General features: G+C 37.8%; 57 protein-coding genes and 1 tRNA gene (2 of these 58 cut by a window edge). 38 read left to right on the top strand and 20 right to left on the bottom strand.

Features of this window, described 5'->3' with window-relative positions; translation table 11 throughout:
* Together ABGT15_RS07665 and ABGT15_RS07670 are read left to right on the top strand one after the other, a co-directional pair.
* Positions 1-1,325, top strand: partial view of a T9SS type A sorting domain-containing protein gene (locus tag ABGT15_RS07665; RefSeq protein ID WP_367230842.1) — the 3' portion only. Its footprint begins 25 nt before the window's first position; the window shows 1,325 of its 1,350 coding nt (coding positions 26-1,350); its start codon lies beyond the left edge, outside the window; the stop codon is at positions 1,323-1,325.
* A gap of 64 nt (positions 1,326-1,389) precedes the next feature.
* Positions 1,390-2,847: a PKD-like domain-containing protein gene (locus ABGT15_RS07670; RefSeq protein WP_367230843.1), complete on the top strand. Its 1,458-nt coding sequence runs from the start codon at positions 1,390-1,392 to the stop codon at positions 2,845-2,847.
* A 45-nt stretch (positions 2,848-2,892) separates the two neighbouring features.
* On the opposite strand, the gene ABGT15_RS07675 is transcribed toward ABGT15_RS07670, so the two are convergent.
* From ABGT15_RS07675 to ABGT15_RS07700, 6 genes are all read right to left on the bottom strand, one after another.
* A complete protein-coding gene (locus ABGT15_RS07675; RefSeq protein ID WP_367230844.1) occupies positions 2,893-3,513 on the bottom strand; it encodes a DEAD/DEAH box helicase in 621 nt (206 codons plus the stop codon).
* A 40-nt stretch (positions 3,514-3,553) separates the two neighbouring features.
* Complete coding sequence (locus ABGT15_RS07680) at positions 3,554-4,717, bottom strand: sigma-54-dependent transcriptional regulator (protein ID WP_367230845.1); 1,164 nt, start codon at positions 4,715-4,717, stop codon at positions 3,554-3,556.
* A 64-nt stretch (positions 4,718-4,781) separates the two neighbouring features.
* Positions 4,782-6,080, bottom strand: a complete 1,299-nt coding sequence (locus tag ABGT15_RS07685) for an ABC transporter permease (RefSeq protein WP_367230846.1) — start codon at positions 6,078-6,080, stop codon at positions 4,782-4,784.
* A 2-nt stretch (positions 6,081-6,082) separates the two neighbouring features.
* On the bottom strand, positions 6,083-7,006 hold the full coding sequence (locus ABGT15_RS07690) for an ABC transporter ATP-binding protein (protein ID WP_367230847.1): 924 nt from the start codon (positions 7,004-7,006) through the stop codon (positions 6,083-6,085).
* Between the two features lie 111 nt (positions 7,007-7,117).
* On the bottom strand, positions 7,118-8,242 hold the full coding sequence (gene dnaJ, locus ABGT15_RS07695) for a molecular chaperone DnaJ (RefSeq protein ID WP_367230848.1): 1,125 nt from the start codon (positions 8,240-8,242) through the stop codon (positions 7,118-7,120).
* Between the two features lie 21 nt (positions 8,243-8,263).
* Positions 8,264-8,800, bottom strand: coding sequence for a nucleotide exchange factor GrpE (locus ABGT15_RS07700; RefSeq protein WP_367230849.1), 537 nt, complete (start codon positions 8,798-8,800; stop codon positions 8,264-8,266).
* Positions 8,801-9,007: 207 nt separating this feature from the next.
* Between ABGT15_RS07700 and ABGT15_RS07705 the strand changes: the two genes are divergently transcribed.
* The gene (locus tag ABGT15_RS07705) at positions 9,008-9,679 is read left to right on the top strand and encodes a YceI family protein (RefSeq protein ID WP_367230850.1); all 672 of its coding nucleotides are present in this window, start codon (positions 9,008-9,010) and stop codon (positions 9,677-9,679) included.
* 58 nt (positions 9,680-9,737) lie between these two features.
* Here the strand turns inward: ABGT15_RS07705 and ABGT15_RS07710 are convergent, their stop codons facing one another.
* Positions 9,738-10,643 carry a TIGR01777 family oxidoreductase gene (locus ABGT15_RS07710; RefSeq protein WP_367230851.1) on the bottom strand — a complete coding sequence of 302 codons (906 nt, stop codon included), beginning with the start codon at positions 10,641-10,643 and terminating at the stop codon, positions 9,738-9,740.
* A 156-nt stretch (positions 10,644-10,799) separates the two neighbouring features.
* A complete protein-coding gene (locus ABGT15_RS07715) occupies positions 10,800-11,252 on the bottom strand; it encodes a DUF4442 domain-containing protein (protein WP_367230852.1) in 453 nt (150 codons plus the stop codon).
* A gap of 175 nt (positions 11,253-11,427) precedes the next feature.
* Here ABGT15_RS07715 and ABGT15_RS07720 point away from each other — a divergent pair, with 175 nt between their 5' ends.
* From ABGT15_RS07720 to ABGT15_RS07745, 6 genes are all read left to right on the top strand, one after another.
* On the top strand, positions 11,428-11,895 hold the full coding sequence (locus ABGT15_RS07720) for a hypothetical protein (protein ID WP_367230853.1): 468 nt from the start codon (positions 11,428-11,430) through the stop codon (positions 11,893-11,895).
* A gap of 205 nt (positions 11,896-12,100) precedes the next feature.
* Positions 12,101-12,553 carry a DUF4870 domain-containing protein gene (locus tag ABGT15_RS07725; RefSeq protein ID WP_367230854.1) on the top strand — a complete coding sequence of 151 codons (453 nt, stop codon included), beginning with the start codon at positions 12,101-12,103 and terminating at the stop codon, positions 12,551-12,553.
* 104 nt (positions 12,554-12,657) lie between these two features.
* A complete protein-coding gene (locus ABGT15_RS07730; RefSeq protein WP_313804147.1) occupies positions 12,658-12,990 on the top strand; it encodes a PadR family transcriptional regulator in 333 nt (110 codons plus the stop codon).
* A gap of 2 nt (positions 12,991-12,992) precedes the next feature.
* Complete coding sequence (locus ABGT15_RS07735) at positions 12,993-14,753, top strand: PspC domain-containing protein (protein ID WP_367230855.1); 1,761 nt, start codon at positions 12,993-12,995, stop codon at positions 14,751-14,753.
* A 94-nt stretch (positions 14,754-14,847) separates the two neighbouring features.
* Entirely contained in the window at positions 14,848-15,594 is a 747-nt protein-coding gene (locus ABGT15_RS07740) for a GIN domain-containing protein (protein ID WP_367230856.1), read from the top strand.
* A 72-nt stretch (positions 15,595-15,666) separates the two neighbouring features.
* Entirely contained in the window at positions 15,667-16,503 is an 837-nt protein-coding gene (locus ABGT15_RS07745; protein ID WP_367230857.1) for a GIN domain-containing protein, read from the top strand.
* Between the two features lie 68 nt (positions 16,504-16,571).
* Here the strand turns inward: ABGT15_RS07745 and trxB are convergent, their stop codons facing one another.
* A complete protein-coding gene (gene trxB / locus ABGT15_RS07750; RefSeq protein ID WP_367230858.1) occupies positions 16,572-17,543 on the bottom strand; it encodes a thioredoxin-disulfide reductase in 972 nt (323 codons plus the stop codon).
* A 166-nt stretch (positions 17,544-17,709) separates the two neighbouring features.
* Here trxB and ABGT15_RS07755 point away from each other — a divergent pair.
* The 7 genes from ABGT15_RS07755 to scpA all read left to right on the top strand — a co-directional run bounded on the left by ABGT15_RS07755 (position 17,710) and on the right by scpA (position 24,647).
* Positions 17,710-17,784 (top strand) — tRNA-Pro (locus tag ABGT15_RS07755).
* A 276-nt stretch (positions 17,785-18,060) separates the two neighbouring features.
* A complete protein-coding gene (locus tag ABGT15_RS07760) occupies positions 18,061-18,408 on the top strand; it encodes a cation transporter (protein WP_367230859.1) in 348 nt (115 codons plus the stop codon).
* Between the two features lie 129 nt (positions 18,409-18,537).
* Positions 18,538-19,146, top strand: a complete 609-nt coding sequence (udk, locus tag ABGT15_RS07765; protein ID WP_367230860.1) for a uridine kinase — start codon at positions 18,538-18,540, stop codon at positions 19,144-19,146.
* Between the two features lie 21 nt (positions 19,147-19,167).
* Positions 19,168-19,509 carry an FtsB family cell division protein gene (locus tag ABGT15_RS07770; RefSeq protein WP_367230861.1) on the top strand — a complete coding sequence of 114 codons (342 nt, stop codon included), beginning with the start codon at positions 19,168-19,170 and terminating at the stop codon, positions 19,507-19,509.
* 15 nt (positions 19,510-19,524) lie between these two features.
* Positions 19,525-20,886 (top strand): methylmalonyl-CoA mutase subunit beta, encoded by a 1,362-nt coding sequence (locus ABGT15_RS07775; RefSeq protein ID WP_367230862.1) that lies wholly within the window; start codon positions 19,525-19,527, stop codon positions 20,884-20,886.
* 1 nt (position 20,887) lies between these two features.
* On the top strand, positions 20,888-22,510 hold the full coding sequence (locus ABGT15_RS07780; protein WP_367230863.1) for an SBBP repeat-containing protein: 1,623 nt from the start codon (positions 20,888-20,890) through the stop codon (positions 22,508-22,510).
* A gap of 13 nt (positions 22,511-22,523) precedes the next feature.
* Positions 22,524-24,647 carry a methylmalonyl-CoA mutase gene (scpA, locus tag ABGT15_RS07785; protein WP_437125357.1) on the top strand — a complete coding sequence of 708 codons (2,124 nt, stop codon included), beginning with the start codon at positions 22,524-22,526 and terminating at the stop codon, positions 24,645-24,647.
* 65 nt (positions 24,648-24,712) lie between these two features.
* Here scpA and ABGT15_RS07790 read toward each other — a convergent pair whose 3' ends face one another.
* On the bottom strand, positions 24,713-26,080 hold the full coding sequence (locus tag ABGT15_RS07790) for a S41 family peptidase (RefSeq protein ID WP_367230864.1): 1,368 nt from the start codon (positions 26,078-26,080) through the stop codon (positions 24,713-24,715).
* A gap of 223 nt (positions 26,081-26,303) precedes the next feature.
* Positions 26,304-26,624: a panthothenate synthetase gene (locus ABGT15_RS07795; RefSeq protein WP_367230865.1), complete on the bottom strand. Its 321-nt coding sequence runs from the start codon at positions 26,622-26,624 to the stop codon at positions 26,304-26,306.
* Positions 26,625-26,889: 265 nt separating this feature from the next.
* On the opposite strand from ABGT15_RS07795, the gene ABGT15_RS07800 reads away from it, so the two are divergent.
* The 9 genes from ABGT15_RS07800 (at position 26,890) to ABGT15_RS07840 (ending at position 34,961) form a co-directional block, all read left to right on the top strand.
* A complete protein-coding gene (locus ABGT15_RS07800) occupies positions 26,890-28,017 on the top strand; it encodes a methionine aminotransferase (RefSeq protein WP_367230866.1) in 1,128 nt (375 codons plus the stop codon).
* 69 nt (positions 28,018-28,086) lie between these two features.
* Entirely contained in the window at positions 28,087-28,596 is a 510-nt protein-coding gene (locus tag ABGT15_RS07805; RefSeq protein WP_367230867.1) for an SRPBCC family protein, read from the top strand.
* A 59-nt stretch (positions 28,597-28,655) separates the two neighbouring features.
* Positions 28,656-29,537 (top strand): SDR family oxidoreductase, encoded by an 882-nt coding sequence (locus tag ABGT15_RS07810; protein WP_367230868.1) that lies wholly within the window; start codon positions 28,656-28,658, stop codon positions 29,535-29,537.
* 265 nt (positions 29,538-29,802) lie between these two features.
* Complete coding sequence (locus ABGT15_RS07815) at positions 29,803-30,570, top strand: ParA family protein (protein WP_367230869.1); 768 nt, start codon at positions 29,803-29,805, stop codon at positions 30,568-30,570.
* Between the two features lie 9 nt (positions 30,571-30,579).
* Positions 30,580-31,479 carry a ParB/RepB/Spo0J family partition protein gene (locus tag ABGT15_RS07820; protein WP_367230870.1) on the top strand — a complete coding sequence of 300 codons (900 nt, stop codon included), beginning with the start codon at positions 30,580-30,582 and terminating at the stop codon, positions 31,477-31,479.
* Between the two features lie 80 nt (positions 31,480-31,559).
* Entirely contained in the window at positions 31,560-32,045 is a 486-nt protein-coding gene (locus ABGT15_RS07825; protein WP_367230871.1) for a DUF5683 domain-containing protein, read from the top strand.
* 8 nt (positions 32,046-32,053) lie between these two features.
* Positions 32,054-32,761: a 4-hydroxy-tetrahydrodipicolinate reductase gene (gene dapB / locus ABGT15_RS07830; RefSeq protein ID WP_367230872.1), complete on the top strand. Its 708-nt coding sequence runs from the start codon at positions 32,054-32,056 to the stop codon at positions 32,759-32,761.
* 41 nt (positions 32,762-32,802) lie between these two features.
* On the top strand, positions 32,803-34,341 hold the full coding sequence (gene lepB / locus ABGT15_RS07835) for a signal peptidase I (RefSeq protein WP_367230873.1): 1,539 nt from the start codon (positions 32,803-32,805) through the stop codon (positions 34,339-34,341).
* 8 nt (positions 34,342-34,349) lie between these two features.
* Positions 34,350-34,961, top strand: a complete 612-nt coding sequence (locus ABGT15_RS07840; RefSeq protein WP_367230874.1) for a WbqC family protein — start codon at positions 34,350-34,352, stop codon at positions 34,959-34,961.
* A 1-nt stretch (position 34,962) separates the two neighbouring features.
* Here ABGT15_RS07840 and ABGT15_RS07845 read toward each other — a convergent pair whose 3' ends face one another.
* The 6 genes from ABGT15_RS07845 to ABGT15_RS07870 form a co-directional block, all read right to left on the bottom strand.
* Positions 34,963-36,000 (bottom strand): endonuclease/exonuclease/phosphatase family protein, encoded by a 1,038-nt coding sequence (locus ABGT15_RS07845; protein ID WP_367230875.1) that lies wholly within the window; start codon positions 35,998-36,000, stop codon positions 34,963-34,965.
* Between the two features lie 41 nt (positions 36,001-36,041).
* On the bottom strand, positions 36,042-36,905 hold the full coding sequence (locus ABGT15_RS07850) for a rhomboid family intramembrane serine protease (RefSeq protein ID WP_367230876.1): 864 nt from the start codon (positions 36,903-36,905) through the stop codon (positions 36,042-36,044).
* Between the two features lie 76 nt (positions 36,906-36,981).
* A complete protein-coding gene (locus ABGT15_RS07855; RefSeq protein WP_367230877.1) occupies positions 36,982-37,728 on the bottom strand; it encodes a rhomboid family intramembrane serine protease in 747 nt (248 codons plus the stop codon).
* A complete protein-coding gene (gene mutL / locus ABGT15_RS07860) occupies positions 37,725-39,605 on the bottom strand; it encodes a DNA mismatch repair endonuclease MutL (RefSeq protein WP_367230878.1) in 1,881 nt (626 codons plus the stop codon). The genes ABGT15_RS07855 and mutL overlap by 4 nt, the downstream gene beginning before the upstream one ends.
* Before the next feature lie 150 nt (positions 39,606-39,755).
* Complete coding sequence (gene ribH, locus ABGT15_RS07865; protein ID WP_367230879.1) at positions 39,756-40,250, bottom strand: 6,7-dimethyl-8-ribityllumazine synthase; 495 nt, start codon at positions 40,248-40,250, stop codon at positions 39,756-39,758.
* A gap of 2 nt (positions 40,251-40,252) precedes the next feature.
* A complete protein-coding gene (locus ABGT15_RS07870; RefSeq protein ID WP_367230880.1) occupies positions 40,253-41,044 on the bottom strand; it encodes a tetratricopeptide repeat protein in 792 nt (263 codons plus the stop codon).
* Positions 41,045-41,178: 134 nt separating this feature from the next.
* Between ABGT15_RS07870 and recF the strand changes: the two genes are divergently transcribed.
* The 7 genes from recF to ABGT15_RS07905 all read left to right on the top strand — a co-directional run bounded on the left by recF (position 41,179) and on the right by ABGT15_RS07905 (position 47,942).
* Positions 41,179-42,258 (top strand): DNA replication/repair protein RecF, encoded by a 1,080-nt coding sequence (gene recF / locus ABGT15_RS07875; protein ID WP_367231106.1) that lies wholly within the window; start codon positions 41,179-41,181, stop codon positions 42,256-42,258.
* Positions 42,259-42,282: 24 nt separating this feature from the next.
* Positions 42,283-42,972, top strand: coding sequence for a thioredoxin domain-containing protein (locus tag ABGT15_RS07880; RefSeq protein ID WP_367230881.1), 690 nt, complete (start codon positions 42,283-42,285; stop codon positions 42,970-42,972).
* 59 nt (positions 42,973-43,031) lie between these two features.
* Entirely contained in the window at positions 43,032-44,066 is a 1,035-nt protein-coding gene (murB, locus tag ABGT15_RS07885) for a UDP-N-acetylmuramate dehydrogenase (RefSeq protein ID WP_367230882.1), read from the top strand.
* A gap of 499 nt (positions 44,067-44,565) precedes the next feature.
* Complete coding sequence (locus ABGT15_RS07890) at positions 44,566-45,180, top strand: FMN-binding negative transcriptional regulator (RefSeq protein WP_367230883.1); 615 nt, start codon at positions 44,566-44,568, stop codon at positions 45,178-45,180.
* Between the two features lie 97 nt (positions 45,181-45,277).
* A complete protein-coding gene (locus tag ABGT15_RS07895) occupies positions 45,278-46,384 on the top strand; it encodes a glycosyltransferase (protein ID WP_367230884.1) in 1,107 nt (368 codons plus the stop codon).
* A 38-nt stretch (positions 46,385-46,422) separates the two neighbouring features.
* A complete protein-coding gene (locus ABGT15_RS07900; RefSeq protein ID WP_367231107.1) occupies positions 46,423-46,941 on the top strand; it encodes an RNA polymerase sigma factor in 519 nt (172 codons plus the stop codon).
* A 167-nt stretch (positions 46,942-47,108) separates the two neighbouring features.
* Entirely contained in the window at positions 47,109-47,942 is an 834-nt protein-coding gene (locus ABGT15_RS07905; protein ID WP_367230885.1) for an energy transducer TonB, read from the top strand.
* 31 nt (positions 47,943-47,973) lie between these two features.
* Here ABGT15_RS07905 and nhaA read toward each other — a convergent pair whose 3' ends face one another.
* Positions 47,974-49,125, bottom strand: coding sequence for a Na+/H+ antiporter NhaA (gene nhaA, locus ABGT15_RS07910; RefSeq protein ID WP_367230886.1), 1,152 nt, complete (start codon positions 49,123-49,125; stop codon positions 47,974-47,976).
* Positions 49,126-49,280: 155 nt separating this feature from the next.
* Here nhaA and lipA point away from each other — a divergent pair, with 155 nt between their 5' ends.
* The 3 genes from lipA to ABGT15_RS07925 are packed head-to-tail and all read left to right on the top strand — an operon-like array spanning position 49,281 to position 53,394.
* The gene (gene lipA, locus ABGT15_RS07915; RefSeq protein ID WP_367230887.1) at positions 49,281-50,153 is read left to right on the top strand and encodes a lipoyl synthase; all 873 of its coding nucleotides are present in this window, start codon (positions 49,281-49,283) and stop codon (positions 50,151-50,153) included.
* 2 nt (positions 50,154-50,155) lie between these two features.
* Positions 50,156-51,157 (top strand): type I glyceraldehyde-3-phosphate dehydrogenase, encoded by a 1,002-nt coding sequence (gene gap / locus ABGT15_RS07920; protein ID WP_367230888.1) that lies wholly within the window; start codon positions 50,156-50,158, stop codon positions 51,155-51,157.
* A gap of 32 nt (positions 51,158-51,189) precedes the next feature.
* Positions 51,190-53,394, top strand: coding sequence for a tetratricopeptide repeat-containing hybrid sensor histidine kinase/response regulator (locus ABGT15_RS07925; RefSeq protein ID WP_367230889.1), 2,205 nt, complete (start codon positions 51,190-51,192; stop codon positions 53,392-53,394).
* On the opposite strand, the gene ABGT15_RS07930 is transcribed toward ABGT15_RS07925, so the two are convergent.
* Positions 53,391-54,203 (bottom strand): purine-nucleoside phosphorylase, encoded by an 813-nt coding sequence (locus ABGT15_RS07930; RefSeq protein ID WP_367230890.1) that lies wholly within the window; start codon positions 54,201-54,203, stop codon positions 53,391-53,393. The two genes, ABGT15_RS07925 and ABGT15_RS07930, sit on opposite strands and share 4 nt — an antisense overlap.
* Positions 54,175-55,200, bottom strand: a complete 1,026-nt coding sequence (lpxK, locus tag ABGT15_RS07935; protein WP_367230891.1) for a tetraacyldisaccharide 4'-kinase — start codon at positions 55,198-55,200, stop codon at positions 54,175-54,177. The genes ABGT15_RS07930 and lpxK overlap by 29 nt, the downstream gene beginning before the upstream one ends.
* A gap of 115 nt (positions 55,201-55,315) precedes the next feature.
* Between lpxK and ABGT15_RS07940 the strand changes: the two genes are divergently transcribed.
* The 3 genes from ABGT15_RS07940 to ABGT15_RS07950 all read left to right on the top strand — a co-directional run.
* On the top strand, positions 55,316-56,410 hold the full coding sequence (locus tag ABGT15_RS07940) for a Nif3-like dinuclear metal center hexameric protein (protein ID WP_367230892.1): 1,095 nt from the start codon (positions 55,316-55,318) through the stop codon (positions 56,408-56,410).
* 3 nt (positions 56,411-56,413) lie between these two features.
* Positions 56,414-57,193, top strand: a complete 780-nt coding sequence (locus ABGT15_RS07945; protein ID WP_367230893.1) for a zinc ribbon domain-containing protein — start codon at positions 56,414-56,416, stop codon at positions 57,191-57,193.
* A 112-nt stretch (positions 57,194-57,305) separates the two neighbouring features.
* Positions 57,306-57,671: the 5' portion of an alpha/beta fold hydrolase gene (locus tag ABGT15_RS07950; protein WP_367230894.1), read on the top strand. The gene runs 411 nt beyond the window's last position; 366 of the gene's 777 nt are visible here — the first part of the coding sequence; the start codon lies at positions 57,306-57,308; the stop codon falls past the right edge of the window.

Genomic DNA, 57,671 nt, shown 5'->3' on the forward strand with positions numbered 1-57,671 from the left:
TTATTTTATCCGTTTTTTTACTCCTTTCAAGCAATGTTTATTCGAAAGCAAACAAGAATCTCGCTTGTCCGACTGCTTCCATAAATTATGCCGGAACGCCTTTTTGCACAAGCATTAACAATCCTCAAACGGTTACTTTAACAGGTACCGATGCCTTTACAGGTGGATTCTTTACCTCTACTGCAGGATTATTTATAGATAGTCTTACAGGAGCAATCACTCCTAATCTCAGTATGCCCGGAACGTATATTGTTACCTATACAATAGCTCCTGACGGAACTTGTTCTGGCGCAATTACAACAACAATGATTACGATTTTACCCTCACAGAGCATTACCTTAACATCGTCCTCAGCGAATCGAACAGTTTGTCCAAATGAGGTCATTATGAATATTAATTTCGCTATTACTAATGGGACAGGAGCCGCTGTCACAGGATTACCACCCGGAGTAACGGGTGCCTATGCTGCAGGAACTTTTACCATTTTTGGTACACCAACCGCATCCGGGGTTTACACCTATACCATTACAACAACTGGTAGCTGTCCTCCTGTTGCAACTGCTACGGGAACAATAACGGTTTCTGATTCCCCTATTGCCTCTGTAAATAGCAGCACTATTTGTCCTGGTTCAACGGCTACTGTAACGGCTATACCATCATCTTCAGGCACTTATACTTATTCCTGGACGGTTCCGCCGGGAGTAACAAATCCGGGAAATGTAGCCAGTTTTTCTACGACGGTTGGAGGAACATACAGTGTAGTTCTTACTAATACCTCAACGAGCTGCTCGGGCTCAAGTGCTTCGGGAACTGTAACCGTAATGCCAAATTCAGAAAACTTTAGTTTATTCTGCAATACTATTAATGCTTCACAGGTAAATTTCGATTGGAACAATATTACAGGAATTACCACTTTTTATTACAGCTATTCGATTAATGGCGGGCCGATAATGAATGGAAGCCAGGCAGCACCAAGCAGCCTTACCATCACCAACAACGGGCAACCGGTAACTTTTACCATATCAGGATCCGGAAGTGTGTGTGTAGCACCAGTAACGATAACTTGTGGTAATTTAGGTATTCATGAAAACCTTAAGAATGGTATTTCAATCAGCCCAAATCCTGTTATTGATATTTTGAATATCAAAAATCATCAAATCATTAACAAAGTGACAGCTCATAATCAATTGGGACAGAAAGTTCTACAAAAAGAATTCAACAGTTCCGAAATCCAACTTAATTTTTCAGACTTAAAACCAGGAATTTACTTTATTTCAATTGATTCCGAAAACAAACAAAGTAGTTATAAAATCATCAAACAATAAAACTTTGTACTAAAACATTTTTATTATTTTAAAAAGAGTATTAAAAAATACGTAGACCCCATTTATGAAAAATTTTATTATTCTGTTTTTCATTTCTTTTGCATCATTAATTTCGAATGCAAAAACAACTGATTCTGAATCAAAAACAGCTTTTGTTTTAGCTCCTACTATTACACTAACTTCATCTGTAGCAACCACTAACCAAACACTTTGTGGTTTTTACGCCATAACAAACATTAATTATTCCATAAGCGGTGAAGCTACCGGAGCAACCGTAATAGGCTTACCATCAGGGGTTAGCGGAAATTATGCCGCCGGAACTTTTACCATTAGCGGAACCCCAAGTTCTTTTGGAGTTTTTAATTATACGGTTACTACAATTGGTGGTTCTCCAGCTGCTACTGCCTCAGGCACTATTACTATTTCACAATCACCTACAGCAACAGTACAAGTGACCGGTTCAATTTGTAACGGAAGTACACTTGACTTTGCATTAAACAGTAACCTACCGGGAACCACTTATAATTGGGTGGCGACGGCATCAAATATTTCAAATTCTTTTTCACTTTCCGGAAATCAGGACAATATCAATCAGGTTGTTAATTTGACCAATCCTTCCATGAATGGTACTATTACTTACAGTATTATACCAACACAGAATGGTTGTAACGGTAACGTAATTAATGTAAACATTGTTGTAAACCCAGCCCCCGGTGCTCCAATTGCAACTCCAGTTTTTCCTATATGCAATGGCGAATCGACCAATATAAGTATAAACACATTTCCAATGGTTGCCGGAACAACTATTGAGTGGGAAGTTACCAATGTTACCAATGTTATCGGATACTCCAATGGCTCAGGCACAGCACCCTACACAATCATGCAACCGTTATATAACAACTCAACCCAAATGGGTTCTGTTACATATCGTGCAAGAGCTATTCTAAATGGTTGTGGAAGCAGCTACACCGATTACACCGTTCCCGTTTATCCAACACCTTCTGTAATAGCGAATGTTGCAGACAGCTCAATTGATTCAGGACAAACCACTAATATCACCTTATCAAGCCCTGTCGCAGGAACCTCTTTCTCCTGGACAACTAATCAAAACAATGTTTCAGGAGCCAATTCCGGAAATGGAAATTCAATTATCCAAACACTTAACTTAGTAAATACATCACAATCCGGCGATGCAACTTATACTATCATCCCAAATATTAACGGTTGCTACGGAGTCCCTATTGATGTAATTATATCCGTAAACAATAATTTAAGTACCGTTTATTTTGACAAGCCTCTTTTTGTTTTAAGTCCAAATCCAGTAATTGACAATCTTACAATAAAAGGAAATACGATTATTAGCAATGCCACAATTTACAACCAATTAGGGCAGATCGTTCTTAAAAAAGAATTCAACACCAATGAAACACAACTTGATTTATCAAGTCTTAAAACCGGAATTTATTCGATAATGGTAGATTCCGAAAACAAACAGAGTAGTTATAAAATTATCAAACAATAAATAAAAAAGCCCCGATTAGTAATCGGGGCTTTTTTATATTTTTTCCTAATCTTCATCATCCATCTCGAAAAACAAAGGCTCAATCATAATTTTATCGGCCATAATTTCTACTTTTTCAGTAATTTCGGTACAGAAGAAAAGACGCTGTGTTTTAGCGATACTGTCCGAAATTCGGGTGATTTTAGGATCCATACGGTTTTTGAAAAGCACATCTGCATCGTCTACCACAAACATTTTTAACTGGTTCACATCATAACCTGCCGTAGCAAACATGTCATTCAGACGATTTGGCGTCCCGACAAGCACATCAATTCCTAATGAAATCTGGTTTTTATCATAATCCAAATCGCTTTTATCGTGGGTACCGTAAATACGCAAATTGGTATATTTTCCCAACACGCTAAACAGATCCAACATTTCCAACATTTTCTCTTTGTCTTCTACTATGATTAAGGCTCTTGGAGACATCATATGCTCTTTTTCCAAGCGCTGGATAACGTTTAGTACAATCGTTGTTGATTTTCCGCTTCCGCCGATGGATTGAATTACGGCATCCGCACCACTTTTAATGGTGGAAAACGTTTGCTGCTGCATCTCATTGGCTTCAATTAAATCGTTTTCAACAAGTGCTTGCTGTAGTTTGAGGTTTATTTTTTTTAAATTCATTTTTAAAGCTTTAAGCATTTAGCGTTTAGCTGACAGCTAATTATTTACTTGCGAACAACTTCACATCATTTTCTGAAATTTCGTTGCCACCTAAAATGATAAGACGTTCCACTACGTTTCGCAACTCGCGGATATTTCCGGTCCAATCGTATTCCTGGAGGAGTTTTACGGCACCATTTGAAAACTTCTTCACAGCATTTCCTTGTTCCGAAGCAATTTTATCCGCAAAATGATTAATTAACAATGGTATATCATCACGACGGTCATTCAACGCAGGCACTTTAATTAAAATTACGGCCAAACGATGGTATAAATCCTCACGGAAACGCCCTTCAGCGATTTCTTTTTTCAGATCCTTATTCGTTGCTGCAACTACACGAACATCGATTTTGATGTCTTTGTCCGCTCCTACTCTTTGGATTAGGTTTTCCTGTAACGCACGCAATACTTTCGCCTGCGCGGATAAACTCATATCGCCAATCTCATCCAGAAAAATAGTTCCTCCGTTCGCGGCTTCGAATTTTCCGGCGCGGTCTTTTACGGCTGAAGTAAAGGCTCCTTTAACATGACCAAACAACTCACTTTCAATCAATTCCGATGGAATCGCGGCGCAGTTTACTTCTATCAGAGGAGCAGCCGAACGTTCACTTTTTTCATGCAACTGATGGGCTACTAATTCTTTTCCGGTTCCGTTGGGTCCGGTAATTAAAACACGGGCTTCGGTTGGCGCTACCTTCTCAACCATTTCTTTGATTTGATTGATGGGGGCGCTCTCTCCGATCATCTCGTAATTTTTAGAGACTTTCTTTTTCAGGATTTTGTTTTCCACCACCAATTGCTTACGATCTAAAGCATTACGGACAGTATTCAGCAATCTGTTTAAATCCGGCGGTTTTGAAATGTAGTCGAAGGCTCCCAGACGCATCGTGTTGACTGCGGTCTCCAAATCACCATGCCCGGAAATCATCACCATTGGAATTTCTGGCTTTATCTTCTTTACGGCTTCCAATACTTCTTCACCGTCCATTTTTGGCATCTTGATGTCACACAACACCAAATCATAATCCTCGTTCTTGATTTTTTCCAAACCCTGAAGACCATCTTCGGCTTCTTCTACTTTATAGGTATCGCTTTCTTCCGAGAGGATTTTTGTTAAAACCCTGCGGATAGCAGCTTCGTCCTCTATGATTAAAATCTTTGACATTTTTTAGTTTCTGAGTTTCTGAGTAACTAAGTTACAGCGATTTTTAAAATTACAACTAAGTTACTTAATACTTAAGCCATTTATACAATTCTTTCCAGCTTGGTTTTTTTCCATACATTAAAATCCCCACGCGGTAAATTTTTGAAGCAAACCACACGATTCCTAAGAAACTTCCAAACAATATTGCTATCGAAAGGACCAATTGCCACCAAGGTACTCCAAACGGAATACGCATCAACATCACGATTGGTGAGGTTAACGGAATCATTGAAAATACAGTGGCTACGGTTCCGTGCGGGTCGTTCATTACGGTAAAGAACCCCACATAAACCCCCAACATCAATGGCATTATGATAGGCAACAGGAATTGCTGTGAATCGGTTTCAGAATCTACAGCAGCTCCGATGGCCGCATAAAGTGAACTGTACAAAAAGTATCCTCCTATAAAATAGATGATGAAATACACCAAAAGTGTTACCGTTGGAATTTCATTCAGATAGAGTTGAATTTTCTCTGCAAAACCGGTTGCGATTTCCATTTGTTCCGGCTGTAATTGTGTGGTAGTAGCCACATCTGCCTGACTTGCACCAAATAAAGTAAGCATGAATAAAAGTCCAAAACCTAACAAAATCCAGACTACAAACTGCAAAATACCGGCTAATGAAGTCCCTATGATTTTCCCCATCATCAGCTGAAAAGGTTTTACCGATGAAATGATGATTTCAATAATGCGGTTTGTTTTTTCTTCAATTACACTGCGCATTACCATATTTCCGTAGATGATAATGAACATCATAATTAAGTACCCAAAAACAAATCCTATTCCTATTTTAATTTCGTTTAAAAATTTCAAGCCTTCCTCGCCCGAAAATTTCGATATGTGAATATCTGATTTTACTTTTGCTTTTTCAATTTTATCCGAATCAAAACCCAATTCCTGCAAATTGCTTTTGCTGAGTTTCGCATTGATAACACTTTCCATTTCCATAATGAACTCCATACGCGGACTGTCATCTGAAATGTATTCTGTTTTGGTGGCCAATTCCTGAATGTCGGCAACTTTTGGTACATAAATCATACCTTCATAACTGTTGCTTGCAGTATCTTTTGCGGTTTTAAAAGGCATGGCAGACAAATCTACGTACGCGATTTCATCTGAATTTTTAAAATCGCTTTTGAAAATCCCGGCCTGGTCGTGAATGGCGATTTTTTTCACATCCCCTTCGTTCGCATTTGACAGATAAGCAATTAAAGCCGACATTGCCACAATTAACAACGGCCCTAAAAAAGTCATCACAATGAACGACTTGTTGCGAACTTTGGAAATAAACTCCCTCTTTATGATTAGTGATAATACTCCCATTGTTATTGCTTGGTTACGGTTTTAATAAATATGTCGTTAATGCTCGGAATTTTTTCCACAAAATGCGTTACCTGTCCGTTTTGGGTTAAAATATTCAGTAACTCGTTTGGCGCAGAACCGTTTAATTGCACTTCCAGTTTCAGTTCGTCGTTGAGGGATTTGAAATCGGTTTGCTGCAATTGGAATTTTTGGGTTAGATCGTACATTAAACGTTCAACATTGCTCGACAGAATCCCGACTTCGTAGGCATTGGTGCGGTGTTCTTTTTTAACATCGATTAATTTCCCTTCGATTAACTTGTTGGATTTATGAATCAAAGCAATGTAATCACACATTTCTTCCACGCTTTCCATGCGGTGTGTCGAGAAAATTACCGAAGTTCCTTTTTTATTCAATTCGATGATTTCGTCTTTGATTAAATTCGCGTTTACCGGGTCGAATCCTGAAAACGGCTCATCCAGAATCAAAAGTTTCGGCTGATGCAAAACCGTTACAATAAACTGTACTTTCTGCGCCATTCCTTTCGATAATTCCTGAATTTTTTTGTTCCACCAGCTTTCGATTTCAAATTTTTCGAACCAATATTTCAACTGTTTTTTAGCTTCTGATTCCGAAATTCCTTTTAGTTGTGCTAAATACATACATTGTTCCCCAACTTTCATGGTTTTGTACAAGCCGCGTTCTTCCGGCATGTAACCTATGTATTGTACATGTTTTGGTGACAATTTTTCACCATCAAGAATCACTTCGCCACCATCAGGCATTGTAATTTGATTGATGATTCGGATTAACGAAGTCTTCCCTGCACCGTTTGGACCAAGAAGTCCGTAAATACTACCTTTCGGCACACTTAAAGAAACACTATTCAGTGCGGTGTAGTCGCCATATTGCTTGACCACATTATTCACTTCAAGAATTGAACTCATGAATTTGTTTTGTTTTTGTAAAAGTAACTATTAGATGCCAATTGTAGGGATTTGTTACATAAAAAAACCCATTATCAAACTGACAATGGGTTTTTCCAAAGTATCAAAAAATTATGAAAACATGTCTTTCACTTTTTCAAAGAAAGACTTATCTGTTTTTTCAGGTTTCGGAACAAAATTAGGGTCTTCCAACATTTTCTCGAAAAATTGCTTTTGTTCTTTATTTAGGGTTTTCGGTGTCCAAACGTTTACGTGAACCAGTAAATCTCCGCTTCCGTAATTATTTAAACTTGGAATTCCTTTTCCTTTCAAACGAAGTATTTTTCCGGACTGAATGCCTTCTTCCAATTTGATACGCACTTTTCCGCCAACGGCTTCGATATCTTTTGACGTTCCCAAAGCTGCTTCCGCAAAGCTGATATACAAATCGTAGTGCAGGTTTTCACCTTCGCGTTTAAGGGTTTCATGTTCCACTTCTTCAATCACAACGATTAAATCGCCAGGAATTCCGTTAGAACCCGGTGCATCGTTTCCTTTTCCGGAAACTTTTAACTGCATGCCATCTACTACTCCGGCCGGAATTTTGATAGATACGGTTTCGTCTTCTAAAATCATTCCGTGCGCATCCGCCCCGGTTGGTTTGCTGTCGATCATCTGGCCGGTTCCGCCACAAGCGTTACACGGAGATGATGTTTGCATTCTTCCTAAAATTGTATTGGTTACGCGCGTTACCTGACCAGAACCATGACACGTTGGACACGTTCTGTACGTAACACCCTGAGCCTGAACCTTACGTTTTACTTTTACTTTTTTCTCGACACCGTTAGCAATTTCTTCTAGTGTAAGTTTCACTTTGATGCGAAGGTTGCTTCCTTTCATTCTACGCTGACCGCCACCACCGCCGAATCCACCGAATCCACCGCCAAAAGCACCTCCAAAAATATCCCCGAACTGGCTGAAAATATCATCCATGTTCATGTGGTGACCGCCGCCGCCAAAACCTCCTGCACCGTCAAAGGCTGCATGCCCGTATTGGTCGTAACGTGCTTTTTTGTCAGCATCACCTAAAATTTCATAGGCTTCGGCTGCTTCTTTAAACTTGTCTTCGGCCGCTTTGTCGCCCGGGTTTTTGTCGGGGTGAAATTCAATGGCTTTTTTACGGTACGCTTTTTTTATCTGCTCCGGTGTGGCTCCTTTAGCTACTCCTAATACTTCGTATAAGTCTCTTTTACTCATCAGTTCAATCTATTTGGGAACTTATGCTCCAATAACAACTTTAGGAAAACGTATAATTTTATCGCCTAATTTATATCCTTTCTCCACAACATCTACTACTTTGCCTTTCATATCATCTCCGGCTGGAATTTGAGTGATCGCTTCTGCAAAATCGGCATTGAAATCGTCGCCTGCTTTTAATTCCACTTCTTCTAAACCTTTGGAAATTAAAGTCGATTTCAGTTTGTCGTAAATTAATTCCACTCCTTTAACCAAAGCTTCATCCTCCGATTTGGAAATCTGGGTAAGTGCTCTGTCAAAATCATCCATAACCGGCAACATCGACTGTAACACTTCCTGACCTGCCGTTTTAAAAAGCTCTACGCGTTCTTTAGAAGTTCTTTTTTTATAATTCTCGAATTCGGCAAACAAACGCAAAAACTTGTCTTTCTCTTTTGCCAAATCTTCCTGTAACTGCTCTTCTGCCGTCAACTCAGGGTTGGTAATTTCCTGATTTTCTGAAACATTTTCTCCTTGTAACTGATCTTTTTCGATGTTTTCAGTACTTTCCTGGCTCATATTTTTGAATATTTTTTTAAACATTAGCTATTTCTCGTTATTTGAGATTGCAAAAGTATTGCCAAAGGATTAAAAATGCCAATTTGTCACTACAATTTTTTCTGTAAAGATTGTAATCTTGAATAATCTTCGCTAACTTTAATATAATTTTAAGAAGTTTTCATTTACGTTTAAATAGATTTGTCTAACACCTAAAACCATTCACTTATGAAAAAAATCGTTTTTAGTTTATTTATTATTTCCTCTGTATTATTAACTTCATGCAAAAAAGAACAAGCTGCTCAGGGCGAGTCGTCTGCCGACACAAGTGAAGCTGTAATAACTCCGGGAGATATTAAACTGACTGCCGATACAAAACAATCGATCATTAATTGGGTAGGAACCAAACCTGCCGGAAAGCATAATGGAACGATTAGTCTGAAAGAAGGTGATGTGACAGTTAAAGACGGGCAAATTCAAAACGGTACATTTGTATTGGACATGAATACCATTACTGTGACCGATTTAAAACCCGGAGACGGAAAAGAAGATCTTGAAGCACACCTGAAAGGGACAAAAGGTAAGGAAGGTGAAGATGACTTCTTCAATGTTAAAAAATACCCAACCGGTAAATTTATAATTTCAAAAGTAGCTGACGAGAACGGTAAAACTATCGTATATGGCAACCTGACTCTGAAAAATGTAACCAAAGCCGTTAATTTCCCTGCAACTGTTGTGGCTTCTGATACGTTAGTATCTATTGAAAGTGAACCGTTGATGATTAATAGAACCTACTGGAATATTAACTACGGATCCAAATCTGTTTTTGACAATCTGAAAGATAAGTTTATTAACGACGAAGTAGAAATTAAAGTAAGCGTTAAGGCATCTTCAAAATAATTATTAGTTCATCTTACGATTATAGTTAAAAGCACTTAGGTGCTTTTTTTTTTGTTATTTATGCCAGCAAACCATCGAGAGCCTTATCCAAAATTTTAAATTTAAACTGAAAACCATTATCCAGTACTTTTTGCGCACTAACATTTTGACTCTCAAAAAGCAAAATATGCATTTCGCCCAATATGATTTTCATCAGAAATTTAGGCACATTTGGAAGAATGATATCCTTATCCAGTGTTTTTGCGATAGTCTCAACTAACTCGGAATTAGTTACAGGATGAGGCGCTACGGCATTGTAAACACCATTCCAGTTGTGTTGAAACGCAAACAAAAACATATTTACCAAATCATGAATATGAATCCAGGATTGCATTTGTTTTCCCGTTCCAAAAGCCGCTCCCATTCCTGATTTAATAGGCTTAACCATTTGAGGCAACGCACCACCTTCATTAGCAAGCACTAAACCTATACGTAACTTACAAACCGAAATGTTCAATCGCTTAAACTTTTCAACGGAATCTTCCCATTTTTCGGTTACAGTTCCAAGGAACGTTGAGCTAACCTCTATACTGTCTTCAGAATATAATTTATCGTAGCTGCTTGGATATATTCCAATTGCAGAGGCTGAAATAATTTGTTTCACTTCGTTAGGGTAGTTCTTTAAGGCTTTATAGAGCAAATCCGAAGTAAGGATACGACTTTCTATAATTTCCTGTTTATAGGAATTGGTCCAACGCTTGGCAATATTTGCGCCTGCCAAATGAACAATAGCATGTACCCCCAAAAGGCAGTTTTCATCTATGATTCCTTTTTGTGGATCCCAAAAGAAACCTTGGTAGTGAGGTTCCCCTTCTATTTTCCTTTTTGAAGTGGTTAGGTAGTGAATCGAAATCCCGTTTTGCAGCAGCAACGAAACCAGTTCCTTACCTATCAAGCCGGTCGCTCCTGTTATCAAAATCTTCATCTTCAGCTTTTTATTACAAATTTAAAAACTGCAAGATAAAAAATAATGTTAATTAAGTAAGGTTTAACTTTATTGAAATGGTAGGTTCGGGTAATTTAATTTGAAGATTCTAAAATTAAAAGACTCCTTCATGCTATTCAGTCTAAAATTGTAACTTTATTTAAGTTTGATACTCCATTCGAATTCCATTTCTGAAACCTGATCGCCTTTTTCATCGGTACCTATGGATTTCATCCAGAAGGTTTGACCTTCTCCTGTAGTTATAGCACGCTGGATTGCTTCTTCAAGCAGATGTCCGTCTTTACATATAAAGGTAATACGACCTTTTGCTTTTTTGGTAAAATTACCTTTGTTATTAGCAACAAGCATGGAGATATTCTTGCCACTTTTCTTAATCTGATACATTACCAAAGCCCCAGTTGTAAGTTCTGCTGCCATCGCCTGTACTGCAAAATACATTGAATTAAAAGGATTTTGATTGAACCAACGATGCTTCACCGAAGCCGTACATTGCTCGGTAGAAATTTGTTTTACTCGCACACCACTCCAAAAAGCAGACGGCAACTTAAAAAACAAAAAAGCATTCAGTTTTGAGGGGGTAAACTCCATAGCGCTATATTTTACGCTAATGTACAAAAAATTAGTATGCAATCATATAAAATTCAAATTGTTAATATTTTGTTAATTATTAGTACTTTGTATTGCAAGGTATCTTCTTTTAGCCTTATCTTTGTATAAGAAATTAATAGACAATCTATAGTATTATAATAAAAACACAATCATCATGAAAAAATCAATCATTTATTTAGGAATCGCTTTAGTAGCTTTCACAAATGTTATTTCTGCACTGGCTCAGCAATCAATCACTAATGATAGCTCGACACAAATAGTTCAATCAAACGAAAATTTAGAAGGAAGCACTTCAGATGCTTCTTCAAAAGAAAAAAATACTACCGGAGTTGGAAATCCGGTACGTTTTGAACCTGAAACAATTGAAGTTCCAGTATATCAAAAAACAATGGCGGAAATTATTGCTGAAAACAATCAAATCATCGAGAGCAATATGCCCTATGAACAAACGACAGATGAAAACAGAGCTACAGCCGATACCGTAAACGCTTTAATTGATTTCTATCCAATTTGCACCGAAAAAACAATGGAAGAAATAATACTAGAAGGCAACCAGATTATTGAAAGCCCTGCGTTAAACACTATTGAGCTACTCGCTTTAGAAAAACCCAAGAAATCATAATCCAATAGACAACTAAAACAAAAGTGTTAAATAAATGTTAATAATTAGTACTTTGTATTGCAAGGTATCTTCTTTTAGAATTATCTTTGTATAAGAAATTAATAGCTTATCAATAGTATTATCGAAATAAATCATATAGTTTCAATCATCAATCAAAATCAATCAAAATCAATCAATCAATCAATCAATCAAAAAAAACAAAACAATGACAACCTCAACCGAAAAAAACACAGCAACTTTATTACAGTTGAGTACTTTATCACAGTATTTCATTCCACTGGGCAATTATTTTTTCCCAATTTTAATCTGGTCCATCAAAAAAGACAAATCAGAATTTGTGGATTACACCGGCAAACAAGTTCTTAACTTTCAGCTCAGTATGTTACTTTATTCTGTAATTCTTGCTGCAGTTGCTATCCCAACTTTAATGTACAGTATTTTCAGCAACGTTACCTTTCACGAACTGGAAACCGGAAGCTTTGAACTGGAACAATTAACAGCCGGAAACCTAACAGGAATAGTAATGATTGCCGTAACATCAATTTTTCTGTTCTGCACCTTAAAAATAGTTGAGTTTTTCTTAATTATTTATGCAGCGGTAAAAACCAGTAACGGAGAGTTGTATAAATACCCCATGAGTATCTCATTTTTAAAATAAAAACAAATCATCATCAATCATCACCCGAGGCGCAACCGAACTGTTTGGAGCGTAGCGGAAAAAAATCAAAAAATGAACAGTTTAATCTCAAAAAAAGAAATTCTATGAACATTGAGAACACCAAAGCTCAGATGCGTAAAGGAGTTTTAGAGTTCTGTATCCTATCCGTATTAAAAGAGAAAGATGCCTACACTTCAGAAATCCTAGACACCTTAAAAAACGCCAAGTTATTAGTAGTTGAAGGTACCGTTTACCCACTGCTAACACGCTTAAAAAACGACGGATTACTCAACTACCGTTGGGAAGAATCCACATCGGGACCACCTAGAAAATATTACGGATTAACCGATGAAGGACACGAATTTTTAAAAGAATTAAATGGCACCTGGAATGAATTAGCCGGAGCCGTAAATACAATAACCAGCCAAAACCAATAGTCATGAACAAAACAGTAAGCATAAATTTAGGAGGTTTTCCTTTTAACATAGACGAAGACGCCTTTCAAAAACTGAGTCGTTACTTTGATGCTATCAAGCGTTCCCTTTCGACAGACGGAAGAGACGAAATCATGAACGACATCGAGAGCAGAGTTGCAGAATTATTATCTGAAAAGCTATCGAACGAAAAGCAGGTTATCGGTCTTACGGAAATCGATCAGGTTATTGCCGTTATGGGACAGCCGGAAGATTATCGTATCGAAGACGAAACACCACAAGCAAGCTATACTACATACAATCCGTCGGGTTCAAAAAAATTATACCGCGACAAAGAAAAAGGAATGATTGGTGGTGTATTAGCAGGTTTTGGACATTATTTGGGAGTAGATCCCCTTTGGTTACGAATCATCATGGTGATCTTACTTTTCAGCTGGGGAATTGGTATCATTCCATATATCATCTTCTGGATTTTAGTACCGGAAGCCAAAACAACTGCAGAAAAACTTGAAATGACAGGACAACCTATTACCATTTCCAATATCGAGAAAAAAGTAAAGGAAGGCTTTGCTGAAATTTCAGATACAGTAAACAACATCGACCACCAGAAAATTGCCGACAACGCAAAAAGTGGGGCACAAAAAATAGGCAATTCCTTAGAAGACATTTTAATGACTGTTTTCAGAGTAATCGCTAAAGTAATCGGTGCATTTATTGTGGTAATTTCAGCATCATCTCTAATCGGAATCCTTATTACTTCCATCATGTTGATTTTTTCATCAACCATGCCGGATGCACCTTGGTTCAACTATGTAAATGCCGGAAATTATACCGATATCCCAATGTGGTTGTTAGGAATTTTAATGTTATGTGCCATCGGAATTCCGTTCTTTTTCTTCTTCCTTTTAGGATTGAAACTTTTGGTAAGCAATTTAAAATCAATCGGAAACTACGCTAAATTCACGTTATTAGCGGTATGGATTATATCTGTTATCTCTCTAATTTACTACGGAGTACGTCAGGCTACGGAAATCGGTTTCGACGGTAAAGTGGTGAAGAAAGAACAATTGGCAGTGATGTCGAATGACACGTTAAACATCAAATTCCGTTTCAACGATTATTTTTCAAAGAATGGTAATGATGATACAGATTTCCGATTCACACAGGATTCGGCTCAAAATGAAGTAATTTATTCGAACAATGTTGAATTACACCTGTTAAAAACAACTGAGGAACCTTATATGCAAATCGAAAGAACTGCAGAAGGAAAATCATTATCCGATGCTAGAAAACGTGCAGAAAAAATCATATATAATTTTGAAATTCAAGGAAATACATTAATTTTAGACAATTATTTATTGACGGGTATCGAGAATAAATTCCGCAATCAGAAAGTAAAAATATTTCTATATTTACAAGAAGGAACTATTATACATCCAGATGAAAATGCTTCGAGATATTCTGAAGGAGATTATTCGAATTACAATTTCTATTCCGACAGCGATCAAAATTATTACCGAATAGACAAAGAAGAGCTGAAATGCTTAAATTGCCCGGAAGATGATCAGGACTGGAACGAAGAAGAAGTTGACAGCACAAACAGCCACACTACAACGGTTACCTTAAACGAGAAAGGGCTTCAGATTAGAGAAAAACGTAATGATGCAGAAATTCAAAAAGAGCTTAATGAAGTAAAAGAAACACAAAAGCGTATTGAAGCAGAAATTCGAGAAAAAATTAATGAGGTAAATGACGGAAAAAAGTAACCCATAAAGAAGTGGGAAGCATTAAAGTAACGGATGATGAGGTAATCATCAAAACCAAATAATCACATTTCAATCAATCAAAAAACGAATACTTATGATCAAATTAGTTATTAACCTTACGAAGGTAGTTATCGCAGCAGTTGTTGCCATACTATTCGGTTCCTGCACCATGAATATGACCGTAGGAGGCCTAAAAAAAGTTACTGGTAACGGGAATGTGGTTACTAAAACCAGAACCGTTTCTTCCGATTTCACTTCGGTTGTAGCGAGCAACGGATTGGATGTCATTTTAGTTCAGGGTTACGATTCTGAAATCAAAGTGGAAGCCGATGCCAATTTACACGAACACATCAAAACCGAAATCAGCGACGGGGAACTAAAAATTTTCACTGATGCCAACCTTCGCAATGCAGAAGCTAAAAAGGTTTACGTTCAATTGCCAAAACTTAACTCCTTGGAAAGTTCAAGCGGCGCTTCAGTAAGCAGCAAGAATACTTTCGAAAGTGCTTCAATGGACGTTTCTTCAAGCAGCGGCAGTGAAATCGACTTAAAAGTAAATGCGACCTCCGTAAGTTGCCAAAGCAGCAGCGGCAGCGAACTGATCATCAGCGGAAAAGCGGACAGACTGGAAACTAAATCCTCCAGCGGAAGTTCTATCGATGCCTCCGGTTTAAAAGTAACCAATGCCTTTGCCGATTCCTCCAGCGGAAGCAGCATCGACCTTAACGTAACCGAAACCCTAACCGCAGAAGCTTCCAGTGGCAGTTCCGTTTCTTATGAAAGTGAACCTAAAACAGTTAACAAAAAAGTAAGCTCGGGTGGCAGCGTCAGTAAAGAGTAATCAAAATTTTAAAACATCAGTATTCGCTGATGTTTTTTTTTATATTTGTGAAAACTAAAGAACACACCCCAAATGAAAAAACTGTACTTTCTACTAATTGCCTTGATCATTACATCGGTTTCCTTCGGTCAAAAAAAGGAAAAAATCAAAGGTTCCAAAATCGTAACAGTAACCCAAAAAGAAGTCGAACCGTTTGAAAATCTTGAAGTGGAAGACAATCTTGAAATTTTCATCATTAAAGGGGATAAACAAAGTATTGAAATAGAAGCTGATGATAATTTACATGATGTTCTGAAATACGAAATGGTTGGAAATTCCCTTCGGTTAAGTTCTGTCAAAGAAGTAACAGGAGCTAAGAAATTCAGTGTACGCGTTACCTATACAGACAACCTTAAACTGATTACCGTTCGAGGAGAAGCTCAATTAAATTCTTTAGCAGACCTGCAAGGCGAAAACATCACCGTAAAAAATTATGATTATTCAAAATCTTATCTGAATGTAAAAACTACGCATTTCACGCTAATCATGAACGATAAATCCAAAGCGGAACTGAATGCCAAATCAGAATCGGTCACTTTGGAATTAAGTAAAAACGCTGAAATCAAATCGTTAGTAACTACAGAAAACCTGAAAATGGATTTGTATCAGAAAACTTCTGCCAGTATTGAGGGAGATGCAGCCACTGCTAAAATACGTCTGGACAACAACTCTAACTTAACAGCAAAAAAACTGGCTGCTTCCGACATGGAACTGATAGCTGAATCCTACACAAACGTAAGTGTAAATGCCCTAAAAAATATTAAAATAACCGGCACTGGAAAATCGGAAATCCAATTGTATGGTGAACCTAAAATAGAAATATTGAAGTTTACCGATAACGCCACGTTATACAAAAAACAAATGCAATAAGAAGGACAAACAAGTTCCAATAAAAAATCCCAGCCTTTCAGTTGGGATTTTTTTATTCATTTCATTTCTTAATGTGTAGCTGCTGTTACATGATGCTCTCTTGCAGCTAAATAACGCTCAGCATCCAAAGCTGCCATACACCCTGTCCCTGCTGCTGTAACCGCTTGACGGTAAACATGATCAGCAGCATCGCCACCTACAAATACACCTTCTACACTGGTTTTAGCTGTTCCCGGCTCGTTAATAATATAACCGGTTTCATCTAATTTCAGATATTCTTTAAAAATATCCGTATTTGGTTTGTGACCAATTGCCACGAAGAAACCTGTTGCTGGAATTTCTTTTACTTCACCAGTAGTATTGTTTTTTACACGAACACCTGTTACCACGTTTCCGTCACCTAAAACCTCTTCTGTTTCGGTATGCAAAAGAATTTCAATATTTTCGGTATTACGTACACGCTGTTCCATAATTTTTGAAGCTCTGAACACTTCACTGCGCACCAACATCGTTACTTTTTTACACAATTTCGACAAATAATGTGCTTCTTCACAAGCACTGTCTCCAGCTCCAACGATGATTACTTCCTGATTTCTATAAAAGAATCCGTCGCAAACCGCACAAGCCGATACACCACCCCCCATTTGCAGATAATGTTGTTCCGATGGCAATCCTAAATATTTAGCAGATGCTCCGGTAGAAATAATTACCGTATCACAGTGTATTTCTTTCGTATCATTTACCCAAACTTTGTGAACTGGTCCTGTAAAATCCACTTTAGTTGCCCAACCATCACGGATATCCGTTCCAAAACGCTTTGCTTGTTCCTGCAATTGCACCATCATTTCCGGACCGGTAACACCTTCAGGGTATCCCGGGAAGTTTTCAACTTCATTCGTTGTAGTCAGCTGTCCTCCCGGCTGTGTTCCCTGATATAAAACAGGATTCATATTTGCTCTTGCAGCATATATGGCCGCAGTATAACCCGCTGGCCCTGAGCCTATAATAAGGCATTTTACTTTTTCTATAGTATCAGACATAATTCGTATGTTGTTTTTTATTTTTTGAAGCCTACAAATGTAAGTTTTAATTAAAAAAGTTTCTCAAAAAAGATATCAGATTTAACTATTGAAAAATAATTAAGATTTATTCCGAAAAACATTTTGGAAATAAAATTTTAGTTTTATATTTGCACCCACAATTACACGGGGTGTAGCGTAGCCCGGTCATCGCGCCTGGTTTGGGACCAGGAGGTCGCAGGTTCGAATCCTGCCACCCCGACAAACAAATCCTTTCAGCTTTGCTGAAGGGATTTTTTGTTTTTAGCAAAATTCAAGCTCGCTTGATGTTTTGTTAAAAACAAAAAAAGACCAAAGATACAACAGGAATCTTAAAAGGATTTGTTTAGTAACAACCCCAACCCAGGATCACGGAGCAATCCTGCTAAAACCTTCAGCACAAAAACTATCTTTCAAAAAAAATCGCAGGAATTACCAAAAATTATAAAATAATAATATAGTATATTTGAAATTCATTTCAAAAATCACCAAAACACAAATGAAACACTTCATCACCTTAGCTTTCATCCTTTTCAGCATTACTACTTCTTTCGCCCAAGAGCCTAAAAAAACACAAAAAGTTGCAATTAAAACTACAATCACATGTGATCACTGCAAAGAATGTGAAACCTGCGGACAATTGTTCAACCAAAAACTTTTACGTGAAAAAGGAATACAAATGGTGAATATTGATACAGAAAAAATGACCATTGAAGTAATTTACAATTCCAAGAAAACATCTTTGGATAAGATCAAAATTGCCATCAGCAACTTGGGTTATGATGCCGACGAAGTAAAAGCCAACCCAGAAGCCTATGAAAAACTGGACGGTTGTTGTAAGGTATAACTGCATATAAAATTTAATACAAATCCCTTCTGAAAACCAGCAGGGATTTTTTGTTTTTATTCCATTCAGAAATCGGCTTTTCAATTGATAAATTCCTATTTTTGCCAAGACAAATTAATACAACAATCTATGCTGATTATTGGAATTGCCGGCGGAACCGGAAGCGGAAAAACAACCGTAGTACATCAAATCATGAATGAATTGCCGGAAACCGAAGTAGGCATCATTTCGCAGGATCACTATTATAAAGAAACGCACGACTTAAGTTACGAAGAGCGTTCCAAAATTAATTTCGACCATCCTAGAGCCATCGATTTCGAATTATTAACACAGCATTTAAAGGATCTGAAAAACGGCAAAGCTATCGACCAGCCGCTATACTCATTTGTCCAGCATAACAGAACCGGCGACACCATCCACACTTTACCTCGAAAAGTAATGATTGTGGAAGGCATCTTAATCTTAACCAATCCGGAATTACGCGAATTGTTTGACATTAAAATTTTCGTTCATGCCGATTCCGATGAACGCCTAATCCGTAGGTTAAAACGTGACATTGCAGAACGCGGTCGTGATATGGAAGAAGTTTTAAGTCGTTATCAAACCACCTTAAAACCGATGCATGAACAGTTCATCGAACCGACGAAAGCCTTTGCAGACATCATCATTCCTAACGACAAATACAACACCGTTGCCATTGATGTGGTTCGAGCAGTAATCAACCAACGAATTGCTTAATTTTCAGTATCTTTATCACGTATGAAAAAAGCCTTTGAGACTTTAGTAGCCCAATATCCGTTTCTGAGAATCTTCGGAAACCGTTATGTATTGGTATTGCTTTTCTTCTCGATATGGCTGCTTTTCCTTGACAACTATTCCTATTTGGAGCACCGCGTTTTAAACAAAGAAATCGACGAACTGGAAGACAATAAAAAATACTATCAGGAAGAAATCAGAAAAGATAACGAAAACATCAAAAAACTGAAAAACCCTGGTCAGATAGAAAAATACGCCCGCGAGAAATACTACATGAAACGCGAAAACGAAGACATTTACATTATAGAATTTGAAGAAGACGTACCTGCTGAAGGTGTGGAATAACTCGAAAAACAAGATATGAGCCAAAAGCTATTTAACGAATTTGAAGGCATTTCTTCCAAACAATGGAAACAACAAATTCAATACGAATTAAAAGGAGCCGACTATAACGAAACCTTGGTTTGGGAAAGTCCGGAAGGTATTAAAGTAAAGCCTTTCTACCACAATGATGAAACCGAAGTAAATTTATCGGTACCAACTCCGGATTCCGGTTTCAAAATTGTACAGAACATTTTTGTACACGATTTGGAAAAATCCATAGTACGAGCTAACGAAACCTTGAACCGAGGTGCCGAAAGCATACGTTTTACGTTGGAAAATGACCAAGTAGATATTGAAAAACTACTTAACAGTGTCCCTTCAGGTGTTATCGTTTATCTATATTTTGAATTCCTGAACATCGATTTCATCAAAAAAATTGACGGAATTGCCGCAAAACGAAGTGCTGTTATTTTTGTGGAAGTTGATCCGATCGGACAATTGGCCAAAGACGGAAATCTTTTCATCAACGTTGACGCTGATTTTACGGTGTTAAACGAATTGGAAAAGCAGTGTTCAAACATTAACTTTCTGAGCATTGACAGTGCTTTGTATCAGAATGCCGGAGCGAATATCGTTCAGCAGCTGGCTTATACCTTAGCCCATGTTAACGAATATTTCAACCGAATTGCTTCAATCAGCAAACCGATTACCCTCAAAGTAGCCGTCGGAACGAATTACTTTTTTGAAATTGCCAAACTTCGCGCATTACGCCTTTTGTTCAGCACTTTAGCAAAAGAATACAACCATACTTTCGATTGTCACATACTGGCTACTCCAACCAAACGCAACAAAACCTTATACGATTATAACGTAAACATGCTTCGTACCACAACCGAGTGCATGAGTGCCATTTTAGGTGGAGCTGATGCCGTTGCAAATTTGGCTTACGACGCCATTTACCACAAAGACAACGAGTTTGGCGATCGAATTGCTCGCAACCAGTTGTTGGTTTTAAAACACGAAAGTTATTTCGACATCGTAAACAATCCTTCAGATGGTACCTATTATATCGAAACGCTTACTGAACAATTAGCCGAAAAAGCATTAGTGCTGTTCAAAGACATTGAAGCGAATGGTGGTTTTATCACGCAATTGATTGAAGGAACCATTCAGCGTAAAATCAAGGAAAGCGCCGAAAAAGAACAGGAATTGTTTGACACTGGCAAGGAAATCTTATTAGGAACCAACAAATACCCGAACAAAGAAGACCGCATGAGCCATGATTTGGAATTGTTCCCGTTTGTAAAGACTAATCCGCGAAAAACCTTAATCACACCGATTATCGAAAAACGCTTGGCGGAAAAAATGGAACAGGAACGATTAACAAACGAAGAATAAAATGAAAAAATATTTTTTACTATTACTATTATTACATTTTAAACTTTTCGCTCAAACACCTACTTGGGAGTGGTTAACAAAATCAATTGGTTCAGATTATGTTGGATCTAGAAGTATTAGCTTAGATAATAATGAAAACATTTATACAATCGGAAATTACTCTACAAATACTTTTACTTATGGTAATTTAACCCTAACCAACATATCACAAAATTCCGCAAGAGATTCTTATATTGCTAAACATAATTCTTTAGGCGAAATAATTTGGTTAAAAGGAATTAGCGGAATAAATAATGAAGAAATATTAAAAGTTAATACTGACAACAATAATAATTTATATGTTTTAGGTGCATTTAATTCACCAAGTATAACTATTGGTTCTACAACATTAACAAATTCTGGAAGTTACGATATCTATTTAGCAAAATTTAATAGCGATGGCGATTTAATTTGGGTAAAAAATATTTCAGGAACAAATAGTGAATCAGCAGAAGGTTTAACTGTAGATTCTTCCGGAAATGTTTATGTAGGTGGTAGATTTAATTCTTCTTCAATAACAATTGGAACTACCGTATTAAATAATACTACATCATCAGGTGCCGCTTTTTTATTAAAATTTGATTCTTTAGGAAACCCAATTTGGAATAAAGTTATTAATGGCTCTAGTGATGACTATATAGAAGCTATTAGTGTTGATAGTTTAGGAAATGTTTTCGTTGCAGGTGGTTTTTATTCTCCAACATTAAGTTTTGATACTACTAATTTAAATAACACAAATAATTATAAAGACATATTTATTGCAAAATACAATTCAACTGGAATTTTTCAATGGGCTAAAAAAATTGGTGGAACTAATGATGATGATGTAAGAAATATTAAATTAGATAATAATGGAAATTTATATCTTACAGGTCACTTTAGTTCGCCTATTTTAACATTAGGAACAACAACCCTAACAAGAATTAGTAGTCAAGATATTTTTTTAACAAAATACAATACAAACGGAAATTTGGTGTGGGCTAAAAAGGCTGGAAATAGTAGTTATAATACATCAACTGGATTAACTATAGACTCAAATAACAATAGCTATATTTCTGGCGCATACTTCAGTTCTATAACTTTTGGAAATCTACCAGAGTTAGTTAGCCAGGGCAATCAGGATGTTTTTTTAGCTAAATATGATTCTTCTGGTAATGAAATATGGTCAAAATCAAATGGTGGAATTTTTAATGATTTTGGTTTTGCATTAACAAGTAATCAATTAAATGAAATATTTTTAACAGGTACTGTAGGCCCCCAATGTGCGCCTTTTGATGATATAGATGCGTATTCTAATACGGCTTATAATTTTATTTCTAAATTGAATTCAAGCCAATTAAACATTGACACATTTACTGATAAAAAACTAAATATTTGTCAGAATCCAGTTAATGAAAAAATTTGTATTTCAAACAATATAAATCTTAATCAAAAGAACTATATTATTTTTGATTGTTTGGGAAAAATCATTTCTAGTTCTGAATTTGAGAGAAATACTAATGATATAGATGTTAAAAATCTTCCAAGTGGAATTTATTTCCTAAGAATTGAAGATTATGAAGCAATCAAATTTATAAAAAAATAATTTTCATTTCATAATGAGAAAAAACATACAGCATATTAAATTAGAAGTCGGAAGTCAAAAGTCGGAAGCGATTGCTGAAAACACGTTTCAAACCGCTGAAGGCATTGAAGTAAAAGCCCGCTATTCTGAAGCCGATTTACAAAATCTGGAACATTTGGACTTTGCAGCCGGATTTGCACCCAACCTGCGCGGCCCATACGCCACCATGTACGTACGTCGTCCTTGGACGATTCGCCAATATGCAGGATTTTCCACTGCGGAAGAAAGTAATGCGTTTTACCGCCGAAACTTAGCCGCCGGACAAAAAGGTTTATCCGTAGCGTTCGACTTAGCGACACACCGCGGGTATGATTCCAATCACGAACGAGTAGTTGGTGACGTTGGAAAAGCAGGTGTTGCCATCGATTCGGTGGAAGACATGAAGATTTTGTTCGACCAGATTCCGTTAGGGGAAATGTCCGTTTCGATGACGATGAACGGTGCCGTATTACCAATCATGGCGTTTTATATCGTCGCAGCGGAAGAACAAGGTGTAGATGCTAAATTATTATCCGGAACCATTCAGAATGACATTTTGAAAGAGTTCATGGTGCGTAACACTTACATCTACCCGCCTACGCCATCGATGAAAATCATTGCGGATATTTTCGAATACACCAGCAACAACATGCCGAAGTTCAACTCGATCTCAATTTCAGGATACCATATGCAGGAAGCCGGAGCTACCGCCGATATCGAGTTAGCCTATACCTTAGCCGACGGATTGGAATACATCCGAACCGGTTTAGCGGCCGGTATGGACATTGACACTTTTGCACCACGTTTGTCGTTCTTCTGGGCTATCGGGATGAACCATTTTATGGAAATTGCCAAAATGCGCGCCGGACGTATGCTTTGGGCAAAATTGTTAAAGCAATTCAATCCGAAAGACGATAAATCGTTGGCATTAAGAACGCATTGCCAAACTTCAGGTTGGAGTTTAACGGAGCAGGATCCTTTCAACAATGTGGCGCGTACCGCTATTGAAGCAGCAGCAGCAGCTTTTGGCGGGACACAATCGTTACATACTAACGCGTTAGACGAAGCTATTGCCTTACCAACGGATTTCTCGGCGCGTATCGCCCGTAACACACAAATCTTCTTGCAGGAAGAAACCAAAATCTGTAAAACGGTAGACCCTTGGGCGGGAAGTTATTATGTAGAATCTTTGACCAAAGAAATAGCCGATAAAGCTTGGGCATTGATTCAGGAAGTGGAAGAATTGGGCGGAATGACCAAAGCCATCGAAGCCGGAATCCCGAAACTTAGAATTGAAGAAGCTGCGGCACGTAAACAAGCGCGTATCGACAGCGGACAGGATATTATCGTAGGGGTGAACAAATACCGTTTAGAGAAAGAAGATCCATTACACATTTTAGAAGTAGACAACCAAACCGTTCGTAAACAGCAAATCGAACGTTTAGACCATATCAAAGCGACCCGCGACAATGCCAAAGTACAGGAATGTTTAGCAAAACTAACCGCTTGTGCCAAAGGCGAACCGGGGAATTTATTGGAATTAGCAGTCGATGCAGCCCGCAACAGAGCCACTTTAGGGGAAATCAGCGATGCATTGGAAACTGTTTTCGGACGTTACAAAGCACAAATAAAATCTTTCAGCGGTGTGTACAGTAAAGAGATTAAAAACGATGAAAATTTCGAAAAAGCAAAACAATTAGCCGATGCTTTCGCGAAAAAAGAAGGCCGTCGCCCTCGTATCATGATTGCGAAAATGGGTCAGGACGGACACGACCGTGGCGCCAAAGTAGTAGCCACCGGTTATGCCGATGTTGGTTTCGACGTAGACATTGGGCCGTTATTCCAAACTCCAGCCGAAGCTGCAAAACAAGCCGTGGAAAACGACGTGCACATTTTAGGCGTATCTTCCTTAGCAGCCGGGCACAAAACTTTAGTCCCGCAAGTAATTGAAGAACTGAAAAAATACGACCGTGAAGACATCATGGTCATTGTGGGCGGTGTAATTCCAGCACAGGATTATCAGTATTTATTTGATGCCGGAGCCGTTGCGGTTTTCGGGCCGGGTACTAAGATTAGTGAAGCAGCCATTACAATTTTGGAAGTTTTATTAGAAGATTAATTTTCATAAATATTTATAAAAAAAGAGTGGCATTAACCACTCTTTTTTTATAATATACCCTTAAACTATATTTTCTTTTTCAAATAGCCTACAGCTTTTTCCATAACCGGGTCTTTTTTACTTAAGTAATCACTAAATGTTTGTTTAATTTCGATGTCTGGTTTTATACCGTATCCTACAAATTCCCTTCCGTCCGGATAGGTATCTTTTTTGGTACAGACTCTTGCGGAGCCTCCTCCCGGTAAATCAAACAAAAAAGGCTGACCGGTACTGCCGAAAGAGCGTTCTCCCATTTTTATCATATGTTTTTGATTATCTGCATAGATTAAAAAATCTTCAGCTGCAGATGCCGTGTTATGACCCAATAACAATACCGTCGGAACTACAATTCTCTTAGCGTCCAACTTAACGGTGTCTGGTTCGTATTCGAAATCATGATAAAATTTATCATTGTAAGACAAATAAGCTTTCTTGGCCCATGCGTTATTTAAGGTGTCTTTTTCTGCTGTAAATTTCCCCCAAGCCTTAAATGCCGGAATGTGAAGTCTGCTGTGGATTTTTGAACCATAAAGAATCTTATCCTTTGTTAGATATTTTAGAATTTCGAATCCGATGTCTGTGCTGCCACCACCGTTATAGCGTAAATCTACAATTAATCCTTTTGCTTTATATAACTCAGGCAGTTTCTGAATAAACAAATCATTGATTTTTTTATCGGAAAAAGAGTTCAGTGATATGTACGCAATTTCTCCGTTTATCCATTTAAAATCCAAAAGCTCCTTTTGCTTTTCAAAAGGCGGAAAAACATCCTTTTCTTCTGTCTTTTTATGGGTTAAAGTTAATTGTACAAATTTATTATCCGGCTTCTTAATTTTTATCAAATAGGTTTCCCCTTCTAAACCTTGTAACAATCTTCCAATAGACCAATCTTCCAACACATAATCGGTTGAAGACGAAATATAAGGCGCTACATTTTCCTTTAAGTAGTCTTTTGTACTTTTTCCGTTTACTTCTACAATCTCACTACCGAAGGGTATCTCGTCTTTTTTACTAAAATTGGTTCTAGTGACAATTGCTCTACCATCTATATTCTCGACAAACAATCTATAATCCCCAAACATAGTATTCATTTGTTCAATACCTTTTGGGAAATACACATTGGTATGCCCGTCCTTAAGCAACGCACAAAACTTTTGAAGTTCACGATAATACTCATAATCGTTTTTCCTATTCGAAACCGTTTCGATTAGTTCTTTGTATTTGCTGTCCCACATGTTTCTGTCCACTTTATCCAGGTAGACGAAATTATAGTTTACCTCCTGCCAGAATTTAGACAGCCCATATATCTTGTCTGTTGCAGTCAGTTTATTAGGCATTTGGGAAAAGGCTGAAATGGTAACTAAAAATAAAAAAGTACAGAATGATGCTTTCATAGAATATCGTCTTGTTCAAACAGTTTTCAAAGAAACGCAAAATTTGTAATAAAATTGCCACCTATTTCATTCTTATGATTTATTAAACTGAGACACGTTAAACATCCTGCAATTGTTAAAAGTACTTCCCCATCAAAATCAAATTGTGTTTATTTTTCAAACAATAAATATTAAATCAAAAAAGCATGTTTTAAATCTAAAATTTTAAGAAACAATCACAAATTTACAGCACATGCACATCGTACCATTTCGCAGCCAATTTAGCAATGTCGGCTCGCATTAAATCATCAGGCGTCATGGCGGGTTTGAATTCACAAGCACCCTCAAAGTTCAGAAACCAAGGTTCAGCAACGGCAGGGATAAACGAAGCATCAGGAACTTCTACGATCATTACGGCTCCTCGGTTGCCTTCAATTTCGGTAAAATAAATTACCTCCGGCTTGATATCGTCTATGATACGACCTAAAATTTCACTTGCTTTACCACTTCGAACCAAGGAGTTAAACGGCTCAATAGGCAGAATAACATTGACTAACATTTTCATAGCTAAAGATTTTAGAAAATTACCCTTAAAGTTACGAAAAATCGTGCGGAATCACATTGTAACTATCTTAAAATCAAAATAATAAAAAAACCTTTAGCCCTAATGAGAGCCAGATGTTAAGAAACAGCCTTGTGAACTGTTTTAGCGAAGGAGTCTGGTGGCACAATGGAAATACCATGCAGTACGAACAACAAGAACCGATACAAAAAAAGAGCTATAGTGTTGCTCCAAAAAATAACTACATTTACGTTTTTAAACTTCAAATATGTCGAAATTACCTAATGTAACCGCCAGCATTTTTTCTGTTATGTCGCAATTGGCCAACGAGTACGGCGCGATTAATTTATCGCAGGGCTTCCCAAATTTCCCAGTAGATGAGCGCTTACTTACAATTTCAAAACGCTTGCTTTCAGAAAACATTCACCAATACACACCCATGGCTGGTTTACCCTCGTTATTGGATAAAATCGCGAAACTGACATGGGACAAGTATCATCGAAACGTTAATCCCGCAACGGAAATGCTCATTACGGCCGGCGCTACGCAAGGGATTTATACCGCGATAAATACTTTTGTGGGTAAAGGTGATGAAGTGATCATTCTTGATCCGAGTTACGACAGTTATGAACCTTCGGTTTTGGTTGCTGGCGGAACTCCGGTAAGGATTTCCCTGAATGACGATTACGCTCCGAATTTCAATAGAATAGAAGCTGCAATTACAGCTAAAACGAAGATGATTGTGATTAACAACCCCCATAATCCCACAGGTAAAATCTGGAATCTGAGTGATTTTGAAGCATTGGAAACCCTACTCGAAAAACATCCTGAAATTATTGTTTTGAGTGACGAAGTGTATGAGTATATTTCGTTTCTGCATCCGCACATCTCCTTTCATACAAGACCGAAATTGACGGAGAGAACAATCATAGCGTCATCGTTCGGAAAATCGCTGCATGTTACCGGATGGAAAGTGGGCTATCTGATAGCATCGGAACGGTTTATGGCAGAAATAAAAAAAGTGCATCAGTTTTTGGTATTCAGTGTGAACAGTACCGCCCAGTATGTTATCTCGGAATATTTAGATAGTGTAGATTTTAATGAAATCGCTAAAATGTATTTACAAAAACGTGATTTATTTCAATCCCTGTTAAAAGACAGCCGATTTGAATTGATGCCCTGTGACGGAACCTATTTTCAAGTGGTGAATTACAAAAACATCAGTACCAAAAACGATGTGGATTTTGCCAAGGAACTAATTACTAAACAAGGTGTGGCAGCCATTCCGATTTCCGTTTTTTACAACGATGCTACCGACCGGCACATGCTGCGTTTTTGCTTTGCGAAGACCGATGAAACTTTACTTATGGCGGCAGAAAAACTCAACGCTATTTAAAAGTGATAAAAAATAACAATTTGTAATTATTTTTTTCTTATCTTTAAAAAGAGCAAATTTTTATAACACATGTCGCAACACAATCTGTACATTGACAACAAGCTTGTCATTTCAAGAGATTTTAAAGCCCCAAAAAACCTAGTCTTTAAAGCCTTATCAGAAGCCGACAGATTTGAACAATGGTGGGGACCCGCAGGTTTTTCCACCAATGTAGCGACTTTCGATTTCCGACCGGAAGGGATTTGTCATTACTGTCTTGAGTCACCCGATCACCTCAAAATGTGGGGTCGGTTTGTCTTTAAAGAAATTCTTCCCAACAAAAAAATTGAGTTCCTTAACTGTTTTTCTGATGAAAATGCGGGAAAAATAAGAGCGCCGTTCAGTGAAACCTGGCCATTGGAAATGTTCAATATCATCACATTGGAAGAAGTAAACGGCAGCACTGTACTGACTTTTATTATTGCACCTTACAATGCTTCCGATGCGGAAATAAAAACTTTCGGCGAAAACCATGAAAACATGGAGATCGGATTCAAAGGAACATTGGACCGCCTTGAGGATTATCTTCTCAAAAATTAAAATTTAATATGCAAGCATAGTATTTTTACTTATCTTTACGTTTCTAAAAATCCAACCTTATGAACTTTTCAGCAAAAATGCTACGCGATAATGCCCTGGCGGACAAAATAATTGTTGTTACCGGAGGCGGAAGCGGTCTTGGAAAAGCCATGACCAAATATTTTCTTGAATTGGGTGCTAAAGTAGCCATCACTTCAAGAGATTTAGAAAAATTACAAACTACTGCTAAAGAACTGGAAGCTGAAACCGGCGGACAATGTTTGGCGATTCAGTGTGACGTGCGTCATTACGACCAAGTGGAAGCGATGTTAGCCGAAACCTTAAAAACGTTTGGCAAAGTAGACGTCCTACTGAACAACGCTGCCGGGAACTTTATCTCTCCTACAGAACGCTTGTCCGCAAATGCGTGGGATACCATCATCGACATCGTCTTAAAAGGCTCCAAAAATTGTACCCTTGCTTTCGGAAAACACTGGATTGATGCTAAACAAACCAATTGCAACGTTTTAAATATAGTAACCACTTACGCATGGACGGGTTCTGCTTTTGTAGTTCCATCCGCAACAGCGAAAGCCGGTGTTTTAGCTATGACACGCAGTTTAGCCGTAGAGTGGGCAAAATACGGTATCCGCATGAATGCCATCGCTCCTGGACCCTTTCCAACAAAAGGTGCCTGGGACCGATTGCTTCCCGGCGACTTGAAAGAGAAATTCGATTTAGCTAAAAAAGTACCTTTAAAACGAGTGGGTGACCATCAGGAATTGGCCAATTTAGCCGCGTATTTGGTATCCGATTTTTCAGCCTACATAAACGGTGAAGTCGTTACGATTGACGGTGGTGAATGGTTGCAAGGTGCAGGGCAGTTTAACCTATTGGAGCAGGTTCCGAAGGAATTATGGGACATGCTGGAAATGATGATTAAATCGAAAGGAAATAAATAGTTCGCAGTTACAGTTTCCAGACTGGATGCAACAAAAATCAACAGTTAGCTTGGCGTAATTCAGGCTAACTTTTTTGTTTTTGAAAATATCACAAATAAAAAAATCGTAAAGCATTTACTCAAACCATCAAGTGTTCAGGAGCATTAAAGCAACTGAAAACTGTGACTGAAAACTGTGACTGCTTTTTTACGAGATTGTTAACAAATAACATTTTCATAAACCATAATAAATTGTATTTTTACGCTTCAAAATTTGTAAAGACAAAATGGGTAAAATCATTGCTATAGCCAATCAGAAAGGTGGCGTTGGAAAAACTACGACTTCCGTTAATTTAGCGGCCGCTTTAGGTGTTTTAGAGAAAAAAGTGCTATTAATTGATGCTGATCCTCAGGCCAATGCCTCATCCGGATTAGGTATCGATGTAGAAGCTGTTGAAATTGGAACCTACCAAATTCTGGAACATAGCAATACACCTGATGATGCGACCATTGGTTGTACAGCACCAAACGTATCGGTAATTCCGGCTCATATTGATTTGGTAGCGATTGAAATCGAACTGGTAGATAAGGAAAACCGCGAGTACATGCTGAAACAAGCATTAGCAAGCGTAAAAGACAAATATGATTACATTATCATCGACTGTGCTCCGTCTCTAGGATTACTGACGTTGAATGCATTAACCGCTGCCGATTCGGTAGTAATACCAATTCAGTGCGAATATTTCGCCTTGGAAGGTTTAGGAAAATTACTGAATACGATCAAGAGTGTGCAAAAAATCCACAACCCGGAATTGGACATTGAAGGCTTACTGTTAACGATGTACGATTCGCGTTTGCGTTTGTCGAATCAGGTGGTGGAAGAAGTGCAGAAACACTTCAACAACATGGTATTTGAGACCATCATCCAAAGAAATATCAAGCTGAGTGAAGCACCAAGTTTCGGAGAAAGTATCATCAATTACGATGCAACCAGCAAAGGCGCATCCAATTATTTAAACTTGGCAGAAGAAATTATCAAGAAAAACAGCAAGTAATAATAGTGTATGACAAAAGTGGTAAAAAAACAGGCATTAGGAAGAGGATTATCAGCATTATTAAAAGATCCGGAGAACGATATCAAATCGGTAGAGGATAAAAATGCAGACAAAGTTGTCGGCAATATTATTGAGCTGGAAATTGATGCAATTGAGATTAACCCGTTTCAGCCAAGAACGAATTTCAACGAAGAATCATTACAAGAATTAGCGTCATCCATTCGTGAATTAGGTGTAATCCAACCGATTACAGTAAGAAAAACAGACTTCAATAAATACCAGTTAATCTCCGGAGAACGCCGTTTACGCGCTTCCAAATTAATTGGGTTAACAACCGTTCCCGCTTATATCCGATTAGCAAACGATAATGATTCCTTAGTGATGGCTTTGGTGGAAAACATCCAACGTCACGACTTAGACCCGATTGAAATTGCTTTATCGTACCAACGTTTAATTGACGAAATTCAGTTAACACAAGAACAAATGAGCGATCGTGTGGGTAAAAAACGCTCCACAATTGCCAACTATTTACGTTTATTAAAACTGGACCCGATCATCCAGACAGGAATTCGCGATGGTTTTATTTCCATGGGCCACGGCCGTGCGATTATCAATGTGGAAGATTTGGATGTTCAAACCGATATTTATCAGAAAATCGTAAGCCAGAATCTTTCGGTTCGCGAAACAGAAGCTTTAGTAAAAGCCTACCAGGACAGCCTGAAACCGACTCCTGCAAAAGCACCAAAAGGCGCTTCGTTTGAAGTGAGTTTCGATAAGAAAAAAGCAATTACCGACTTTTTCGGTGCTAAAGTAGATGTAAAAGTGGCCGGAAACGGAAAAGGGAAGATTACGATTCCTTTCCATTCCGAAGAAGATTTCAATAGAATTATCAAACTAATCAACGAATAGTGCACCGATTTCTCTTCATATTCGTTTTTTCACTGTTTTTCGCTTCACAAGCCGTTTTTTCACAGACGGAAAAGCCTCTTTTGTTAGCAAAAGACACACTTACGGCTAAGAGAGCCGATGTTTTAGCGCCTTCAAAAGCTGCTTTTTATTCTGCTGTGGTACCGGGTTTGGGGCAGATCTACAATAAAAAATACTGGAAAGTTCCCATTGTTTATGTCGGACTTGGAGCCGGTATTTATTTTTATGCCGATAACAATAAAAAATACCACCGTTTCAGGGATGAATACAAGAAACGATTAAACGGAACTTCAGACCCGAACGATCCGTATTTTGGAAGTCTGGACAACAACAGAATTATCGAAGGGCAAAAATTCTATCAGCGAAACAGGGATTTATCCGTTTTAATTACCACTGCGATTTACATTCTGAATGTAGTAGATGCCAATGTTGATGCACATTTAATGCAATTCAACGTAAACGAAAACCTGACACTGCGTCCGGATTACAACCAAAACGAAATAGATTACAAACACAATGTCGGCTTAACGCTGAATTATAACTTCTAAACATCAACATGAAAATTGCACTTTTGGGATATGGCAGAATGGGCAAAGTAATCGAACGTATTGCTTTGGAAAGAGGACATGAAATCGTGCTTAAAAAAGACCAGGATTCCAACTATGACGGATTGGAAAATGCCGATGTAGCAATTGATTTCAGCATTCCTGATGCTGCCGTTAGTAACATTTCTGAATGTTTTAAGACTAATGTCCCTGTAGTATCCGGAACAACCGGATGGCTAGAGCATTATGAGGAAATGGTTGCACTTTGTCAAGACACAAAAGGTGGTTTTATTTATGCTTCCAATTTCAGTTTGGGTGTAAACATCTTTTTTGAGCTAAATAGTTATTTGGCTAAAATGATGACCAATTTAAAACAGTATAAAGTATCCATGGAAGAAATCCATCATACCCAAAAACTGGATGCACCAAGTGGTACGGCAATTTCGTTAGCAAATGGTATTATCGAAAATTCGGATTACACGAAATGGACTATGGATACTGCTCAAAACGATGAAATTCATATCGATGCCAAACGTATTGAAAACATACCGGGAACCCACAGTGTTTTTTACGACTCTGAAGTAGATCAGATTGAAATCAAACACACCGCCCACAGCCGCGAAGGTTTTGCTTTAGGTGCTGTAGTTGCCGCGGAATGGCTTCAAGGTAAAAAAGGGGTTTTCACTATGAAAGATGTATTAAATTTGAATTCCAAATAACAACAAACCAAAATCCTAAAAGGATATAAAACATATCAATTATGACACTATTACAATGGTTTATCTTTTTCCTGATCATACAGATTGTACACTTCGCAGGTACTTGGAAATTATATGAAAAAGCCGGAAGAAAATCATGGGAAGCAGCTATTCCCGTGTACAATTCCATTGTATTGATGAAAATTATCGACCGCCCAACCTGGTGGACGGCTTTGCTTTTTATACCGGTAGTGAATCTGATGATGTTTCCTGTAATTTGGGTGGAAACACTGCGAGCTTTCGGAAAAAAATCCACTGTTGATACCATTTTAGGCATTGTAACTTTAGGCTTATACATTTATTACATCAATTATACACAAGACGTTACTTATATTCCGAATAAAAACGCCATTCCAAAGGAAAATACAATAAGTTCCTTAATCTTCGCTTTAGTAGTCGCTACCTTGGTTCACACATATGTGATGCAACCGTTTACCATCCCGTCATCCTCTTTGGAAAAATCCTTATTGATTGGTGATTTCCTTTTTGTGAGCAAATTCCACTATGGGGCAAGAACACCTATGACTACAGTGGCGGCGCCAATGGTGCACGATACTATACCGGTTGCAGGAGTAAAATCGTATTCTAAACTCCCGCAATTGCCTTATTTCAGGTTTCCTGGTGTACAAAAAATCAAGCGTAACGATATTGTAGTTTTCAATTGGCCAATGGATACTGTTTATCAGTTTTTTGACCGTTCCGGAAGAAAAGCTGACAAACCTATTGACAAAAAATCCAACTATGTAAAACGTTGTGTTGGTGTTCCTGGCGATAATCTTTCCATTAAAGACGGAATTATCCATATTGACGGTAAAGAATTAATTTTGCCGGAAAGAGCTAAACCGCAGTTCTCCTACAAAGTTGTTATTGACGGAAAAACACCTATCAATTTCGAATATCTTTTAAAAGAACTGGACATTACCGACAAAGCGTATCAGATTTCTCCGGACACCTTACTTTTCAGCGCTTTAACTTTTGAAGGTGCCGAAAAAATGAAAAACACGCCCGGTATCACGAACGTTATCCGCAACATCAGTCGTGAGGCCGACAAAGCTGTTTTCCCGCATACAAAACCTTGGTCACAAGACAACATGGGGCCTGTTTACATTCCTGAACAAGGAAAAACAGTCGAGTTAAATGCTGAAACCTTGCCGTTTTACAGTTATCTGATTACAGAGTACGAAAACAACGATTTAAAAGTAAATGGCGATGAAATCCGTATCAATGGTGAAATTGCCAAATCGTATACCTTCAAGCAGAATTATTACTGGATGATGGGTGATAACCGCCACAATTCGGAAGATTCCCGTTACTGGGGCTTTGTTCCGGAAGATCATATTGTAGGTAAACCGGTATTCATCTGGATGAGTTTAGACCAGAACATTCCTTGGAGTAAAGCCATAGACAAAGTACGTTGGGATCGATTGTTCACTACTGTGGGTGGTGACGGAGAGCCGGTTTCGTATTTCAAATACTTCCTAATTGCATTATTAGGATATTTCGGATACAGTTTCTACAAAAAGAGAAAAGCTAAAGCGTAATTAACCAAATGAATATTATATTACATCCAACCTACTTCCCTTCCATCAGTCATTTCGTGGCTATGGCACAAGCGGATACGATTACTTTTGAAACAGAAGACAACTTCCAAAAGCAAACCAATCGTAACAGGATGTATATTTACTCGCCTAACGGAATTCAGTTGCTGAATATTCCGGTGAAACACAGCGAACAACCACATCAGAAGTTTAAAGATGTACGCATCGAAAATGCGTTCGACTGGCAGAAGAACCATTTCAAATCATTGGAAGCTGCCTATCGGACTTCGCCTTTTTTCGAGTATTTTGAAGATGATATTCGTCCGATTTTCGAAAAGAAACACGACTTTATGATGGATTTGAATTTTCAGACGATGGAGATCGTTACCGATTGTCTGGGTATGAAGTTCGAATACGCAAAAACCATAGAGTACTTCCATGAAATCACCGATATGACCGATTTCAGACGTTTGGCCAACGGAAAAAAAGACAATGCTCAATTTGAACCGTATACACAGGTTTTCGAAGAGAAACACAGTTTTTTAAACAACCTGAGTATTCTGGATTTGTTGTTTAACGAAGGACGTTATGCCATGGATTATTTGAAAAATCAATCGCTGTAAGCTATTCTGATTCATTTAAACTGATTCTTGACACTATCGGAAAGTGATCTGAATTAACGAAATTGTCGAAGTTTTTAAAACTCTTTACATCAAACTGCTTGTCCACCAGAATATAATCGATTCGCGCCGGATAGAATTCGTAATCATACGTTTTCCCGAAACCCTCACCGGCTTCTTCGAAAGTATCTTTCATATTACCTTTGATGTTGCGATAAACATAGGAAAAAGCACTATTGTTCATATCACCGCAAACAATCATCGGATAACTGCATTCCGCTTTATGTTCTTTAATTAATTCCGACTGTACCTGTTGCTCGGCAAACGCTTCACTCACACGGCGGAAAATCTTTTTGGATTTAGCTTCATCGATCTCTTCGTGAATGTCCGGGCTTATTTTAGTAGACTGCAAATGAATACTGTACACGCGAATCGTATCACGACGCATTTTGATATCTGCAAAAATCACATTGTTATTCGATCCCGGAAATTCAATTTCACCTCTGTGAACGATGGGAAATTTTGAAAAAATAGCCTGACCCGTTCGGATATTATCCCCCTGCATCAGTATGTATTTATGCCTGTATGCCTCCAATTTAACATCTGCTGAAGTGGAATATTCCTGTATGCACAAAATATCCGGATCCTGAGAACCTATAAAATCAACGATATCATCCGGAATGTTCTGTTTGCTCATCCATTCAAAAACATTGAACAAACGCACGTTATAACTCATAACGGTAAAATCGTTTTCTTCTTTAATTAAATCTTTTCCGGAAAATTTATAGAATTTATTAAAGAAAGTAATTCCGATTAAGAATACAACTGCCGACAGGAATGCCTGACGTTTTAACTGAATCAGCCAATAACAGAGAAAAATAATATTCAGAATCAGCATTAACGGTAAAACCAAAGTAAGTACGGATAAAAAAGGGAACATCTTGGGCGCCAGAAAAGGCAACAGGTACGCCAAAAACGTCAATAATGCCAAAACAATATTGAAGAAAAACGCTATTTTATTAACCCAAGATAAATTCTTCACGTATCAAACTTAATTACTAAATATTACTTACTGATCGTTGCTTACCGATCTTTTCCCACTTTAAACAAAAACTCTTTTTCATCCTTTGTCAGACTGTCATAACCCGACTTGCTGATTTTATCCAATATTTCGTCAATTTGTTGTTGTGTAAAATCTTTTTGCGGTTTCGGTTGTGTTTTTGGCTGCGGATTCACATTTTTATGAACCTTCTTGAACGGTGTCGCTTTTCGCGGACGAAACAAAGTAACAAAATAATCGATAACATTCGACACCAATTTACTCAAATCGGTTCCGTTTTGCAGCAATTTTATGTATACAAAGCCAAAAAGAGCGCCACCTAAATGTGCCAAATGCCCCCCAGTATTGCTTATTGGTAACTGTATTAAATCCAAAAGCAACAACACCAAAGCCAAATGCCACAACTTAACATTTCCTATTAACAACAATCGCATTTCAGACAATGGTGAATAGGTTGCAGCTCCAATCAAAACCGCCATAATAGCACCGGATGCCCCTACCAAAATTGTATTTTGCTGAAAAAACAAATCTGTCAAAACGAAAATAATACCCGCAAAAATTCCTCCCAAAAGATAAAGTCCAAAAAATTGCTTTTCCGTGAAGTAGGTCATAAACAAACGGCTGGAGAAATTCAGCACGATCATATTGAATACCAGATGCCAAAAATCTGCGTGTAAAAAAGCATAGGTAAGGAATGTCCATGGTTTGACAAGAAATTCACTTGAAACAGAAGACAGACTCAACCAACTAATCAACAGCTGAAAAACATCAGGAGCAAAAGCTCTCAAAATAAAAAACGGAATCGCAATCCCAACATTCCAGAAAATGAGTTGCTGGGTAATACCACCAGTTTTATATTGCAGTTTTAAATCGTCTATTATATTCATTAGAGCTCTTCTTTTACCTTAAGGCTTACAGTCTAAACTTTACTGGTTACTAAATACTGATTACTGACCACTAAACTCAATCCCAACGATTTTGATTAAACTGATTCCTTTTCCAGTACCACATCATAATAAAGCCAATGATTGCGCCACCAATATGCGCGAAATGGGCAATACCGCTTGCCCCGCCAAAAATAGATTTCCCGGTAAGTCCTAAATACAAATCCAACACCAATAATCCGGGTACAAAATATTTAGCTTTTACCGGAACTGGAATAAACATTAACGCTAATTCCGCATTTGGAAACATGAAGGCAAAAGCGACTAAAAGACCGTAAATCGCTCCGGAAGCTCCTACCGCCGGCGTCATATAACTCTGTACAAATCCGATTAAACCGTTTTCCCCAAGTAATTCCTGCCATCTTGTATCGTACTTTCCTTCAGACATTACCGCAAGGATTTCGTTCTGTTTGAATCCGTTTTCAATCAAAACATCCAAACCGTGATGGAATGAAAAATAATTCACCGCAGAATGCAACAATGCCGCTCCCAATCCACAGGAAATGTAAAAAAAGATAAACTTTTTACCACCCCAAAATTGCTCCAGCGCACTCCCGAAAGAAAACAACGCAAACATATTGAAGAAAATATGCATTATCCCGCCATGCATAAACATATGCGTTAACGGCTGCCAAACCTTAAAATTCGGGTTTTCAAAGTAAAAAAGTGACAGAAATTCTCCGGCTGCAGGTACAAACATCGAACCCACAAAAAAGATCACATTAATAATAATCAACTGCTTAACAGTTTCGGTCATGTTCATCATAAGGCAAAACGTTTGTCTAAATCTTCCACTCCTAAAGTAATGAAAGTTGGTTTATTAAATGGTGAAACATTCGGTTCTTTGCACGCAAACAAAGAATTAACGATGTTTTCCTGTTCTTTTTCAGTTAAATAAGCTCCAGTTTTTACAGCCAGACTGCGCGCCATAGATTTGGCAATACGATCACTCTGACTAAAACTGCTCTCCGGCAATTCGCCTTGCAAATCATGAATTAATTCTTCTAAAAGCTTTCGTACTTCGCTTTCGGTTACATTCGTCGGCAAACCGGATATAACAGCAATTTCCGTAGTCATTGTACTGAAAACAAAACCAGTATTTTCAAGTGATGGCTGCAATTCCCTTAAGAGAATCATTTCCGAAGGTGAAAAATGCAATTCCAAAGGAAACAACAATTGTTGACTGGCAGCATGATGCACTGTAATATTCGTCAGGAACTGTTCGTACAATATCCTTTGATGTGCACGTTTCTGACTGATTATCAACATTCCGGATTTAATAGGACTGATAATATATTTTTTCTGAAGTTGATAGGTTTTATTGGTAGCAGTTTCCACTTCCGTCTCTTCGAAAAGCGAACCCGTTACCTCTTCACTCTCAAACTGAATTTCTTTAACATCGATTTCGTCTGTGGCTTCAGTCAGTCCTACATACAGGCTTTCCCAACTTGGCTGATTTTCCTGCTTTCTGTAGCCGGAACCAAAAGTATGTGATCCTCCCGCTGATGAAGAAAACGATCGTGAGGGCTTCTCCTCCGCAAACGGATTAAAATTCGCATCTACCTGAATTAGAGGCGTTTCACTGTCTTTATCTTTATAATCGTACGGTATATCCAACGAAGCATCACGCTCAAAATCCAGAATCGGTGCTACATTGAATTGCCCTAAACTGTGCTTAACAGAAGACCGTAAAATGGCATACATCGCCTGATCATCGTCAAACTTGATTTCGGTTTTGGTCGGATGGATATTAATATCGATAGTATGCGGCGGAACCTCCAAAAATAGAAAATAACTGGGCTGATTTCCGTCTTTCAGCAACCCTTCATAAGCAGCCATAATCGCATGATGCAAATAATGGCTTTTGATAAAACGGTCGTTTACAAAGAAAAACTGCTCTCCACGATTTTTTTTAGAAAATTCCGGTTTCCCAATAAATCCCTGTATCCCAACAATTTCAGTACTCTCTGAAACCGGCACCAGCTTTTCGTTGGTTTTCCCGCCAAAAACATTCACAATACGTTGTCTGACATTGGAAATTGGCAAGTTAAACATCTCACTTCCGTTATGCATCAAAACGAAATGAATATTTGGATGCGCCAAAGCAACACGCTCAAAATCATCTACAATATGCCGAAATTCTACGGTGTCCGATTTCAGGAAATTACGACGTGCAGGAATATTAAAAAACAGGTTTTTTACGGAAAAAGAGGTTCCTTTCGGTAAAACTGCCACATCTTGAGAAACAAATTTACTTCCTTCAATAATGAGGTGTGTTCCCAAATCCTCCTGTTCCTGCTTAGTCTTCAATTCTACATGGGCAATTGCGGCAATAGAGGCCAACGCTTCACCCCGAAACCCTTTGGTATGTAACGAAAATAAATCTTCTGCCTGGCGGATTTTAGAAGTCGCGTGCCGTTCGAAACAAAGTTTAGCATCCGTAACCGACATTCCTTTTCCGTTATCGATTACCTGAATTAAAGTTTTTCCAGCATCTTTAACGATAAGTTTTATTTCGGTGGCTCCGGCATCTACTGCATTTTCCACCAACTCTTTCACTACCGAGGCGGGTCGCTGAACGACTTCACCGGCAGCTATCTGGTTGGCCACATGATCCGGAAGTAATTGGATGATACTCGACATGAATGTATTTGGTTTCGAATTTAGATTTGGAAAAACCCAAGTTCACAAATTTAAGCAAAAGGTTTTTGTTATTCTACCCAACGGAATCATAAAAAACAAAAAAAACCTACTCTTTCGAATAGGTTTTCAATATTGTAAGTGGCGCTGCATCTATTGCGCTGTGTTACGTCGTAAATCAGCCATTTTGATAGCAGCAATGGCCGCTTCCGTTCCTTTGTTTCCGTGTTTTCCTCCGCTTCTGTCGATGGACTGCTGCTCGTTGTTATCGGTTAACAGACAGAAGATTACCGGCACATCGGTTTGTACGTTTAAATCTTTGATACCTTGCGTTACGCCTTCACATACGAATTCAAAATGCATGGTTTCTCCTTTAATCACACAACCGATTGTGATTACACAATCCACCTCTTGCGTTACAATCATGCGTTGCGCTCCGTAAACTAATTCAAAACTTCCGGGCACATTCCAACGGATGATATTTTCTGGTAACGCGCCACAATCCAAAAGAGCAGCTTCTGCACCGGAATACAAACCTTCCGTTATTTTGTCGTTCCATTCTGAAACAACAATCCCAAACCGAAAATCTTTCGCATTTGGGATTGTGTTTTTATCGTAATTGGATAAATTTTTATTTGCTGTTGCCATGCTTATTCAATCATTGCAATCATTGCATCGATATTAGTCGCTTCCTGAGACGTTTCGTATTTGTCTCTGATGTCGATAAACAATTTCAAAGCATCGGCTTTTTTACCCATATCCAAAGCTAATAAACCTGCTTTGTACATGTATCTTGGTGTTGTAAAATCGTTGATGTTAGCATCAGCCGCTTTTTTGTAGTAGGTTAAAGCATCTTCTTTCTGACCTAGTTCAGAAAAAGCATCTCCGATAGCTCCCGTAGCGATAGCACTTAAAAACATATCATCGGATTTGAACTGCTCTAATTCCGTAACTGCTTCTTTGAATTTTCCAGTGTTCAGGTAAGACATTCCCGCATAATAATGCGCAAGGTTTGCTGCTTTAGTTCCTGAATACTGCTCAATAATTCCAGTGAAACCAAGTTTTCCTTCACCACCTTTTAACGCTAAGTTATAAAGTGAATCGTTAGCCGCCTGACCGTCTACCGCCTGTTGAAAATATTGTTGTGCCTGGAACATTTCGTTTGCCGCCTCGTTTTCTTTTGGCTCAACGATAAATTTCCCGTACAATAAATACACCGCTGCTGCAACAGCGATAGCTCCTACAACTCCGAAAATATATTTCTGATTTCCAGCAACCCAATCCTCTAATTTATTAGCGCTTTCGTCCAATGTATTAAACACCTCAGCCGTAGCACTGTCTTCTTCTTGGATGTTGTCTACTGCATCAACTTCAACTTGGTTTTCAACTGCTTCGTCTTTCGGTTTTGGTTGTTTATAACCTCTTTTGTTATATGTTGCCATCTATATTTAATTTATTGAACGGCAAAAATAAAATTTTTATTCATATATGAAAATCCTTTTTGTCGATATTTTTCAATAATTTGCACCCACTTTTAAAAATTGATTTAAAATCACTGCATAATACCGTATTTCGCGTGTACCTTAAAAAACTTTCCCTCTTTAATTACAAGAACATTGCCGAAGCTTCTTTCGATTTCGACGCAAAAATAAATTGCTTTGTAGGGAAAAACGGAATCGGCAAAACCAACATACTCGATGCTATTTACCATTTGGCGTACGGCAAAAGCTACTTTAATCCTTTAGCCCTTCAGAATATTCGACACGGCGAAGAATTTTTTGTGGTAGACGGTGTTTTTGAAAAAGAAGAACGCGACGAGCAAATCGTATGCAGCTTAAAGAAAGGCCAGAAAAAAGTTCTGAAACGCAACAACAAGCCATACGATAAATTTTCTGACCACATCGGTTTTATTCCTTTGGTAATCATTTCACCTTCCGATCAGGATTTGATTATTGAAGGCAGCGAAACCCGCAGAAAATTCATAGACAGTGTTATTTCCCAATTGGACAACCACTACCTGCAACAGTTAATTCAATACCAGAAAACGGTAGCCCAACGCAATGCGTTATTGAAATATTTTGCACTGAATCAGGCTTTTGAAAAAGACACTTTGGCTATTTACAACGAGCAATTGGAAGGTTTAGGAAAAATAATTTTCGAAAAAAGAAAACAGTTTCTGAACGATTTCATTCCGATTTTCGACAAGCACCACAAAGCAATTACCAACTCGGCGGAAAGCGTACAAATTGTATATGAAAGTCAATTGTTTGAAAAACCGCTTTTAGCATTATTTGACGAATTTCTCGCGAAAGACCGCGCCTTACAATACACCAGCGTAGGCATTCACAAAGACGATTTATCTTTTGAAATCGACAATTTTCCGATCAAGAAATTTGGTTCTCAGGGACAACAGAAATCATTCCTGATTGCTTTAAAACTGGCGCAGTTCGAATTCATCAAAAAACAATCGGGGGTTTTACCAATATTATTATTTGATGACATTTTTGACAAATTAGATGAAACCCGCGTGAGTAAAATAGTGGAAATGGTCAACGATGAAACTTTCGGACAATTGTTCATCTCCGATACGCATCCGGAACGAACGGAAAAAATTGTAAAATCAACCCATCAATCATACAAACTATTTAATTTGTAATTTTACCGACCAAATCACCTTAAAATGAAAACATTAAGAATCCTTGTTTTAGCAACCATCACCTTATTTTTCAGCAATTGCAGCAAAAGTCAGAACATTGCAACAGTTCCGGTAACACAATTTGAAACCAAACTCAAAGCTACCGAAAAAGCGCAATTAATTGACGTAAGAACACCGGGCGAATTCAGCGAAGGCGCTCTTTCCAACGCTAAAAACATCGACTGGAACGGTGACAATTTCGAAGCAGAAATCGGAAAACTGGACAAATCAAAACCGGTTTTCGTGTACTGTCTGGCCGGCGGAAGAAGCAAAAAAGCGGCCAACAAACTACACGAAATGGGCTTTACCGAAGTGTACGACATGGAAGGCGGTTATATGAAATGGAGTGCAACTCATCCATCGGCTACCAAAACAGAAGAAAAAGGAATGACCAAAACGGATTTTGAAAAATTAATCATATCCGATAAAACAGTCGTAATCAATTTCTTTGCCGAATGGTGTGGTCCTTGCAAAAAAATGACGCCTTATATCACCAAAATGACAAAGGAATACGAAGGGAAAGCCAAAATTATTCGCATCGATGCCGATAAAAACAAAGCCTTATTCAACGGATTAAACACGGAACTTCCTGTAGTTTTAGTTTTCAAAGACGGAAAACAGGTGTGGAAGAAAAACGGATTTGTATCGGAAGAAGAACTAAAAGCACAACTTTAACCTTTAAGCACGAATTACACTAATTAACACTGATTATTTCATCTAAATTGGCGTAGTTCATGATTGAAAAAATAAAAACCATGCAGATTCAACATAATTTCTCCTTAAAAAAATACAACACTTTCGGAATTGAAGCCAAAGCAAAATCGTTTGTGGAAGTTTCCAATACTGAAGAACTGGCGCAAATCCTGAAAGAACATCAAAACGAAAAGTTATTCATTTTGGGCGGCGGGAGCAACATGCTTTTAACACAGGACATTGATGCTCTGGTTATTCATGTAAACCTTAAAGGAAAAAAGGTGCTTAAAGAAGAGGACGATTATGTTTGGGTACAGGGAAATGCAGGGGAAAACTGGCATGAATTCGTCATATGGAATATTCATCAGGATTTTGGAGGCATTGAAAATATGTCCTTAATTCCCGGAAACGTCGGCACGACTCCAATTCAAAATATTGGCGCTTACGGTGCGGAAATTAAAGATACGTTTGTTTCCTGTGAAGCCATGAAAATTGACACACAGGAAATCCTAACCTTTACTAATGAAGACTGCAAATTTGGTTATCGCGAAAGTATTTTCAAAAATGAAGCGAAAAACCAATATGTGATTACCTCGGTTACTTTCAAACTGACAAAAACGAACCATAAAATCAATACGTCCTATGGCGCTATTGACGGGGAATTGGCCAAACACGGCATCACAAATCCTACGCTTAAAGAAGTAAGCGATGCTGTAATTGCTATTCGTCAAAGTAAATTGCCGGATCCAGCAGTATTGGGTAACAGCGGAAGTTTCTTCAAAAACCCAATCGTTCCAAAATCGGTTTACGAAAAAGCACATACACGCTATCCGGAAATGCCACATTATACCGTTGGCGAAAACGAAGTTAAAGTTCCGGCAGGCTGGTTAATTGAACAAGCCGGTTTTAAAGGAAAACGTTTTGGCGATGCTGGTGTTCACACACTTCAGGCCTTAGTCTTGGTAAATTACGGAAATGCGACCGGTCAAGAAATATTAAACGTTTCGAAAGAGATTCAGAAAACGATACTTGAGAAATTTGGTATCGCTATTGAAGCGGAAGTGAATATTATATAATACCAAACTACCGTAGATGAAAATATCGGAACTTACTTTAAAACACCTAGCTTATTTCAGCTTGTTTGTTCAGGTTTTCACCCTTTCGATCATGTTAAGCTTATCGATATTTTTTAGAATTTCAATCGTATTGGAGCTGTTTTGGTTCCTGACAATCTTTTATTTTTTTTACTTCTTTTTATCGATTAACAAGTTTTACAGCGATAGAACCACTTACCCGCAATCTAAACTCAAAAAGTTCCTGGTTCTGTTACTTTGTTTCCCTGTACTCCACTTTTTCTTAATTTCAGGTTTTTTAATTCATGACACTTATTTTTCCCAACCTAGAGAAGAAGAAGCCGATTTTTACAAAATAGAGAACCAGAATTATGTAAAAATAGACTCCACAGTAATTAAAAACGGCGAGGCAAACATTAAAGATACTTTGGCCGTGATTATTGGAAATGACACTATAAAAATAAATCCTCAATAAATTACCGATACCTAAATACACTCTCAAATGTACATCCCTGAACTTTATAAAAACGAAAACGCCGAAGAAATCAAAAGCTTTATCAAGACTAACAGCTTCGGGATCTTAGTGAATCAAACACAGGGAAAACTTTGGGGCACTCATATTCCGTTGGAACTGGAAACAAATTTACAGGGGAAAGAAGTGTTGTTTGGACATATTTCCAAAGAAAATCCTCAAGGAGAAAGTTTTACAGATAATAATGAAGTGCTGTCAATTTTTAACGGACCTCACTCCTACATTTCTTCTTCCTGGTACGATCATGAAAATGTCCCAACCTGGAATTATATTGCCGTTCATGTGTACGGTAAGATTAGAATCATCGAAGGTGAAGAATTGCTGTTTGCGATGAAAAAATTGGTCGACAAATACGAGGCAACCTCCAAAAATCCGGTTAAAATTGAAAATCTCTCAGCGGAAACCATGAGACAAATAAACGGCATTACCGCTTTTGAAATTGAAATTACCGATATTCAGGCCGTTCACAAACTTTCTCAAAACCGCGACGATAAAAACCACAACACTATTATTTCCGAATTGGAAGAAAGAAAAGACAACAATTCACAAGCCATCGCCGATGCCATGAAAAAACAACGTTCTTAAGAAATTCCAATTGTTAAAAACTAAACTTTTACAATTTTATTTAAGTAAACTCTTTTCACTAAATTTGCCCTGATTTTAACACTATTCAGGGTTACCTATGCTGCTAATTTTACTTTACGTTTTTATCGGAATCATCGCCATCCAACTTTTTTACCATCTGATTGTTTTCGGAAAATTTGCTTTTGCTCCAAAACAGCAAATCACGCCCAAACGTATTCCGATTTCTGTAATTGTATGTGCGAAAAATGAAGCCGAAAAAGTTCAAAACTTCGTCCCTCTATTAGCTGATCAGAACTATCCGGATTACGAAATCGTGTTAATTGACGATGCTTCCAGCGACGAAACCCTTGAAATTTTTGAAGCATTCGAAAAACAATATGCGAACGTAAAACTGGTAAAAGTTCAAAATAACGAAGCCTTTTGGGGCAATAAAAAATTCGCTCTTACCTTAGGAATCAAAGCGGCTTCCAAAGAATATTTACTTTTCACCGATGCCGATTGCTACCCTACTTCGAAAGACTGGATTACCAACATGAGTTCACAATTTACCATGCACAAAACGATTGTTTTAGGCTATGGTGCTTATGAAAAAATTAAAGGCTCTTTCTTAAATAAAATCATTCGCTTTGAAACCCTTTTAACTGCCACTCAGTACTTTTCATGGGCGAAAATGGGCAAACCTTATATGGGGGTTGGAAGAAATCTGGCGTACAAACGCGAAGAGTTTTTTCGCGTAAACGGTTTTATCGAACACATGACGATACGTTCCGGAGACGACGACCTGTTTATCAATCAGGCTGCTAAAGCCAGTAACACTGCCTATTGTTATACACCTGACAGTTTCACCATTTCAGAACCCAAACAAACATGGAAAGAATGGTTCAACCAAAAACGTCGTCACGTTTCCACTGCTAAATTCTACAAAGGATTCGATAAATTTCAACTCGGCCTATATTATTTCTCTCAACTGTCTTTTCTTATTTTGGCTGTTGTCCTTTTGGCTTTTCAGTTTCAATGGATGATTGTAGGCGGATTGATCGTATTCCGCTATATCTTCAGCTGGATCACTTTAGGATATGCTGCCGGAAAATTAAACGAAAAAGATGTAATGTATTGGTTTCCAATCCTTGAAATAATCCTTATCTTCACACAGTTAAATGTGTTTTTCACCAACTTAGTTTCAAAACCGGTACATTGGAAATAACTTCGGAAATCATACAGAAAAATATCGAAAAGGCTAAAATGGGCGACCAAGTAGCCTTTACTTTTTTATTGGACTTTTTTTGGAACGAAGTATACGGTTTTATGCTGAAACGCACCGAAAACGAAACGGATACGGAAGACATCGTTATCGAAACTTTCGCCAAAGCTTTTGACAAAATCGCCACGTACAACCCAGAATACGGATTCAATACCTGGCTTATTGCCATTGCCAAAAATGTTCACATTGACATGCTGCGCAAGAAAAAATCGGCTTTATTTGTTGAAATGACCGATGAAGAAGACCAGCAAGCTTACGATGTGGCCGACACCACACCTTCTGTGGAAGACGAAATCATTAAAGAGCAGAATTTAGCCCGCCTGCTTTTGTTGATAAAAGAATTAAAGCCTGCATACCAAGAAGTAATACAATTGCGTTATTTTCAGGAGATGAGTTATCAGGAAATTGCCGATGAACTGGAAGAACCCTTAAACAACGTAAAAATTAAACTTTTACGTGCCAAAAAACTACTGGCCGAAATCATTCAACAAAAACACTAATTCACCGATTTAACCACAATAAATCAGAATAACCACGGTGTTAAAATTCAACAAAAATGTTAAATTTAAAATAATTTATAAAAAATTTAACATTATACATACTATGCTAGCATAGTTTTCGTTATTAAATAAAAAAGCAATTTAATTAACCTCAAAAACTATCTAGTATGTCTAAAATCAACATTTACGAAACCGGTTGGTTAAACATGGTTTTCGAAGGACGAAACAAAACTTATGGTGCTTATCAATTAAGAACCGAAAATCCAAAAACCACCTTAAGAGCATTATGTACTGCCTTAGGTTTATTTGCTTCTGCAGCAGCTATTCCGTTTACGATAAGTTACTTCAGTTCAGAAGAAGCCACAGCAGCTATCAAAAAGTCAAATACCGAAGAGATTATTACGCTGGTAAACACGGATATTTTTAAAGACGAACCAAAAGAAGAATCCAAAGGCCCGGTAACTTCAAAACCGCTTACCGACGAAAAAGTCATCAAACGAGTGGTGATGAAACCTGCCGAAAAAAACAAAGTTACGGAAGACCCTGCCACCAATAAAGAACTGGAAAAAGGACAAGTAGGTGCTGTAACCAGCGAAGGCTCCGGAACAAGTGGAAATAGCCTTGAAACAGCACCAAAAGGCAACACTATGGGTACTGGTAACAGCTCCACAACTCCACCTGCCGTAGAAACCACTATTACAGTGGACAAACAACCTCAGTATCCCGGAGGCATTGCAGAATTCCTAAAAAATGTAGGGAAAAAATTCAATTCTCCAGCTGTTGAAGACGAAGTAAAATCCTTAAAAGTAATGGTGTACTTTGTAATCGAAAAAGACGGAAGCTTGTCCAACATTAAAGTAACCCGAGATCCTGGCTACAACCTTGGCAAAGAAGCTTTAAGAGTTTTAAATGCTATGAAAACCAAATGGGAACCCGGTTATAAAAACGGTGAACCAGTACGAACCGCATACAATTTACCGATAACAGTGAATGTTCAATAAAAAAAGGCTGATTCTTCAGCCTTTTTTATTATTAGTCATTACTTTTTTCATTCTTTAAAGTAAACGATAGAAAAACATAACCAATTAATCCCGCCACTAAAGACGAAAACAAAATTGCAATTTTTGAAATCGTTATATCTTCCTGCTGCCCTTTAAATGCAAGCAAGGTTATAAAAATAGACATGGTAAAACCGATTCCTGCCAAAAAACCGGTCGCAAAAAGCTGACTCCATTTCAACTCACCAGGTAATTTACAGATACCGATCAACACAAAAGAAAAGCAGAAAAGAAAAATCCCAATTGGTTTTCCGAGCACCAATCCTAAAAAGATGCCAATACTGTTCTCATGGAGCAACCCTTCAGCCCAATCACCGCCAAAAATTACAGCCGTATTAGCCAAAGCAAAAAGCGGAAGAACTACAAATGCAACCGGCTTATGCAGCAAATGTTGTAATTGATACGAAACCGTCTTTTCACTTCCGTCACCAAACGGAATTACAAAAGCTAACAAAACTCCGGCAATCGTTGCATGAATCCCTGAGTTCAGCATAAAATACCACATTCCTACCCCTCCAATTATATAAGGAAGCCAATTATTTACTTTCATACGATTGAAAACAAACAAAACCCCCATAATTCCTAACGAAATACCTAAATTTAAAAGTGAGAGATCATCTGTGTAAAAAATAGCTATAACCAGAATAGCGCCCAAATCATCAATAACCGCCAAAGCCGTCAAAAAAACTTTTAACGATAACGGTATCCGATTCCCCAAAAGAGATAATACACCTAAAGCAAACGCGATATCAGTAGCCATTGGTATTCCGGCACCTGCTTGTGTTGGAGTTCCGAAATTAAAAATCAGATAGATTACAGCCGGCACAATCATTCCGCCTAGCGCAGCAATTAAAGGCAGTAAGGCATTTTTTAAACTAGAGAGTTCACCAATATAAATTTCCCGTTCCAATTCCAATCCAATCAACAGAAAGAAAATGGTCATCAAACCGTCGTTTATCCAATGTTCAAAAGAATGACTACCTATTTGGTAATGCCATATATGCTCATAACTTCCTTGAAATATTGAATTGGCTAGCAACAACGAAACGATTGTACAAACTATTAAAACTATTCCGGAGGCTTTTTCACTTTCAAAAAATTCGGTAAACAACTTGGTAACTTTCATACTTATTTTGGCTTTTAAAACGATTTTTGCTAAAATAACACATTTTTCCAAAACTAAAAAAGAACAGAATCCATTATGATTCTCTTATTAAAAATGCGTTAAACCAAGCAGTAAGTTCTCAACAATTAGTATCTTTGCGAATATTTTTCAGCATTATGGATACCGTTTTAGACTCCAACATCTTACCGAAAGCCAAACCGAAATGGTTGCGTGTAAAACTGCCGACCGGCCAGAAATATACTGAACTGCGTGGTTTGGTTGACAAATACAAACTAAACACCATTTGTACTTCCGGAAGTTGCCCGAATATGGGAGAATGTTGGGGAGAAGGAACAGCTACTTTCATGATTCTTGGTAATATATGCACCCGTTCTTGTGGCTTTTGCGGCGTAAAAACCGGAAGACCGGAAACTGTAGACTGGGATGAACCGGAAAAAGTGGCCCGTTCCATCAAAATCATGAACATCAAACATGCCGTGATTACCAGTGTGGATCGTGACGATATTAAAGACATGGGCTCCATAATCTGGGCAGAAACAGTAAAAGCCATCCGAAGAATGAATCCGGAAACCACATTAGAAACTTTAATCCCTGATTTTCAAGGAGTAGAAAGAAATCTAGACCGAATCATCGAAGTAAGTCCAGAGGTAGTTTCTCACAACATGGAAACCGTAAGACGTTTAACCCGTGAAGTGCGCATTCAGGCTAAATACGATAAAAGTTTAGCTGTTTTAAAATATCTTAAAGACAAGGGAATCCGCAGAACAAAATCTGGAATCATGCTAGGGTTAGGAGAAACTGAAGAGGAAGTCATCCAGACCATGAAAGATTTACGCGAAGCAAATGTAGACATTGTAACCATCGGACAATATTTGCAACCCAGTAAAAAACACCTTCCGGTAAAAGAATTTATTACACCGGAACAATTCGAGAAATACGAAAAAATAGGAAAAGAATTAGGTTTCCGTCACGTTGAAAGTGGAGCCTTGGTTCGCTCTTCTTATCACGCGCAAAAACACATTCTGTAATCATGTTAAAAACCCGAGTGGCCATTAACGGTTTTGGAAGAATCGGGAGAAATCTCTTTCGGTTACTTTTGGATCATCCCAACATTGAAGTGGTAGCCATCAACGATATTGCCGACACCAAAACCATGGCGCATTTGTTGAAATACGACAGTATTCACGGGGTTTTAAAAAACAACATTACCGCGCATGACAACTCGTTTCTTATTGACGGAAAGACCTACCCTTTTTTCCATGAAAGAGAAATAGTCAACATAAACTGGAATAATTTAGCGGTTGATATTGTAATTGAGGCCACGGGAAAATTTTTAAAATATGCTTCAGCAGAAGCTCACTTAAAATCCGGCGCCAAAAAAGTAATTCTTTCAGCACCACCTGAAGACGACACTGTAAAAACGGTTGTTTTGGGCGTAAACGAGCATATTCTCGACGGTTCGGAAAAAATCATTTCCAATGCAAGCTGTACCACCAATAACGCTGCACCAATGATCAGAGTTATTCAGGAATTATGCGGCATTGAACAGGCTTACATTACCACAGTTCACTCTTACACTACTGATCAAAGTTTACACGACCAGCCTCATAAAGATTTGCGAAGAGCACGAGCCGCTTCCCAATCTATTGTTCCGACAACCACCGGCGCTGCTAAGGCATTAACCAAAATTTTTCCCGAACTGAACGGAAAAATGGGAGGGTGCGGAATCCGGGTTCCGGTTCCGGACGGCTCTTTAACAGATATCACTTTTAATGTTAAAAGAGAAGTTTCCATTGAAGAAATTAATAGCGCTTTTAAAGTAAAAGCCGAAAACGAGCTAAAAGGAATTCTTGATTACACCGAAGACCCAATCGTATCGGTTGACATTTTAGGCAATCCAAATTCTTGTCTTTTTGATGCTCAGCTAACCTCTGTAATCGATAAAATGGTAAAAGTTGTAGGTTGGTACGATAACGAAATCGGTTACTCTTCCCGAATAATTGATCTAATAAGTTTCGTTTCAAAGAAATAAATCCCTATATTTATGCAGCTTATTTGCAACACATGAGAAATTATTTCGCTTTATTACTTATTTTTTTCTCATTTTCAGCCTTTTCACAAAACGAAATGGCCGATGTTAAAATTGATAGCGTTACCTATTATCTGGAGCTTTCCGGATTTTATAAAAACAACATCAATTATGACAAGGCGCTTTCTTATGCAAAAAAATCACAGCAGTTTGCCGAAAAAAACAAACTTCAAAAAGATTTAGCAGACAGCTACTTAGCAATCGGTGGTATTTATCATGAAGTGAATAAAAATGACCAGGCAATTGAAAACTATATCCGAAGCCTTACCATTTACAACACCATCAAACCCTCCTCCAATAGCGCTTATTGCTATTACAGTTTGGGATTAAGCTACTTAAACAAAAAAAACCACGCACTTTCTGACAATTATTTTAACAAAGCGGTTTCTGTTTACAATCAGATTAACCTCCCCGAAGCAACCAACTTAATTACGCTTCAAAAAGCCATTCTAAATAAAAACAATGGTAATTTACAGAAGGCTAAGGAAGAGTTTTTCAGCATTGTAGAGAAAAATAATACGGAAGTTTTTTTTGAAACCAAAGCCGAGGCCTATTACCAATTAGCTGAAATTGAAGCTAAAACAAACACTAAAAATGCAATTGATTATTTAGAAAAAGCTTACAGAATTTCTATCTCATCAGACAATCTGCAGCAGAAATTAAAAATTACCCGTCGGCTAAGCGATTCCTATGAGAAAATAAAATTTCCTCAATTGGCTCTTTTCTATATGACAAAACACTTATCGCTAAGAGATTCGATTACTGATTTACGAAATAAAGCAATTGGCGCCTCACCCAGCGACAATTTTATTCCAAGTGAACAATTCAGAACGATTGACCGAATGAACCTTGAAAACAAGGCTCAAGAAAAAACCATTAAATTTTCAAAACTCATCAGTATTTTGAGTATTGCTCTGATTTCCATTTTATCGTTATTGAGTCTTTCGCTTTACAAAAACAACATCATCCGTACCAAAACCAATCAACTCTTAAAAGACAAAAACCAAGAGTTGGAAATTGAAAAAATAAAAGCAGAAAAAGCATCAAAAGCCAGAGCAGAATTCCTCTCTACGGTTAGTCATGAATTACGTACACCTCTAAATGCCATTAACGGTATCACTCATATCCTGATCGATGAAAATCCGAAGCCGGAACAAATGAATTACCTTAATTCTCTTAAATTTTCAGGAAACTATTTGCTGACTTTCATCAATGATATTTTAGAAATTAACCGCGTGGAATCCGACAATGTTGGCATTGAAAATATTGAATTTGATTTACGAGAACTTTTAGAAAACATATTGGGTTCTTTCACCGAAATCGCTAACAAAAACAAGACGATTTATCATTTAAAAATCGATGAAAAAATACCGTCCACACTTATTGGCGACCCTACCAAATTGTCTCAGGTTTTCATTAATTTGATTAACAACGCAATAAAATTCACTAAAAACGGAAATGTTTGGCTGGTTGCCGAAGTAAAAAAAGAAAAAGCGAATTCTGTTAAAATACATTTCGAAGTACAAGATACAGGAATTGGGATTCCAAAAGAACATCAAGAAACCATTTTCGACAGCTTCACACAAGGATCTGTCCATATTAATCGAAAATATGGCGGTACTGGTTTAGGTTTAGCTATCGTAAAGCGACTTGTACACATAATGGGTGGCAAAATCAAACTGGACAGCGAAGAAAATAAAGGGTCACGTTTCCATTTTGATCTTTCATTCAGATATACCGAGAAAAAAATCGAGAAAAAAGAAGGTCCTTCCTACGAAGATGTCTGGCTTATCGGAAAAAGCATTCTTTTGGTTGAGGACAACAAAATCAATCAAATGATTACTCAAAAAATGCTTGAGAAAAAAGAGATGAGCTGCTTTATCATCGAAAACGGAGAAGATGCTGTGGAACATATGCGCAATCACCGTTACGACCTAATTCTCATGGATGTACACTTACCGGGGATTAACGGAACTACTGCTACGGAAGAAATCAGAAAATTCGACAAGAAAACACCAATTGTAGCCTTAACCGCAATTTCATTGGACGAAAATAAAGAAATGTTATTATCCTTCGGCATGAATGACGTAATCACAAAACCATTCGATCCGGAAAAATTCTATCAGATAATTGCCAATACAATTATGGAGTCTAGTGCTTCAAATGTAGCACAAAGCTAGTAGTTGATAATCAAGTTTTTAATCAGGTTTCTTACTTTTGGCTCTGCTTCTTTAGCCGCTTCCAGAACCTCTTCATGCGTAATGGTATCGATACTTTCCTCGTTACCCATATCGGTTATTACAGAAATACCAAAGGTTTCCAAATTCATGTGAGCCGCCACAATCACTTCCGGAACAGTTGACATGCCAACGCAGTCTGCCCCTAAAATTTTCACCATGCGGTATTCGGAAAGGGTTTCAAAGGTTGGTCCCTGTAAACCTAAATACACACCGTCATTTATTTCAATATTTAAAGAAGCTGCTAATTCTTTTGCTTTCGTTATCATTTTACGACTGTACGGCTCGCTCATGTTTACAAAACGCGGTCCGAAACGCAAATCGTTTTTCCCACGAAGCGGATGCTCCGGCATAAAATTGATATGATCTTTAATAATTACAATAGAACCAACTCGATAGTCGTGATTCACACCACCTGAAGCATTGGAAACAATGAGTTTTTCAATTCCCAAATATTTCATGACACGTACCGGAAAAGTAACCTGTTTCATATCGTAGCCTTCATAAAAATGAAAACGCCCTTGCATTGCCACAACTTTTTTTCCTTCAATTGTTCCGAAAACCAAAGCACCTTTATGTCCTTCTACAGTAGATACCGGAAAGTTTGGTATTTCAGTATACGGCAATATATGTTCAATTTGAATATCTTCGGTAAAACCTCCTAAACCCGAACCTAAAATCACACCATATTCCGGAGTAAAACTTGTTTTTCCTTTAATATAACTAACGGTTTCCTGTACTTGTTCCCACATAATCCAAAATCGTTTTATCAAAATCGTTTTTATCGTTTAAGAATGTCGTTTTTATCGGCAAATAAAAAAGCTGTTCCTTTGGCAACTTTCCGCTTAAACGAACATAATCTTTTTCCGTTGTAACGATACACCTAGTATTTGCTTTTTCTTTAATTATTTCGATGTCCTGCTGAGTAAAATCATGATGATCCGGAAAAACCATCGTTGTATTTTGAGCAGCCTGCAAATATGCAAAAAAAGATTCCGGTTTTGCAATCCCGGCCAAAAGTAATTTCGCTACATCGGACATTTCGGTTACCGGAATTTGTTTCTCCGCCGAATACAAATGACTGTCATAAGCAATAAAGGTAAAGAATAATTGCTGATTAGCATGCAATTTCAACCTGGTTTTGATTTCATTTTGTTGTGTAATTGTAAGCTGTGGCGGACACTTTGTAACAATCACAACGTTAGCTCTTTCTACTCCCGCTCTACTCTCTCTGAGATTTCCGGCCGGAAGAATCAAATCGTCACAATACAAATCATCGTAAGCCGTAAGAAGAATATAAAAACCCGCTTTAACTTTACGGTGCTGAAAAGCATCATCCAGCAAAATCACTTCCGGTTTATTTTTCTGGGCAAGCAGTTGAGTAATTCCGTTTACCCGATTGGCATCAACGGCTACCTGAATTTGTGGAAACTTCTGAAAAAACTGATACGGTTCATCCCCTAAAATTTGAGCATTGGAATTTTCATCGGCCAGAATAAAGCCTTTGGATTTTCGTTTATACCCTCTGCTTAAGGTTGCCACCCGGTATGAATCGGACAACAATCGGATCAGATACTCAATCTGGGGTGTCTTTCCGGTTCCGCCAACACTCAAATTCCCTACTGCGATTATAGGTAAATCAAATTCCTGTGATTTCAACTTTCCGGTATCGTACAAAAAATTGCGAACGGAAGTTACAAAGCCATACAAAACAGCAAATGGGAAGAGTAATTTTCGAAGGAAATTCATAATACGAATGTAGCTATTTTTTATCTTTTTGAAAAAAGTTCTTACTAAATTCGTTACTTTGAAGTGAGATTGAAAGATTTCAAACTGTAAACTGTAAAACGCATAAACTTTAACTATGAAGATTAGAGAAATCCTTTCCGTTTTAGAAGAAATGGCTCCTTTGGCTTATGCCGAAGATTTTGACAATGTCGGTCTTTTGGTTGGCGATGTCAATACTGAAGCCACTGGTGTTTTGGTCTGCCATGATGCGCTGGAAAGTGTAATCGAAGAAGCCGTTACCAAAAACTGCAATCTGGTTGTTTGCTTCCACCCTATTTTATTTTCAGGGTTGAAAAAAATTACAGGAAAAAACTATGTAGAACGTGCTGTTATCAAAGCCATTAAAAACGATATCGCCATTTATTCGGTTCACACAGCTTTGGACAATCACCAACAAGGAGTGAATAAAATTTTCTGTGATGCATTAGGGTTAATCAATACTAAAATATTAGTTCCGAAACAGAATTTCATTCAGAAACTTATCACCTATACAATTCCTGAAAACGTAGAACAGGTTCGCAACGCCTTGTTTGATGCCGGAGCCGGAAAAATAGGCAATTATGACGATTGCAGTTTTAATTCGAAAGGAATCGGAACCTATATGGGCAATGAAAACAGTAACCCTGAAATTGGTGAACGTTTTGAATTTGTGGAAGCCGAAGAAATCAAAATTGAAGTCACTTTTGAGAAGCACTTGCAAGCTAAAATAGTAAAAGCGTTGTTTTCTAACCACGTTTATGAAGAAGTAGCGTACGAAATTTACGATTTACAAAACACACATCAGAATATTGGCTTGGGAATGATTGGTGAACTGAAAAACCCCATGAACGAATCGGATTTCCTTCAAATGGTAAAAGAATCGATGAAAACCGGCGGCATCCGTCATAGTCAATTCCTAAACAAAAAAATTCATAAAGTAGCTGTTTTAGGTGGTTCCGGAAGTTTTGCCATTAAAAATGCGATAAATGCCGGTGCCGATGCTTTTTTGACTGCCGATTTAAAATACCATCAATTCTACGAAGCTGAAAGCAGACTCCTTTTGGCCGACATCGGGCATTATGAAAGCGAAAGATTTACAAAAAATTACATAGTTGATTATCTTACGAAAAAAATTAGTAATTTTGCAATCATTTTATCGGAAGAAAATACAAATCCAGTTAAGTACTTTTAAAATATGGCAAACGTTAAAGAACTAAGTGTAGAAGAAAAGTTAAGAGCTCTTTATGACTTACAATTAATTGATTCTCGAATTGACGAAATCAGAAACGTGAGAGGAGAGCTACCTCTTGAAGTGGAAGATTTAGAGGATGAAGTTGCCGGATTAAGCACTCGTTTAGAAAAACTTAAAAACGATTTGGAAGCTATCGAAGACCAAATCAAAGACAAGAAAAACGCTATCGAAGGACACAAAGAGTCTATCAAAAAATATTCTACGCAACAAAAAGAAGTTCGCAACAATCGTGAATTCAACGCTTTAACAAAAGAAGTTGAGTTTCAGGAATTGGAAATTCAGTTAGCAGAAAAACACATTAAAGAAATGAAAGCTTCCATCGAACACAAAAAAGTGGTTTTGGGAGAAACTAAAGACAAATTAGATGCTAAACAAACGCATTTAAAACATAAAAAATCAGAACTAAGCGACATCATGGCAGAAACCGAAAAAGAAGAAAGCTTCTTATTAGGTAAATCTGAAGAGTTCCGTCAACAAATTGAAGCACGTTTATTAGCTGCTTACGACAGAATCCGTTCCAGCGTTAGAAATGGTTTAGCAGTTGTTTCTATCGAGCGTGGTGCATCTGCAGGATCTTTCTTCACGATTCCTCCTCAAACACAAATGGAAATCGCTTCCCGTAAAAAAATCTTAACAGATGAACACAGTGGAAGAATCCTGGTTGACAACATGTTAGCAGACGAAGAAAAAGAAAAAATGCAGCAATTATTTGCAAAAATATAAGTAACTTAAATCCCGATTTCATCGGGATTTTTTTATGGCGCTAATCAACAAAACGGTTCACTTTGTTTTTACAAAATCCATTGGGTTGTATGTTAACCTGATGAGTTTTGTTATGCCAAAAAGAGCCGCACAAATTGCCTATAAATTTTTTTCCGAACCTCGAGAAGGAAGGCTAAACCCAAACGACATTCCGGAAATCTTAAAAGAAGCGGTTCAGGAAACAATTACCTTGGAGAACCACACAATCCAAACTTATACCTGGGGTGGAAATGAAAACAAAGTTTTACTGGTTCACGGATGGGAAAGTAATGCCGCACGCTGGGAGCAGTTTATAAAATTACTGCAAACATCCAAAAGCACCATCATTGCACTCGATGGCCCAGGACAAGGGCTTTCCAGCGGTATTGAATTCAACATTCCGCAGTATGCAAAACATGTAGATGCGCTAATCCGAAAATACCAACCGCAATACATTATC

The organism is Flavobacterium enshiense (assembly GCF_040750275.1).
GTDB lineage: Bacteria > Bacteroidota > Bacteroidia > Flavobacteriales > Flavobacteriaceae > Flavobacterium > Flavobacterium enshiense_B.

Excerpts from the sequence above, each read along its gene's own strand:
- ABGT15_RS07925 (WP_367230889.1), top strand. The coding sequence starts at position 51,190 with ATGAGAAATTATTTCGCTTTATTACTTATTTTTTTCTCATTTTCAGCC.
- ABGT15_RS07790 (WP_367230864.1), bottom strand. The coding sequence starts at position 26,080 with ATGAAAGCATCATTCTGTACTTTTTTATTTTTAGTTACCATTTCAGCC.
- ABGT15_RS07930 (WP_367230890.1), bottom strand. The coding sequence starts at position 54,203 with ATGTGGGAACAAGTACAGGAAACCGTTAGTTATATTAAAGGAAAAACA.
- ABGT15_RS07710 (WP_367230851.1), bottom strand. The coding sequence starts at position 10,643 with ATGAAGATTTTGATAACAGGAGCGACCGGCTTGATAGGTAAGGAACTG.
- trxB (WP_367230858.1), bottom strand. The coding sequence starts at position 17,543 with ATGTCTGATACTATAGAAAAAGTAAAATGCCTTATTATAGGCTCAGGG.
- dnaJ (WP_367230848.1), bottom strand. The coding sequence starts at position 8,242 with ATGAGTAAAAGAGACTTATACGAAGTATTAGGAGTAGCTAAAGGAGCC.
- ABGT15_RS07775 (WP_367230862.1), top strand. The coding sequence starts at position 19,525 with ATGAGCCAAAAGCTATTTAACGAATTTGAAGGCATTTCTTCCAAACAA.
- udk (WP_367230860.1), top strand. The coding sequence starts at position 18,538 with ATGCTGATTATTGGAATTGCCGGCGGAACCGGAAGCGGAAAAACAACC.
- ABGT15_RS07890 (WP_367230883.1), top strand. The coding sequence starts at position 44,566 with ATGTACATCCCTGAACTTTATAAAAACGAAAACGCCGAAGAAATCAAA.
- ABGT15_RS07675 (WP_367230844.1), bottom strand. The coding sequence starts at position 3,513 with ATGAATTTAAAAAAAATAAACCTCAAACTACAGCAAGCACTTGTTGAA.
- ABGT15_RS07705 (WP_367230850.1), top strand. The coding sequence starts at position 9,008 with ATGAAAAAAATCGTTTTTAGTTTATTTATTATTTCCTCTGTATTATTA.
- ABGT15_RS07700 (WP_367230849.1), bottom strand. The coding sequence starts at position 8,800 with ATGAGCCAGGAAAGTACTGAAAACATCGAAAAAGATCAGTTACAAGGA.
- ABGT15_RS07940 (WP_367230892.1), top strand. The coding sequence starts at position 55,316 with ATGAAGATTAGAGAAATCCTTTCCGTTTTAGAAGAAATGGCTCCTTTG.
- ABGT15_RS07760 (WP_367230859.1), top strand. The coding sequence starts at position 18,061 with ATGAAACACTTCATCACCTTAGCTTTCATCCTTTTCAGCATTACTACT.
- nhaA (WP_367230886.1), bottom strand. The coding sequence starts at position 49,125 with ATGAAAGTTACCAAGTTGTTTACCGAATTTTTTGAAAGTGAAAAAGCC.
- ABGT15_RS07680 (WP_367230845.1), bottom strand. The coding sequence starts at position 4,717 with ATGTCAAAGATTTTAATCATAGAGGACGAAGCTGCTATCCGCAGGGTT.
- murB (WP_367230882.1), top strand. The coding sequence starts at position 43,032 with ATGATTGAAAAAATAAAAACCATGCAGATTCAACATAATTTCTCCTTA.
- ABGT15_RS07715 (WP_367230852.1), bottom strand. The coding sequence starts at position 11,252 with ATGGAGTTTACCCCCTCAAAACTGAATGCTTTTTTGTTTTTTAAGTTG.
- ABGT15_RS07735 (WP_367230855.1), top strand. The coding sequence starts at position 12,993 with ATGAACAAAACAGTAAGCATAAATTTAGGAGGTTTTCCTTTTAACATA.
- dapB (WP_367230872.1), top strand. The coding sequence starts at position 32,054 with ATGAAAATTGCACTTTTGGGATATGGCAGAATGGGCAAAGTAATCGAA.
- lpxK (WP_367230891.1), bottom strand. The coding sequence starts at position 55,200 with ATGAATTTCCTTCGAAAATTACTCTTCCCATTTGCTGTTTTGTATGGC.
- ABGT15_RS07880 (WP_367230881.1), top strand. The coding sequence starts at position 42,283 with ATGAAAACATTAAGAATCCTTGTTTTAGCAACCATCACCTTATTTTTC.
- ABGT15_RS07905 (WP_367230885.1), top strand. The coding sequence starts at position 47,109 with ATGTCTAAAATCAACATTTACGAAACCGGTTGGTTAAACATGGTTTTC.
- ABGT15_RS07850 (WP_367230876.1), bottom strand. The coding sequence starts at position 36,905 with ATGAATATAATAGACGATTTAAAACTGCAATATAAAACTGGTGGTATT.
- ABGT15_RS07815 (WP_367230869.1), top strand. The coding sequence starts at position 29,803 with ATGGGTAAAATCATTGCTATAGCCAATCAGAAAGGTGGCGTTGGAAAA.
- mutL (WP_367230878.1), bottom strand. The coding sequence starts at position 39,605 with ATGTCGAGTATCATCCAATTACTTCCGGATCATGTGGCCAACCAGATA.
- ABGT15_RS07770 (WP_367230861.1), top strand. The coding sequence starts at position 19,168 with ATGAAAAAAGCCTTTGAGACTTTAGTAGCCCAATATCCGTTTCTGAGA.
- ABGT15_RS07810 (WP_367230868.1), top strand. The coding sequence starts at position 28,656 with ATGAACTTTTCAGCAAAAATGCTACGCGATAATGCCCTGGCGGACAAA.
- gap (WP_367230888.1), top strand. The coding sequence starts at position 50,156 with ATGTTAAAAACCCGAGTGGCCATTAACGGTTTTGGAAGAATCGGGAGA.
- lipA (WP_367230887.1), top strand. The coding sequence starts at position 49,281 with ATGGATACCGTTTTAGACTCCAACATCTTACCGAAAGCCAAACCGAAA.
- ABGT15_RS07895 (WP_367230884.1), top strand. The coding sequence starts at position 45,278 with ATGCTGCTAATTTTACTTTACGTTTTTATCGGAATCATCGCCATCCAA.
- ABGT15_RS07900 (WP_367231107.1), top strand. The coding sequence starts at position 46,423 with ATGGGCGACCAAGTAGCCTTTACTTTTTTATTGGACTTTTTTTGGAAC.
- ABGT15_RS07805 (WP_367230867.1), top strand. The coding sequence starts at position 28,087 with ATGTCGCAACACAATCTGTACATTGACAACAAGCTTGTCATTTCAAGA.
- ABGT15_RS07945 (WP_367230893.1), top strand. The coding sequence starts at position 56,414 with ATGGCAAACGTTAAAGAACTAAGTGTAGAAGAAAAGTTAAGAGCTCTT.
- ribH (WP_367230879.1), bottom strand. The coding sequence starts at position 40,250 with ATGGCAACAGCAAATAAAAATTTATCCAATTACGATAAAAACACAATC.
- ABGT15_RS07730 (WP_313804147.1), top strand. The coding sequence starts at position 12,658 with ATGAACATTGAGAACACCAAAGCTCAGATGCGTAAAGGAGTTTTAGAG.
- ABGT15_RS07690 (WP_367230847.1), bottom strand. The coding sequence starts at position 7,006 with ATGAGTTCAATTCTTGAAGTGAATAATGTGGTCAAGCAATATGGCGAC.
- ABGT15_RS07840 (WP_367230874.1), top strand. The coding sequence starts at position 34,350 with ATGAATATTATATTACATCCAACCTACTTCCCTTCCATCAGTCATTTC.
- ABGT15_RS07740 (WP_367230856.1), top strand. The coding sequence starts at position 14,848 with ATGATCAAATTAGTTATTAACCTTACGAAGGTAGTTATCGCAGCAGTT.
- ABGT15_RS07870 (WP_367230880.1), bottom strand. The coding sequence starts at position 41,044 with ATGGCAACATATAACAAAAGAGGTTATAAACAACCAAAACCGAAAGAC.
- ABGT15_RS07725 (WP_367230854.1), top strand. The coding sequence starts at position 12,101 with ATGACAACCTCAACCGAAAAAAACACAGCAACTTTATTACAGTTGAGT.
- scpA (WP_437125357.1), top strand. The coding sequence starts at position 22,524 with ATGAGAAAAAACATACAGCATATTAAATTAGAAGTCGGAAGTCAAAAG.
- ABGT15_RS07800 (WP_367230866.1), top strand. The coding sequence starts at position 26,890 with ATGTCGAAATTACCTAATGTAACCGCCAGCATTTTTTCTGTTATGTCG.
- ABGT15_RS07780 (WP_367230863.1), top strand. The coding sequence starts at position 20,888 with ATGAAAAAATATTTTTTACTATTACTATTATTACATTTTAAACTTTTC.
- ABGT15_RS07795 (WP_367230865.1), bottom strand. The coding sequence starts at position 26,624 with ATGAAAATGTTAGTCAATGTTATTCTGCCTATTGAGCCGTTTAACTCC.
- ABGT15_RS07745 (WP_367230857.1), top strand. The coding sequence starts at position 15,667 with ATGAAAAAACTGTACTTTCTACTAATTGCCTTGATCATTACATCGGTT.
- ABGT15_RS07820 (WP_367230870.1), top strand. The coding sequence starts at position 30,580 with ATGACAAAAGTGGTAAAAAAACAGGCATTAGGAAGAGGATTATCAGCA.
- lepB (WP_367230873.1), top strand. The coding sequence starts at position 32,803 with ATGACACTATTACAATGGTTTATCTTTTTCCTGATCATACAGATTGTA.
- ABGT15_RS07685 (WP_367230846.1), bottom strand. The coding sequence starts at position 6,080 with ATGGGAGTATTATCACTAATCATAAAGAGGGAGTTTATTTCCAAAGTT.
- ABGT15_RS07670 (WP_367230843.1), top strand. The coding sequence starts at position 1,390 with ATGAAAAATTTTATTATTCTGTTTTTCATTTCTTTTGCATCATTAATT.
- ABGT15_RS07720 (WP_367230853.1), top strand. The coding sequence starts at position 11,428 with ATGAAAAAATCAATCATTTATTTAGGAATCGCTTTAGTAGCTTTCACA.
- ABGT15_RS07855 (WP_367230877.1), bottom strand. The coding sequence starts at position 37,728 with ATGATGAACATGACCGAAACTGTTAAGCAGTTGATTATTATTAATGTG.